This is a genomic window from Streptomyces sp. NPDC037126, from assembly GCF_055605965.1.
The window spans coordinates 1-56101 of sequence record NZ_JBVJTD010000018.1; the positions used below are offsets into that span (position 1 = coordinate 1).

At 71.6% G+C, this 56101-nt stretch carries 47 protein-coding genes, 1 tRNA gene and 4 pseudogenes (1 of these 52 cut by a window edge); 24 read left to right on the forward strand and 28 right to left on the reverse strand.

Going from position 1 to position 56101, the window contains the following annotated elements:
• The 3 genes from ACZ7FF_RS31895 to ACZ7FF_RS31905 all read right to left on the reverse strand — a co-directional run.
• Positions 1 to 1886, reverse strand: a 1886-nt coding sequence (locus ACZ7FF_RS31895) for an ALF repeat-containing protein (RefSeq protein ID WP_470816560.1), incomplete at its 3' end; no start/stop codon positions are given.
• Between the two features lie 290 nt (positions 1887 to 2176).
• Positions 2177 to 3745, reverse strand: coding sequence for a trypsin-like serine protease (locus ACZ7FF_RS31900; protein ID WP_470816562.1), 1569 nt, complete (start codon positions 3743 to 3745; stop codon positions 2177 to 2179).
• 55 nt (positions 3746 to 3800) lie between these two features.
• Positions 3801 to 4325: a hypothetical protein gene (locus ACZ7FF_RS31905; protein WP_470816563.1), complete on the reverse strand. Its 525-nt coding sequence runs from the start codon at positions 4323 to 4325 to the stop codon at positions 3801 to 3803.
• 429 nt (positions 4326 to 4754) lie between these two features.
• Between ACZ7FF_RS31905 and ACZ7FF_RS31910 the strand changes: the two genes are divergently transcribed.
• Complete coding sequence (locus tag ACZ7FF_RS31910; protein WP_470816565.1) at positions 4755 to 5270, forward strand: winged helix-turn-helix domain-containing protein; 516 nt, start codon at positions 4755 to 4757, stop codon at positions 5268 to 5270.
• Complete coding sequence (locus ACZ7FF_RS31915) at positions 5267 to 5899, forward strand: IS630 family transposase (RefSeq protein WP_470816566.1); 633 nt, start codon at positions 5267 to 5269, stop codon at positions 5897 to 5899. The genes ACZ7FF_RS31910 and ACZ7FF_RS31915 overlap by 4 nt, the downstream gene beginning before the upstream one ends.
• A gap of 263 nt (positions 5900 to 6162) precedes the next feature.
• Here ACZ7FF_RS31915 and ACZ7FF_RS31920 read toward each other — a convergent pair whose 3' ends face one another.
• The 6 genes and pseudogenes from ACZ7FF_RS31920 to ACZ7FF_RS31945 all read right to left on the reverse strand — a co-directional run bounded on the left by ACZ7FF_RS31920 (position 6163) and on the right by ACZ7FF_RS31945 (position 12943).
• Positions 6163 to 7950, reverse strand: coding sequence for an AAA domain-containing protein (locus ACZ7FF_RS31920; RefSeq protein WP_470816849.1), 1788 nt, complete (start codon positions 7948 to 7950; stop codon positions 6163 to 6165).
• A gap of 6 nt (positions 7951 to 7956) precedes the next feature.
• A complete protein-coding gene (locus tag ACZ7FF_RS31925; RefSeq protein ID WP_470816567.1) occupies positions 7957 to 9237 on the reverse strand; it encodes an AAA domain-containing protein in 1281 nt (426 codons plus the stop codon).
• Positions 9238 to 9345: 108 nt separating this feature from the next.
• A pseudogene (locus tag ACZ7FF_RS31930) lies at positions 9346 to 9759 on the reverse strand (DUF7008 domain-containing protein); the annotation flags it as partial.
• 323 nt (positions 9760 to 10082) lie between these two features.
• Positions 10083 to 10873, reverse strand: a protein-coding gene (locus ACZ7FF_RS31935) for an IS5 family transposase (RefSeq protein WP_470816568.1) whose coding sequence is annotated in 2 segments (ribosomal slippage) — positions 10083 to 10523 and positions 10526 to 10873 — 789 coding nt in all. Because the reading frame shifts where the segments join, the coding sequence is not laid out codon by codon here.
• Positions 10874 to 11050: 177 nt separating this feature from the next.
• Positions 11051 to 11587 (reverse strand): NUDIX domain-containing protein, encoded by a 537-nt coding sequence (locus ACZ7FF_RS31940; protein ID WP_470816569.1) that lies wholly within the window; start codon positions 11585 to 11587, stop codon positions 11051 to 11053.
• A 1-nt stretch (position 11588) separates the two neighbouring features.
• Positions 11589 to 12943 (reverse strand): annotated as a pseudogene (locus ACZ7FF_RS31945) (tetratricopeptide repeat protein).
• A 223-nt stretch (positions 12944 to 13166) separates the two neighbouring features.
• On the opposite strand from ACZ7FF_RS31945, the gene ACZ7FF_RS31950 reads away from it, so the two are divergent.
• The 6 genes from ACZ7FF_RS31950 (at position 13167) to ACZ7FF_RS31975 (ending at position 20041) form a co-directional block, all read left to right on the forward strand.
• Positions 13167 to 13916 carry a hypothetical protein gene (locus tag ACZ7FF_RS31950; protein WP_470816571.1) on the forward strand — a complete coding sequence of 250 codons (750 nt, stop codon included), beginning with the start codon at positions 13167 to 13169 and terminating at the stop codon, positions 13914 to 13916.
• A 79-nt stretch (positions 13917 to 13995) separates the two neighbouring features.
• Complete coding sequence (locus tag ACZ7FF_RS31955; RefSeq protein ID WP_470816573.1) at positions 13996 to 14907, forward strand: phosphotransferase family protein; 912 nt, start codon at positions 13996 to 13998, stop codon at positions 14905 to 14907.
• Between the two features lies 1 nt (position 14908).
• Positions 14909 to 15601 carry a class I SAM-dependent methyltransferase gene (locus tag ACZ7FF_RS31960; RefSeq protein WP_470816575.1) on the forward strand — a complete coding sequence of 231 codons (693 nt, stop codon included), beginning with the start codon at positions 14909 to 14911 and terminating at the stop codon, positions 15599 to 15601.
• A gap of 35 nt (positions 15602 to 15636) precedes the next feature.
• Positions 15637 to 16182 (forward strand): HAD domain-containing protein, encoded by a 546-nt coding sequence (locus ACZ7FF_RS31965; protein ID WP_470816577.1) that lies wholly within the window; start codon positions 15637 to 15639, stop codon positions 16180 to 16182.
• Positions 16183 to 16432: 250 nt separating this feature from the next.
• Complete coding sequence (locus tag ACZ7FF_RS31970; protein ID WP_470816579.1) at positions 16433 to 17734, forward strand: hypothetical protein; 1302 nt, start codon at positions 16433 to 16435, stop codon at positions 17732 to 17734.
• 609 nt (positions 17735 to 18343) lie between these two features.
• A complete protein-coding gene (locus ACZ7FF_RS31975) occupies positions 18344 to 20041 on the forward strand; it encodes a recombinase family protein (RefSeq protein WP_470816581.1) in 1698 nt (565 codons plus the stop codon).
• Here ACZ7FF_RS31975 and ACZ7FF_RS31980 read toward each other — a convergent pair.
• The 4 genes and pseudogenes from ACZ7FF_RS31980 to ACZ7FF_RS31995 all read right to left on the reverse strand — a co-directional run bounded on the left by ACZ7FF_RS31980 (position 20006) and on the right by ACZ7FF_RS31995 (position 22624).
• Positions 20006 to 20090 (reverse strand) — tRNA-Leu (locus ACZ7FF_RS31980). The two genes, ACZ7FF_RS31975 and ACZ7FF_RS31980, sit on opposite strands and share 36 nt — an antisense overlap.
• A gap of 191 nt (positions 20091 to 20281) precedes the next feature.
• Positions 20282 to 20879, reverse strand: a pseudogene (locus ACZ7FF_RS31985) (aldehyde dehydrogenase family protein); the annotation flags it as partial.
• Positions 20852 to 21529 (reverse strand): GntR family transcriptional regulator, encoded by a 678-nt coding sequence (locus ACZ7FF_RS31990; RefSeq protein ID WP_470816851.1) that lies wholly within the window; start codon positions 21527 to 21529, stop codon positions 20852 to 20854. The pseudogene ACZ7FF_RS31985 and the gene ACZ7FF_RS31990, both read right to left, overlap by 28 nt.
• A 147-nt stretch (positions 21530 to 21676) precedes the next feature.
• Complete coding sequence (locus ACZ7FF_RS31995; RefSeq protein WP_470816853.1) at positions 21677 to 22624, reverse strand: beta-ketoacyl-ACP synthase III; 948 nt, start codon at positions 22622 to 22624, stop codon at positions 21677 to 21679.
• A 207-nt stretch (positions 22625 to 22831) separates the two neighbouring features.
• On the opposite strand from ACZ7FF_RS31995, the pseudogene ACZ7FF_RS32000 reads away from it, so the two are divergent.
• Positions 22832 to 23038, forward strand: a pseudogene (locus ACZ7FF_RS32000) (2Fe-2S iron-sulfur cluster-binding protein); the annotation flags it as partial.
• Between the two features lie 7 nt (positions 23039 to 23045).
• The gene (gene fdhD, locus ACZ7FF_RS32005; protein ID WP_470816582.1) at positions 23046 to 23894 is read left to right on the forward strand and encodes a formate dehydrogenase accessory sulfurtransferase FdhD; all 849 of its coding nucleotides are present in this window, start codon (positions 23046 to 23048) and stop codon (positions 23892 to 23894) included.
• 866 nt (positions 23895 to 24760) lie between these two features.
• On the opposite strand, the gene ACZ7FF_RS32010 is transcribed toward fdhD, so the two are convergent.
• Both ACZ7FF_RS32010 and ACZ7FF_RS32015 read right to left on the reverse strand, forming a co-directional pair.
• The gene (locus tag ACZ7FF_RS32010; RefSeq protein ID WP_470816583.1) at positions 24761 to 25285 is read right to left on the reverse strand and encodes an isochorismatase family protein; all 525 of its coding nucleotides are present in this window, start codon (positions 25283 to 25285) and stop codon (positions 24761 to 24763) included.
• A 19-nt stretch (positions 25286 to 25304) separates the two neighbouring features.
• Positions 25305 to 25742 (reverse strand): MarR family winged helix-turn-helix transcriptional regulator, encoded by a 438-nt coding sequence (locus tag ACZ7FF_RS32015; RefSeq protein ID WP_470816585.1) that lies wholly within the window; start codon positions 25740 to 25742, stop codon positions 25305 to 25307.
• Between the two features lie 124 nt (positions 25743 to 25866).
• Between ACZ7FF_RS32015 and ACZ7FF_RS32020 the strand changes: the two genes are divergently transcribed.
• Complete coding sequence (locus tag ACZ7FF_RS32020; protein WP_470816586.1) at positions 25867 to 26784, forward strand: quinone oxidoreductase family protein; 918 nt, start codon at positions 25867 to 25869, stop codon at positions 26782 to 26784.
• A 114-nt stretch (positions 26785 to 26898) separates the two neighbouring features.
• Positions 26899 to 28785, forward strand: a complete 1887-nt coding sequence (locus ACZ7FF_RS32025) for an exo-alpha-sialidase (RefSeq protein ID WP_470816588.1) — start codon at positions 26899 to 26901, stop codon at positions 28783 to 28785.
• On the opposite strand, the gene ACZ7FF_RS32030 is transcribed toward ACZ7FF_RS32025, so the two are convergent.
• On the reverse strand, positions 28735 to 29766 hold the full coding sequence (locus tag ACZ7FF_RS32030) for a bile acid:sodium symporter family protein (protein ID WP_470816589.1): 1032 nt from the start codon (positions 29764 to 29766) through the stop codon (positions 28735 to 28737). The two genes, ACZ7FF_RS32025 and ACZ7FF_RS32030, sit on opposite strands and share 51 nt — an antisense overlap.
• Positions 29767 to 29921: 155 nt before the next feature.
• Here ACZ7FF_RS32030 and ACZ7FF_RS32035 point away from each other — a divergent pair, with 155 nt between their 5' ends.
• From ACZ7FF_RS32035 to ACZ7FF_RS32045, 3 genes are all read left to right on the forward strand, one after another.
• On the forward strand, positions 29922 to 30791 hold the full coding sequence (locus tag ACZ7FF_RS32035) for a LysR substrate-binding domain-containing protein (protein ID WP_470816590.1): 870 nt from the start codon (positions 29922 to 29924) through the stop codon (positions 30789 to 30791).
• A gap of 270 nt (positions 30792 to 31061) precedes the next feature.
• Positions 31062 to 32888: an AMP-dependent synthetase/ligase gene (locus tag ACZ7FF_RS32040; RefSeq protein ID WP_470816592.1), complete on the forward strand. Its 1827-nt coding sequence runs from the start codon at positions 31062 to 31064 to the stop codon at positions 32886 to 32888.
• Positions 32889 to 33039: 151 nt separating this feature from the next.
• Complete coding sequence (locus ACZ7FF_RS32045) at positions 33040 to 33876, forward strand: aldo/keto reductase (RefSeq protein WP_470816593.1); 837 nt, start codon at positions 33040 to 33042, stop codon at positions 33874 to 33876.
• An 80-nt stretch (positions 33877 to 33956) separates the two neighbouring features.
• On the opposite strand, the gene ACZ7FF_RS32050 is transcribed toward ACZ7FF_RS32045, so the two are convergent.
• Positions 33957 to 34568: a hypothetical protein gene (locus ACZ7FF_RS32050; protein WP_470816595.1), complete on the reverse strand. Its 612-nt coding sequence runs from the start codon at positions 34566 to 34568 to the stop codon at positions 33957 to 33959.
• Between the two features lie 178 nt (positions 34569 to 34746).
• Between ACZ7FF_RS32050 and ACZ7FF_RS32055 the strand changes: the two genes are divergently transcribed.
• A complete protein-coding gene (locus tag ACZ7FF_RS32055) occupies positions 34747 to 35442 on the forward strand; it encodes a glycoside hydrolase family 75 protein (RefSeq protein ID WP_470816597.1) in 696 nt (231 codons plus the stop codon).
• A 13-nt stretch (positions 35443 to 35455) separates the two neighbouring features.
• Here ACZ7FF_RS32055 and ACZ7FF_RS32060 read toward each other — a convergent pair whose 3' ends face one another.
• On the reverse strand, positions 35456 to 36157 hold the full coding sequence (locus ACZ7FF_RS32060; protein WP_470816599.1) for an SDR family oxidoreductase: 702 nt from the start codon (positions 36155 to 36157) through the stop codon (positions 35456 to 35458).
• A 116-nt stretch (positions 36158 to 36273) separates the two neighbouring features.
• The gene (locus tag ACZ7FF_RS32065) at positions 36274 to 37170 is read right to left on the reverse strand and encodes a class I SAM-dependent methyltransferase (RefSeq protein WP_470816601.1); all 897 of its coding nucleotides are present in this window, start codon (positions 37168 to 37170) and stop codon (positions 36274 to 36276) included.
• Between the two features lie 117 nt (positions 37171 to 37287).
• Here ACZ7FF_RS32065 and ACZ7FF_RS32070 point away from each other — a divergent pair, with 117 nt between their 5' ends.
• A complete protein-coding gene (locus ACZ7FF_RS32070) occupies positions 37288 to 38067 on the forward strand; it encodes a phytanoyl-CoA dioxygenase family protein (protein WP_470816602.1) in 780 nt (259 codons plus the stop codon).
• A 105-nt stretch (positions 38068 to 38172) separates the two neighbouring features.
• Positions 38173 to 39747 (forward strand): Na+/H+ antiporter, encoded by a 1575-nt coding sequence (locus tag ACZ7FF_RS32075; RefSeq protein WP_470816603.1) that lies wholly within the window; start codon positions 38173 to 38175, stop codon positions 39745 to 39747.
• Positions 39748 to 40039: 292 nt separating this feature from the next.
• Here ACZ7FF_RS32075 and ACZ7FF_RS32080 read toward each other — a convergent pair whose 3' ends face one another.
• Both ACZ7FF_RS32080 and ACZ7FF_RS32085 read right to left on the reverse strand, forming a co-directional pair.
• Positions 40040 to 40786 (reverse strand): class I SAM-dependent methyltransferase, encoded by a 747-nt coding sequence (locus ACZ7FF_RS32080; RefSeq protein WP_470816606.1) that lies wholly within the window; start codon positions 40784 to 40786, stop codon positions 40040 to 40042.
• A gap of 5 nt (positions 40787 to 40791) precedes the next feature.
• Positions 40792 to 41097 carry a 4a-hydroxytetrahydrobiopterin dehydratase gene (locus ACZ7FF_RS32085; protein WP_470816607.1) on the reverse strand — a complete coding sequence of 102 codons (306 nt, stop codon included), beginning with the start codon at positions 41095 to 41097 and terminating at the stop codon, positions 40792 to 40794.
• 147 nt (positions 41098 to 41244) lie between these two features.
• On the opposite strand from ACZ7FF_RS32085, the gene ACZ7FF_RS32090 reads away from it, so the two are divergent.
• A complete protein-coding gene (locus tag ACZ7FF_RS32090; RefSeq protein ID WP_470816609.1) occupies positions 41245 to 42072 on the forward strand; it encodes a helix-turn-helix domain-containing protein in 828 nt (275 codons plus the stop codon).
• A gap of 96 nt (positions 42073 to 42168) precedes the next feature.
• Positions 42169 to 43032 (forward strand): helix-turn-helix domain-containing protein, encoded by an 864-nt coding sequence (locus ACZ7FF_RS32095; protein ID WP_470816611.1) that lies wholly within the window; start codon positions 42169 to 42171, stop codon positions 43030 to 43032.
• 9 nt (positions 43033 to 43041) lie between these two features.
• Here the strand turns inward: ACZ7FF_RS32095 and dnaK are convergent, their stop codons facing one another.
• The 4 genes from dnaK to ACZ7FF_RS32115 all read right to left on the reverse strand — a co-directional run bounded on the left by dnaK (position 43042) and on the right by ACZ7FF_RS32115 (position 48290).
• On the reverse strand, positions 43042 to 44916 hold the full coding sequence (dnaK, locus tag ACZ7FF_RS32100) for a molecular chaperone DnaK (protein ID WP_470816613.1): 1875 nt from the start codon (positions 44914 to 44916) through the stop codon (positions 43042 to 43044).
• 137 nt (positions 44917 to 45053) lie between these two features.
• Positions 45054 to 45479 (reverse strand): OsmC family protein, encoded by a 426-nt coding sequence (locus ACZ7FF_RS32105; protein WP_470816615.1) that lies wholly within the window; start codon positions 45477 to 45479, stop codon positions 45054 to 45056.
• A 184-nt stretch (positions 45480 to 45663) separates the two neighbouring features.
• Entirely contained in the window at positions 45664 to 47745 is a 2082-nt protein-coding gene (locus tag ACZ7FF_RS32110; RefSeq protein WP_470816617.1) for a phage holin family protein, read from the reverse strand.
• Between the two features lie 113 nt (positions 47746 to 47858).
• Positions 47859 to 48290, reverse strand: coding sequence for a hypothetical protein (locus tag ACZ7FF_RS32115; RefSeq protein WP_470816619.1), 432 nt, complete (start codon positions 48288 to 48290; stop codon positions 47859 to 47861).
• A gap of 84 nt (positions 48291 to 48374) precedes the next feature.
• Here ACZ7FF_RS32115 and ACZ7FF_RS32120 point away from each other — a divergent pair, with 84 nt between their 5' ends.
• Together ACZ7FF_RS32120 and ACZ7FF_RS32125 are read left to right on the forward strand one after the other, a co-directional pair.
• Positions 48375 to 49148, forward strand: a complete 774-nt coding sequence (locus ACZ7FF_RS32120) for an MBL fold metallo-hydrolase (protein ID WP_470816621.1) — start codon at positions 48375 to 48377, stop codon at positions 49146 to 49148.
• Positions 49145 to 49777, forward strand: a complete 633-nt coding sequence (locus ACZ7FF_RS32125; protein ID WP_470816623.1) for a DedA family protein — start codon at positions 49145 to 49147, stop codon at positions 49775 to 49777. The genes ACZ7FF_RS32120 and ACZ7FF_RS32125 overlap by 4 nt, the downstream gene beginning before the upstream one ends.
• 155 nt (positions 49778 to 49932) lie before the next feature.
• Here the strand turns inward: ACZ7FF_RS32125 and ACZ7FF_RS32130 are convergent, their stop codons facing one another.
• From ACZ7FF_RS32130 to ACZ7FF_RS32140, 3 genes are all read right to left on the reverse strand, one after another.
• Complete coding sequence (locus ACZ7FF_RS32130; protein WP_470816624.1) at positions 49933 to 51210, reverse strand: MBL fold metallo-hydrolase; 1278 nt, start codon at positions 51208 to 51210, stop codon at positions 49933 to 49935.
• Positions 51093 to 52349 carry an aminotransferase class I/II-fold pyridoxal phosphate-dependent enzyme gene (locus ACZ7FF_RS32135; RefSeq protein WP_470816626.1) on the reverse strand — a complete coding sequence of 419 codons (1257 nt, stop codon included), beginning with the start codon at positions 52347 to 52349 and terminating at the stop codon, positions 51093 to 51095. Before ACZ7FF_RS32135 ends, ACZ7FF_RS32130 begins: the two co-directional genes overlap by 118 nt.
• A gap of 180 nt (positions 52350 to 52529) precedes the next feature.
• Positions 52530 to 53576, reverse strand: coding sequence for a hypothetical protein (locus ACZ7FF_RS32140; RefSeq protein WP_470816627.1), 1047 nt, complete (start codon positions 53574 to 53576; stop codon positions 52530 to 52532).
• A gap of 332 nt (positions 53577 to 53908) precedes the next feature.
• Between ACZ7FF_RS32140 and ACZ7FF_RS32145 the strand changes: the two genes are divergently transcribed.
• Positions 53909 to 55705, forward strand: coding sequence for a thiamine pyrophosphate-requiring protein (locus tag ACZ7FF_RS32145; RefSeq protein WP_470816629.1), 1797 nt, complete (start codon positions 53909 to 53911; stop codon positions 55703 to 55705).
• Between the two features lie 76 nt (positions 55706 to 55781).
• Positions 55782 to 56101, forward strand: the 5' portion of a protein-coding gene (locus ACZ7FF_RS32150; protein ID WP_470816631.1) for a DUF2795 domain-containing protein. 58 nt of this gene lie beyond the right edge of the window; only the first 320 of its 378 coding nucleotides appear in the window; the start codon lies at positions 55782 to 55784; its stop codon lies beyond the right edge, outside the window.

Sequence of the window (56101 nt, forward strand, 5' to 3'; positions counted from 1 at the left end):
GTGGTGAGGTAGTCGACGACGTCCTGGTCGGTTCCGGTGAGGGCTTCCTCGGCGGCGCCCCTGCTCCACGGCTGACCGCTCTGCATCGTCGCGAGCGCGACCTTGCGGCCGGCCGCGGCGATGGTCTTGAGGTCGGCTCCGGGCTGCGCGGCCTGTGCCGCAAGGGACTTGGCCTGGGTGTCGGTGTCCTTGACCTGCTGGGCGGCAGCGGCGTCCGCGGCTGTCCGCTGGTCCTGCTGGGCCTTGAGGTCCTTGGCCTGTGCGATGCCGGCGTTGGTCCGCTCGGTCAGCTCCTCCGCCTCGATCTTGACGGCGGTGTCATGGGTCTTCTTCGCCTTGGCCACCGCATCGGTGGCGGCGTCCGCCGCCTCCTGCGCAGCCTTGGCGTGCGCCGCGGACTGCTTGGCGGCGGTGGCCGCCTGCCCGGCGTGGGCGGCCGCGTCGTCGGCGTCCTTGGCGGCCTTGTCCGCGTGAGTGGCCGCCGCGTTGGCCGCGTCCTCCGCATCACTGGCAGCGCCGGCAGCCTCTCCGGCCAGCGATGCTGCGGCGTTCGCGGCACGGTTGGCCTCCTGCGCGTGCCGGTGAGCGGCTGCCGCCTCGGCGCCGGCCTCGCTGGAGTGGACACCGGCCTGGTCGGCATAGGTGTTGGCCTGGTCGGCCGCGTCGGCGGCGGCGTCGGCGTTGCTGCCGGCGTCGGCTGCGGCCTTCGCCGCGTTGCCCGCATCAGCCGCCGCATTACCCGCCTGCTTGGCCGCGTCCGCCGCCAGCCGCGCACCCTTGGCCGCGCTGCGGGCATCATCGGCCGCCTTGCGCGCCGCAGAGGCCTTGCCCGCATCGTTGGCCGCGTCAGCAGCCGCGCTCTGCGCCCGGGAGGCCGCCTGCGCGGCACCCACCGCCGCCGAAGCAGCCTGCTGCGCCGCGCTCGCCGCCAGCCGCGCACAGCTGTTCGCAGCGGCCGCAGCGTCGATCGCCTCCTGCGCGGCCTCCGCCGCCTGCTTCGCCGCGGACGCCGCCCGCCCGGCCGCCGCCGCGGCATGCAGGGAATCGTGCTTCGCCGCCTGCGTCTCGGCCGCCGCCTTCTGCGCGGCCTCCTTGGCCAGCTTCGCCGCCGTCACCGCACGCGCCGAAGCATCCTTCGCCGCCTTGGTCTGCGCAGCCGCCTTACTACCCGCCTGCTTGGCCTGCGCCGCCAACTGCGCGACGGTGGCGTGTTCCTGATCGCGGGCGCGCGCCACGTACTGGCCGACCGTGAGGAACTCGTGGATGTCGTCTGTCGTACCGTTCAATGCGATCCGGCCCGCCGCCTCCACGTTCGAGCCGCCCACGCTGATGATCTGCGCGACCTCGACCCGCTCGTCCTGCACCCGCCGATCGAACTGGCCGGTAGACAAGAACGCCTTGATGTCATCCGGCGTCCCGTCCAGCGCGGCCCGACCCGCCTTCTGAACCTCCGGACCGCCCGCATCGATGATCTGCGCGACCTGGACCCGCTGATCCTGGAAATACGGGTCCTGCCAGCCACCGGCCAGGAAGTCCTCCAGGTCGTCCTGTGTGCCATCCAGTGCCTTGCGAGTCGCTTCCTGCAGACTCAGCCCGCCCACGCTTGCAAGCTGAGCCGCTGCGACGCGGTCATCTTGGAAACCGAGGTCGTTCGCCGTCTCGAGAAAGTGGCGTACGTCGTCGTCACTGCCTGTCAGAGCGACTTCCGCGGCAGCCCGCACCTCCGGGCCGCCCGTCGACCACAGATCCAGCACCCGAGCACGATCGGTCACGTCATCGGTAGCAGCACTGCCGCCGTCGGTGGGTGGATTGTCAGCCAGGGCCTGCGGGGCGCTTGCGAGCAGGCCGGCCGCAAGTGCGATGGGCAGCAGAAGCAGACACAGCATGCGTATCGCACACCGTGCCGCTCTCGCAGCGTCCGCGGGTTTCAACTTCAGCAACTGTTACTCCGTCTTGTGTGCCGTCGCGGTTCGTCAGCAGGCATGGCTGACGTAGGTGAATCGGCTAAGGCTTCTTTTCGCAGCCGATGGCGCGAAGGAGATACGCCGGTGGATGCCCTCATCACGCCGCCGATGCGATTACACAGATGGCTCGATTAACGTGCGTGTGGGGCCACCGGAAACAAGGCGGCGGGGCAGCGGTCCATGGGCCGGCACACGGCCCCGCGCGCCGGGTGTCAACTGGCGGGTGCGAGTTGGGTCTCGGTGTGCAGGCCCTTGGCGTCGACGCTGTTGAAGAGGCTGACGTGGCCGTCACTCCAGCGGACGATGATGTCGTCGGCGCTGTTGGCGGCGGTGAAAGTACCGGCGGTGATGACGGCGGCGTCCTTCCACTCCGACTTGGCGGGCCGGATCTTGATCTCGCCGGGCAGGGCCTTGCTCGTCAGGCCGGGGTAGATGGTGGTCTCGCCGTCGATCCAGCGCACCACCAGGTCGTCGGTGGACTTGCCGGTGAAGGAGCCGGTGGTGAGCTGGGTGGCGTAGGGCCAGGTGGTGTTCTTGGCGACGATCTGCGTCTGCTGCTTCAGCCCGTTGCTCTCCAGGTCGCTCAAGACGGAGACGTGGCCGTCCTTCCAGTCCACCAGCAGGTCATCCCGCCGGCCGTTCGTACTGAAGTTCCCGGCGGACAGCTGCTGGGCGTCCTTCTCCCACTCGGTGGTGTGGGGCGGGGCGAGTTGCTTCTCTCCGTGGAAGCCCTTGGCATCCACCGTGCTGTAGAGGGTCATCTCGCCGTCGGACCAGCGGACCACGACCCCGTCGGTGGCGCCGCCGGTATTGGCCGTGGTGAGGTTGAAGGCGTGGGTCCAGATGCTCTTGGCGGGCTGCAGCTGGTGTTCGGCGGTGAACGGATGGGCGGGGTCGTTGCCGCTACCGCCCTGGTAGAGGGTGACCTTGCCGTCGTCCCAGACCACGATCAGGTCCATGTGCCGGGTGCCGCCGGCCGAGCCGCCGGTGAAGTAGCCGGCCGTCATCCGCACCGCATGTTTCCATGGCGCGGCCGCGAAGGTGGTGCTGAAGGCGACCTGCTGCACCCAGCCGGCCAGGTCGTCGACGCGGGCCGCGACCGCCCCGGTGCGGGTCTCGGCCGCATCCGTGCCCAGACAACCGCCCTGCCAGGACAGGCTGCTCACCCCGGCGAGCGCCGTGTGACCGCCGCTGGTGGTGAGGACCGGACCTCCGGTGTCGCCCTTGCAGACCACCGCACCGTCGGATGCGGCTGCGAGATCCATCGTGGTCGGCGCGGTGTTCTGGACGGTGAACGCCGCCGCGTGCACCTGGTCGGGTACCCACTCGTCGTGGGTACGGCCATAGCCCGCGGCCTGCACCGCATCCCCCGTGGCGGGTGCGCTGCCGGCCACCCCGATCGGGGTGACGCCCTTGACCGGCTGGGCCAACTCGGCCATCACCACGTCCCGGTCGCTGCGCGGGGCGAGGCTGACGACCTGCTGGACGCTGCCCCCGATCGCGGCCGTCGTCTTCAGCTTCGGTGCGCCCGCGGCCAAGGGGCTGCCGGGAGTGCCGGTGAAACAGCTCGCCGCGGTGAGCAGCCACTGCGGCGCCACCAGCGTCGCCGAACAACCGTGCTGATCGCCGACATCGAGCCTGGCGGTAGCGGCTGAGACCGCGTCAGGCGCGGTGGGGCCGGATATCGCACCGGCAGGATTGGCGGTCAAGGCCGCGGCAGCCAAAGAGGTGGCGGCAACCAAGCCGCCGGTCCACGCGGCGCGCGGACGAAAGCCAGACATGAAACTTCCTTGCGTGTCGTGCGAAGACAAACGAATGAACAGACGGTCCCGCTGGTCAGCCCGTGACGCGCAGTTCCAGCAGCATCGTGGGCGCGCCGCCGGCGGCACCCTCACCAACGCTCTGGTAGGCGTTCTTGCCCACACTCACGGTCTTGGCGGGCGCGGTCGGGTCGGCCTGGGGCCTCAGATCGGCCTTGATGGGGTGGTCGGTGGTCTCCAGCGCGAACACCCGCGGGAGTTCGAGAGCGAGGTAGCCGCTCTGGGCACTCGTCTTGAAGCAGTAGGCACCCTGGCTGTTGCCGTTCTCGTCCTTCACGGTCAGGACCTTGATCTGCTGGCCGGAGTCGTCGCACGCGGCGAGGGTGATGTGCCCGTCGCCCTTGATCAGCTTGATGCCCTGATCGTGCTGGATATGCTCCGCGTTCGGATACGCGAAGTCCTCCACCGCGGACGGCGGCGTGTCCCCCGCAGGTCCCCCGGTCGGCTGCGGATCGGCAGAAGCGAGCATCGGCGTGCCCGCCAGCGCCAGAATGGCAGCTACCCCCGCGACGGGAAGAATCCTGCGCAGTCGAGGAGTCACCCGAATTCCTTTCCAGGCACGGGCGACGGCATGACGAAATAACATCTGCAGCCCCCATGCACAGATGTAAAGCAAAAATAAGTGGTCGATCCAGACCCTAAAACGCCGTCAGATCCGAGGGCAACGTGACCATCATCATGCACAGTTCACGGAACCCGTACAGCAAATTCACAGTATGACCCGGACATAACCCCGCAAACATCGCACTTTATGAACCAAGGCCCAACGTGCGAGCCCTCGAGCTGCACTGCAGTCATCACGATAGTTTTAGGCTGCATAAACATAGTGAAGTCTTACCGTAAATTAGAGCTGCGGAAGGAACGAGGTAGCCCGCACACGAGGCGGTGGCAGCCCGATATGGCAGCGTGTCTACTGATCTTTTCGTAAGTTCGGTGGGTGTGGTGGGCCTGTGGGTGGAAGGCTGTCCGGGTGGCCTATCGACCTTCCCCCTCGGCTGCCGGCTCCTCTCTTCCTCCTTTGTCGCGGCCGCAGTTGGCCCAGGCACGGCGTGCTCGGGCAGTCGAGTTGTTCGAGGACGGCGTCTCGAACGCGGGGATCGCGAGGGCCGTAGGGGTGTGTAGCGAGAGCGTGCGGCGCCGGCGGCGCGTGTGGGAGCAAGACGGTGCTTCGGCCTTGCGGCGACGGGCAACCACCGGACGCCCGCCCAAGCTGGACGACACCCAGGTCGAGAGGGTCCGGGCCGCGTTGGAGCAAGGTGCCCAGGCTCATGGCTTCGAGGCCGACCTGTGGACTCTGGAACGAGTCGCCACGGTCGTCACCCGGGCAACGGGGGTCGTGCTGTCAAGGGCGTCGGTGTGGCGGCTGCTGACCGGCCGGCTCGGACGGAGCCTGCAACGGCCCGAACGGCGGACGGTCGAGCAGGACAAGTCGGAGATCGCCCGCTGGATCGCGCACGAGTGGCCGCGCATCAAAAAGGGGCCGTGAACACACGTGCCTGGATCGTCTTCCTCGACGAATCAGGCGTCTTTCTACTCCCTCAGATCCGCCGCACCTACTCGCCTCGAGGGCGGACTCCGCTCCTGCGGCACCGCCTGAACTGGAAGCGCACATCGTTGGCCGGGGCCTTGGGCTACCACGCCACCGACCCCGATCGAGGGGCCCGCCTGTGCTTCCGCCTCAAGCCCGGCAGCTACGACACCGCCGGACTCATCGAGGTCCTGGAGCAGATGAAGGTGTTCTACCGCGGCGAGCGAGTGGTCTTGGTCCGGGACGGCCTGTCCGCCCACTGGAGCCGGGCGATGCGGGCCTGGGCCGTCGAACAGGACTGGCTCACTCTGAGGCGATTACCCGCCTACGCTCCCGAGTTGAACCCGGTGGAACTGCTGTGGTCCTCGCTCAAGAAGCGTGAACTCGCCAACCTCGTCGGCGACCACCTCGCCGATGTCGCCGACGCCACCGGACAGGGCATCCACCGCATCAACACCGACCCACAACTGCCATGGTCCTTCCTCACCCATACCGGCCTCACCATCCACCCACCACCCCCACCGAACTTACGAAAAGATGGCACGCCTTCAGTTCCGGGCGCAGGTCGGTCTTGCCGGACGTCTTGAATGACCCGGGTTTCTGAAGGGATTTTTGAACGTCCTGCGGGGACGTGCGGACCCCCGTCCGGTGATCTACAGAAGATCGTTTATCAAAGACCGGGTGCCGGGCGGAGCAGCCCTGTGCGGAACAGCCCGGCGGCGGCGTCCTCGATGTCGGCGCGGGCCGTGGACGGGAAGACGACCCGCCGATGGGTATACGCCACCACCGCCCGCTCCAGACTCCAGTCGGCCGATACCGACTGGAAGATCTCCAGGCACTCGGCTAACAATCAATGCTTGGGACGCAGCCATCGCTGAAGCTTGTCCCGGGAGGTTCTGCCCGCGTCTACGTACCAGAGCTTGTTGTCTTCATCCCAACTGGCATTGAGCTGCGACTTGGCCTCGTCCTTGTACCGGTAGGGGACATTCAGATAGAGACGGCCCCAGACCACAGCTCCAACCTCCACTCCCTCTTCCTTGCCAGGATTCTTGCCGCCGCCGGGGCCCTCTTCCCTCGTGCGCCGCGATGCGTTCCGTGGCTGGTAGACCGGCCTCTCCATACGCGCCTGTTCCATCACCTTCCGCGCCTGAGCGCACGACTCAGGATCTTCAAGTCTCATCATCAGGTCGGTAGGGCCCATGGCCGCCAGCAAGTTGAGAGAGCCGTGCCAGAGCACGGTGTCGTCCACCATGAAGACCTTCTCATGCATGCGCTCACGATAAGTGACCGTGCATTCATAGGACTTGAGCTGGTCGACAAGGCCCTGGTGCCGTTCTGCCCCCGACGGGTCTCGCTGCTCCTGTGGGGAGCGGGTGTGGATCACGATCTCGACGCCCGCTGCGGCTCGCTCAGCGAAGGGCTTCGCCCACTGGCGTACCCGAGTAGGCGACAGCAGAAAGGTGTATATGTCGATGCGGGTTGCGGCTCGCTCGATGTCCCAGCGCACGGCGCGGTCCACCTGGTCGGCGGGGAAGAAGGCCGGACGAGTCAGCTCTTCCTGGGGCAGTTTGGCGAGGTCTGCCGCGCTTCTGATCGGGATCAACTGATCCACGGAGAGGGTCTGGGCGTGCGCCTCCAAGTGGTCGAGCATCACCCGCGCCTCGCTGCGCGCAGGTAGCTTCAAGCGCAGAAACTCCACGTCGGCAATCACGACCAGGTGGTCTTGCGCGCGGCTCAGAGCAACGTTCAGGAGTCGGCACGTCTGCGAGTCGAGTCCCGTCTCCTCGTAGAACCGTCCGAGGCGGTCCCCGGAACCGGCCGCGGTGTCCAGCACCACCACTGGTCGCTGGCTGCCTTGGAAGCGGTGCACAGTAGCGACCAGGCCCTCGTGCTCGGCTCCGAAGCGTTCGGTGAGGGTCTGCCCGAGGGCCTTGACCTGGTCTTTGTAGGGGGTGATCACCGCGAGACGGTCCGTCGCCCGTTCACCCGGTGGGACGTTCTGCCATTTCCTGCCGGGCAGCACGCCGTCGTACTGGAGTCCTCGTACGAGTTCGTGCACGACTGCGGTGTGCACGGGATTGCTGAGGTGGCTGGGGCCGGGAACTCGGTGTCGTGAGGTATCGATCATCATGATCGGCGCATCGACGAGGGTGTTGAACGGGATGCGGCTGGTGTCGTCCCGGCCGGTGGTCAGCGGGGCGTCGGGATAGGCCACCGCGTTCACGAGGGCACAGATCGACGGCCTCATGCGGTACTGGGTGTTGAGTGCGACGAGCCGAGGCTGCTGGAGGACGGTCCCCGCGGGGCTGACCAACCCGGCGGCGCGGAAGGCGTCCGTGGCCGACCAGCGGCGGGCGTGGGCCCTGTCGTCCGGAGTCGCGGCTCGGTCCTCGACCGCCTTGGTGATTGCTGGCAGTTGCCGGAAGTCCCCGGCAACGACGACACGTTTGCCGGCCAGCCCGCCCACGTACCAGGCGGACGGCAGATCGACCATGCCCGCTTCGTCGATCACTACGACATCAGTGCGCTGAAGTAGGGGACGGGACTGGACTGCCTTGGCTACGGTGGTTCCCAGAACCCGGCAGTTCCTGCGAACGGTGTCCGTGATGCGGCGCAGCTCCGCCTCGGCCGCGTCGATGCTCTGCTACACGGCGTCGGCCTGCTTCACCAGGTCCGGGCGGGGTGGCAATCCGGTGAGTCCAGGGGTGAGCTGTGTGATGTCCGCCCTGATGCGGGTGATGTCGGCGAGAGCCTTGCGCTGTGCGGCCTCTGCCGCGCTCCCAGCGCGCTTCGCCTCGGAAACCTGCTGTCCGGCCGCCTGGAAGTCCGAGAGGGCGGCATCGAGCTTGGCCTGCTTCCGCTCGGCACGCCAGCCTGTCGGTTGACCCATGTCCTTGATGCGAAGTGCGAGTTGCCCAGCCGCGATCTGCGCTTGATCGAATGCCTGACGAGCGCTCTGGGCAGCTTTGCCTGCCCTCTCATAAGCCGTACGGGCGGTGGCGAGACCCTCCTCCAGACCCCGTATCCGGTCGTAGAGCGCGATACCTGCACGGACGGCAGTCAGCGTGGCGTTCCATTCCGTCAGCTGGCTCTGCAACTGCTCGGAAAGGCGGGCGGCTATGCGCTCCGGTTCTACGTACTCGCCGTATCGGTCCCGCAGCGACTCGACGTCGATATCTCCGGCTCGTTGCACCAGACCGGCGCCAAAACCGTTCTCCCCGGCCAACAGGTCACAGATCCGCTCAAGCGCCTGGTCGACCGCGACCTTCGTCGGGGCCAGGAAGAGGACGTTGAGTCCCTGCCTGCAGCTGCCTTCGACAATGTGGGCGATCACATCCGTCTTGCCGGTTCCAGGCGGCCCCCACAGAAAGGTGATCTCGCTGGCGAGGGCCTGCTCCACGGCCTGACGTTGACGCGAATTGAGCTTGAGCGAGGACCAGTTGGCCACCCAGCGACCGGGATCGGCATCATGCGCGACCTTCGGACTGCCCAGTCCGATCATCCAGCCGGCGCTCTCCGGTCGCACCGGGTGACCCTCCTCGCCGACCGTGGCCAGCCGTTCCTCCAGGACCCGCCACGTAGCAGAGTCATCGACTCTGAGCTGTACCTGAGCCGGATTCGGACCCAGATCTGCCTCAGTGACGACTCGGATCTTCTGCTCCGAAAGCGGTGCGGCTTCGGCCGGCGCCCAGCTGCCTCGCGACCGAGAGGCACGGATCAGCAGGGGCTTTCCGTTCAAGGCGTCGGGCCAGCGCTTGCACTCGAATTCGTATTCGTAACCCTCACCCGCCCCAGATGTCCTGCGCCCCTCGCGCAGGGACGCCTTCGGGCCGTTGCCACCGTCGCTGCGCAGCTCCGCCGCGACTTCCAGCCGAACCGCACGCATCAACTCGGCAACCGGATGGTGCCGTTCGGCCCCCGTCATCCCGTGGTCCCCCGTTCCCGTCGGCCAGTACAAGGCATGGCCACACGGCGCGACCTTATGCCGTCATGGAAGGTGAGGATGCTGATCCGGCCAGGCGCGCACAGGGCATCAGGGGTGCTTGGGCGCGCAGCGACGCGGCCGCCAGGAAGTCAAGTCGTGTGTGGTTAGTCCATACACACTGAGCAGGTCTTCGAAGTGACGCTGGAACACCTCGAATTGCCCTAGCCTGCCCATTGAATACTCCTGAACCTCCCATCGGCGCATGGAACGGAGCAGTTCCTGTACTCCGGCCAGGAGAGAGGTAATCCGGTACACACTCGGATTTGGTTGCCGACCAACGGCACCGACCAGATCCAGCAGAACGCAAACACGATCGGTTTCGCTCCAGCCGGACCAACCGAGCAGCAGGCCGCCGCCCCCTTCGTCAACAACGTCAGCGTAGGAGATGAAGCGTTCCCGGAAAATGTCCAGCCTGCCTCGGATCGACCAGTAGGACGCGCGCTGGAAATCGGCGCTCACGTACTTGGGCGGAACGGCTCACGTACTTGGGCGGAACGGGGATCCCCAACGCCTCGCCCGTGGTGGCGTCCCGCCAAGTGGTGTAGGGGATCAAGGCGCCGGAATCCGCAGGTCGGAGACGGTGGCTACGCGGGTTCGGGCGTTCGCCCTGCTCCCGCGGGGCGCGTCGCGGACGGCCGCCTTGACGGAGATCGCCACGGGCCTCGAACCGGAATGCGGAGCGCTTGATCCGCTACACCACGTGGCGGGGCACGGCCTCGCCCGTCTCGTCCTCGCGGCGCTGAAGCTCCCACACCCGCTCCCACTGCGCGCGCTTAGACGTCATTTCACTTGGTCAGTCGGCGGTGACATATGAGGGTCGCGGCGATGGCTGTGAAGGCAAGAAAGTTTTCCGGCTTGCGCTCGTAGCGGCGGTGCAGGCGGCGGCAGCCGGACAGCCAGGATATGGTCCGCTCCACCACCCAACGGTGCCGGCCCAGCCGCCGGGACGACTCGATGCCCTTGCGGGCAAGGCGGTGCCGGATGCCGCGGGAAGCGAGCCATCGCCGTCCCTTGTCACCGTGCAGCTTAGCGGGCCGCCGGCGTCGCGGGCCGCGACGTGAGCGGATGGGTGGGATGCCGCGGACCAGCGGGATGAGTGCCTGGCTGTCGTGGAGGTTGGCGGCGGAGATGCCGATCGACAGAGGCAGGCCCTGGCGGTCGACGATGAGGTGGATTTTCGATCCCTTCTTGCCACGGTCGGTCGGATTCGGTCCCGTCAGCTGCCCCCTTTGAGGGCCCGGACGCTGACCGAGTCGATCGCGCACCGCGACCAGTCCAGCTCACCTTGGGCACCGAGTTCATCCAGGACCAGGCGGTGAAGCTTGGCCCACACCCTGGCCTCGGTCCACTCGGTGAACCGGCGGAAGGCCGTCACGCCCGACAGCCCGAAACCAGGCGGCAGTTGGTTCCAGGTGCAGCCTGAAGTGGCCACGAAGGTGATGGCAGCCAGCACCTCGCGGTCCCCTCGCCGCCGGTGCCCTCCGCCCTGAGGGCGGACCGGCGCCGGCGGCACCACCCGCTGGAACAACGTCCACAGGTCTTCCGGTGCCATCCGCTCAACAAGCGCAGCAGTCATCACCCCAGACTGCCGCAAGATCACGCCAACTGAAATGACGTCTAAAGCTGGGGGGCTTCAGACGTCTTGGCCACCCAGCTGCTCGGGAGCGTCGTCTCGGCCGAGCCTGCGCACCGTCGGTCGCAGCCAGCGAAGGCAAGAAGTGCAACGCCTGGACGGCTGGCAGGCATCGTGATCTCACGATGCCTGCCAGCCGTCCAGGGAGACCTCCGATCCGTTGTTCAAGTAGTGATGGAGCGCGCTGGCTGTGGTGTCGACGAAGGCTTCGGGGATGGCGTTGGTGTCGACCCAGAGGACCTGGGAGTGCTTGCGGGGTTCGCGGTTTTCGGGTTCGCCGGTCCATTCGTGTGCGGCAAAGACGACCGTGAGGAAGCCGTTGGGGGCTTCGACGCCCCAGGCGCCATGGATGATGTGGGCGACCTTGAGGGACTCGGGCTTCACTGTGAGGCCGGTCTCCTCGTAGAGCTCGCGGACCGCGGTTTCGGTGATGGGCTCGCCGGGCTCGCTCTTGCCGACGGGGAGGTCCCACATGCCCTGGGCGAACTTGGCATTCTCGCTGCGCTGGAGGAGGACGACGCGGTTGGTGGCCTTGTCGTGGACGATGACGGCAGCGACCAGCAGGGTCATCGATTCGAGCGCCGGCTTGAGGGCCTTGGGCTGGTCGTCGGTCTGCTGGGTCACGGTGTTCCCTTCGTCGGGCGGGTTGTTGGGCATGCTAGGCGAGGGCCTCGCGGGCGCGGCGGGCGAGATCTGCGGCGCCGGGAACGCGGCGGCGCTGGTAGACCGCGAGAGTGGAGCGGATCGACGTGATCGCCTTCCGGGTCCGGTCGGAGGTCATGCCCTCCATGAGGACCAGGGCCTGAGCCCAGGCTGCGACGGCCTCGTCAGCGCGGGCTTGGGCGGCGAGGCTGTCGCCGAGGTCGGCGTGGGTGAGGGCGTGGACCCGCTTGTACTTCTCGGGGTCCTAGCGGGTAAGGGCGTCTCGGTGCTGCTGTTCGGTACCGATGTGGTCGGCGAGGTCTGTCAGGGTGCGGGCGGTGTGGCTGGCAACGGTGCCGGCGGCGGGACCGCTCACGCGGGAGTAGCTGGGCTGGGGGCCATCGTCTCGTAGGAGGGCGTCCTCGGCAGCGAGGAGGGCCCGTGCGGCCGACGGGTTCTCGTCGGTGGCGGCGTAGGCGCGGGCGTGGGTGATGTGGAGGAGCGCCTCGGTCTGACCGTCGACGTGGCCGAGACCTGCGCGTAGGGCGCCTTCGACGAGGTCGACGCAGTGGTGAGGCTGCTTGAGACTCAGGGCCTGGTGGGCGAGGGCGCGCATCATCCAGGCGGCATGGCCGTGGGGGTCGGCTTCGCAGGCGAGCTTGTAGCCGACCTGGTAGTAGCGCTGGGCGGCGCCTTCCTGGCCGAGGTCGTGGTGCTTCCACCCTGCGAGGTAGGCGAGTTCGGCGACGGCGCCGAAGGCGGCCCGGCGTAAGGCTTCGCTGGGGAAGCGTCCGCGCAGCATGGGAGCGGCTGTGTCGGCGAGGTACGCGGTGACGGTGGTCAGGCGTGCCCGCCGCCGAGGCGCTCGTCGGCGGCGCTGAAGGCCGCGGTGATCTGGCGTACGACGTCCACGTCCTCCGCGCCAACCATGGACGTGCCGGTGCGGGCGCGGAGCATGCGGGCGGTAGCTTCGTGGTCATAGACGAGCGGCATGGCGACGCCGGCGGTGGTGAAGGCCGCGAGTGCGAGGAAGCGGCGGCGCTCGACGTCGGCGCGGCCCAGGTCGGTGACGGCGAGGACGGGGTCGGATTCCGCCGACTCTTCGGTATCACCGGCCTGGAGGCCGATTTCGGTCTGGGTGACCGTGCGTCCCGCTCGGCGGGACAGCGCTTCGGCCAGGTACGGACCTACCCGGCCCGAAGGGGTGCGGGTGCCGTTCACCCAGTGCGAGATGGCCGACTTGTTGGTCTGGAGGATCTCGCCGTTCTCGGCGGCGATCCGCCGCACGTCTCGGGCGAGGGCCTCGTAGGTGCAGCCGACCGCGTCGATGGCGTCGCGCAGACGGGAGTTGGGTTCACTCTCCGCCGCCACGATCGCCTCCGTCCTGGAGCTGTAAACCGCGTATACCGCTTCAACTGCCTTCCACCGTACCCACTGAGCGTAACCACCGGTTCACTTGTCAGCAGCCGCACGGAACGGCGTGACCGTGATCCAGGCTCCCCCTTGGTCCGGGCGGCACCCCGAAGTTCCGTACGCCCACACCGGGTTCGGGCATTCCAGTGCCCGAACCCGGCCAATCAGAGACGGAGACACGGTGACCACCATCGACACCACGGCCATCACGGTCGAGCTGCCCGAGGCGTTCGACTCGCGCTGGAGCCGCCTGCCCGGCATCCAGGTCGACGGCCGGCGCATCACGATCGACCCGGCCGAGTACTTCTTCCGCTTCGAGTCGAACACTTGGCTCGTCGCCGACTGGGAGCTGGTCAAGTCCCAGCTCCTGGGGGTGGACGAGACGACCGAGAGCACGGTCGAGCAGCTCGCTCTCGACTTCATCAAGCAGCACAGCGAGTCCACCTCCGACGCCGCCCGCGTCGTGGCCACCGCGTACGGGGTGTACGCCTACCTCTTCCGCGACGAGCACCTGACCGGCCTCGGCCTGCCGCAGATCACCGCCGACCACCTGCGGATGCTCCGCGAGGCCGCCACGCTCATGGCGCTCAACAAGGTCGAGCTGGACGGACACATCTCCAACGTCGGCCCGTGCTGGTTCTTCCCCGCCGCCACCTCCGTCGTCTTCGACCTGGACGACGAGACGGGCGGGATGCTCGACGAGGTCTACCACGGCGGCTGGTTCAACGAGCACCGCCGGATCGAGTCCATCAAGGCCCACGCCGCCCTCGGCGGCCGACTCGTGCACGGCTGCCAGTCCGTGCCGGACCAGTCCGGCGGCGTGGTCGCGCCCTACGGTGCCTCGATGGCCAACTTCCGCGACGACCTCGCCGCGTTCAAGGCGGGCTGGATCGAGCAGGTCTACGCCCACCGCGTGAACCCCGCCGCGTAACCCCACCCGATCAGGCTCCGGGGCGGGCCGGTATCCCTCGCCCGCCCCGGACGCCACCACCCCTCCCCGGAGCCCTCAAGTGACCACGAATCCCAGTGCCGAACTCCTCGACAACCTGCTCACCGCGACCGACCAGACCACCGCCGTACGGGAGGAGGTACGCGTGTGGTCCATGTCCGGCGTCGAGCGCGTCACCTTCCCTGACGGCACCACGGCCGTCTTCAAGTACGCCAAGAAGCCCTTCGCCAGCGAGGACCAGGCCCTCCGCCTGGCCCACACCCTCGGCGTCCCCGTCCCCCAGGTCCACGCCTCCGCCGTCCTGGACGGCTGGCTCGGCATGCTCATGGAGGACCTCAAACCGTCCGTCCGCGAGGCCGACGACCTCGACGGCGTCGCTGCGGCCGTGGTCCTGCACGGCACCCGTACGGCTCCGCCCTTGCCCGTCCTCGACCAGGACCGACTGCGGACACTCCCCGCCCGGGCGCTGGAGCACCTCGAACGGCTGCGCAAGGCTGACCGGTGGCAGGACGCCGACGACGTCGAGGACGCGCTCGACCGTATCTCCCAGGCCGCCGAAGCCCGCTCGGCCGGAGCGACGCTGGAACCGTTCGGCTGGGTGCACTCCGAGTTCCACCCCACCAGCCTTCACATCGGAGAGCACGGCTGGCGGCTGCTCGACTTCGCCCGCGCCTTCACCGGCCCCGGCCTGCTCGACCTCGCCAGCTGGCACGGCACCATCGATCCGCCGCACCCCTTGCGCCTGCGCGTCTTCCTGGAGCAGTACGTCACCGCCGGCGGCACCCCCGACGCCCTCGCCCCGCGCGGCGGGCTCACCGCCGAGAACTGGGCCCTGGGCTGGCACCGCATGTGGGCCGTCGAGTGGTTCATGGAGCAGTCCATCCGCTGGATCAACGACCCGGCCACCGACCCCGCCTACATCAAGGCCGTCCGCCGCCACCTCACCGGCGTCCTCCACCTCCTGGAGATCTGACGTGCTCGCCCAGGCATCCCCCTGGCACGCCCACGCCCTCCAACGCACCGCCGCCGGACTCGCCGAACCCCTGGCCGTACCTGCCCGGATGGAATGGACCACGGGACCTGGCCAAGGACCCGGAGCCGATGCCCTCGGCCCCGACCTGCGCGGCAAGCGACTCCTGGAACTCGGCTGCGGCCCCGGCCACAACGCCGCCCACCTCGCCACCCGCCACGGGGCCCACGTCACCGGCGTCGACCTGGTCGGCCTCCAGGTCCGCCGCGCCCGCTCCCACTACGGGCGGCTGAACAACCTCACCTTCGTTGCTGGCCACGCCCTGCACTGCCTGCACGCCTCTGACGAGCAGTTCGACGCGATCTACTCCGTCTTCGGAGCCATCGGTCTCGTCGCCCCCGAGCTCCTGCTCCCGGCCGTCGCCCAACGCCTCACGCCCGGGCGAGTGCTGGCCTTCTCTGTCCCCCACCCGCAGCGCGGCGGTCGAAGCCCCTCCGGCGACGACCGGCCCCGCCGCGACTTCGTCACCCTGCCCGACCGCACTCGGCTCCCCATCGCCCGATGGGAGTTCGATACCGACCGTTGGGAGAGGCACCTCAGCCGGGCGGGCTTCTGGCTCACTTCGGCCCAGGAGTTCAACGACCCCCGCATGGGCCACTGGCCCACCACCCTGCTGATCCGCGCCCGCAAGCTCTGACCAGCCATTCGCCCCGGCTTCCCCCGGAGGAACCGATGCGCCCGCCTTACCTGCTCCTCGACATCGACGGCGTCCTCATACCCTTCCCCAACGCGGACGGCTCGACCCCAGCCACCCACGCCCGCCACGACGTCGTCCCCACCGGCCGGAGCACCGACAACCCGGTCACCGTCTGGCTCGACCCTGCCCATGGCCCCATGCTCATGGACGTGATCCGCACCGGCCTGATCACCCCGGTCTGGTGCACCAGCTGGCGCCAGGACGCCACCGCCCTCATCGGCCCGCTCCTCGGCCTTCCGACCCTGTCGTACGTCGATCACCCGCGTCCGCAGATCACCACCAGCCACCCCAACGGCTACCTGTGGAAGCGTGACCACGTCGACGCCTGGCTGGGCGACGCCCCCGCCATCTGGATCGACGACGACTTCACCGGCCTCGACCATGAATGGGCGGCGGAGCGCACTGCGAAGGGAACGTCGACCCTCCTCATTCAGCCCGACCCACACCACGGGCTGCAGCCCGAGCACCTGACCGGGCTCACAACGTGGGTCTCGCAGTTACCCACAGCCCGCGCCGCCTGACGCCCTGATGCCCTCGCTGCCACGAGCAGAGAGGGCATCAGAGTGTTGCTCAAGCGTGAGCCGCCTGCGGTCTGTGGCACGTATCGGCGGCGCTGATGTCGGAGTCGGCTGGAACACTGCGGTCGTGATCAACGAGATGACCCCAGACCTTTCTGGTGCTCCCGCCAGCTCCCTGCCACCCAGAGCACAGGCAGAGCTCGCCGGCACCGCCTGGGAAGAGCTGCCGCATGTCTGTACGGGCCGGCACGGTGTGCCTGACACACCGGACATCCTCGGCGCTGTGCTCGCCGCCGACCCGGCCCGCCGGGTACGGGCGGTAGGCGATCTGTATCGGCTGCTCCTCAATCAGGAGCAGGTGTTTCCAGCGACCGCTCCGGCAGCCTTGGTCCTGGCCGGTCTTCTCGACGATCCGCGCACCCTCGCCGAAGACCGGTGGGAGCGCAGGGCCGGTCGGCGGTCGCTTCGCGCCGAACTGCTGAACTGGCTGGCTTCGTTCGCCGACATCGCCCGCCTGGACGTCGAGGGCGGCGTCGGCACGGCGCAGAATCTAGCCGCCGCCCGAACGGCAAGGCCAACACTCCACGACCGCATCGCGGACTTCTGCGACGCCGACGATCCACTGGTGAAGGAGGCCGCGCTCGCGGCCACCGCCCTGCTCCTGGCCGACCCCGCCCTCGCCTCATCCGTACCCCGGTACGCGCCCGCCGTTCGCGAGGTCCTGGCCGTGAGCGCGGACTCGTACTACCGGTGGATCGCCCGGGAACGGCTCGCCGCCTGGGGTGAGGACGTCACCGGTCTCGTCACCGCGGAGGAGGAGCGCCGCGCGGCCCTGGACCGGGCAGGCGAGTTGGCGGAGGACCCGTTCGGCGGCCAGGAGCAGGAGCAGGCGATCCGCTGGCTGGAAGAGCAACCCGAGGACACCGCTGCTCCGGAGCGACTCGGCCGCCGGCGTGAGGACCGGACCGCTCCCATGCCGGCTGCCCTGCACGAGCCAGCACCCGAGCCGCCCGTGGCCGCCCCTGGAAGCGAGGCGGGGTACCGCGGCCCGTGGCGGATCGCCCGGGAGGAGGAGCGCGCCGAGTGGACGTTCACGCCGTACGTAGGAGTCGGCCCCCTGCACTTCGGGATGACCTTGGAGGAGATCACCCGCGTCCTCGGCGAAGGACCGGCCGTCTCGTCCTACTCCCACCACGGCGAAGACCAGCAGCTCAACTACGCCGACTTCACTGAGAGCGGGATCAGGGCCCTCTTTCACGACGGCCGCCTGGGGTGCGTCGCCGCAGACGCCCTCACCGGCCCCCAGGTGAGACTGAACGCAGCCCCGCTGACCGGCTGCGCGCCTTCCCACGTGGAGGACTGGCTCGTCCACCGCACAACACGGCCTGGCAGCCTGGCGTACAGCGTCGCTGGCGATCCGGTCTTCGCCGACCTCGGCCTGGCGATCCGCTCCCAGCGGGCCGGCGACATCGTCCTGACCCGCCCCCTCTTCCTGCTCCACGACTGGCTCGACCTGTGGCACGCACTGCCCAGCGAGGAGTGGAACTGCTCGTGAAGCGTTGTTCGCCGGTCGGCCTCACCTGAGTGCGAGGCCGACCGGAGCGACATCTCGTCCACTCGAGCGATATCGGGGACGTAGACCACCGGCCGAGTGGGGAATCAACGTGAGCAACTCTGCGCTGGCCGGAGTCAGCGGTGTCACCCCTGCATCCAACGCTCCTACCTTCATCCGCCCTTCGCGGTTGACGCAGGTTTCTTCGCCGGGCCTGCCTCCGACAGCTCACCACCCGACGCAGGATGACAAATCTGCCCTGCGACATCCCTATAGGGGACATGCCAGGACAAACAAGTTCTCCGGCTGCGTTGCCCAACTGCACACGTCCCCAGCCTCCGTCCAAGGAGCGCTCGGCCCCGGATGACCCGCGGCAGATCCATGTGGACCTCCCCGAGGAACCACCCAAGGTGACTGAATCCGTCGCAGCCGCTCTCTTGCACCTCCTTCGCGCTCTGCTCACCGATTACAGCCGGCGCCGTTTCTGTGGCGGAGACAGCCAGGAGGAAGGGGCGGCTGCTGGCTCTTCTCACCCTTCCGAGGTACGACAGACCGCCACATGACATCCGCACAGCGCTCCACACCGCGCACGCCCTGGGAGGCCCGCCCTACGTGATCCGTTTCGCCTTCGCCGGACGCTGCTCCACCGAGGACCTTCAAGACCCGGAGGTCTCCAGGAACTGGCAGCTCACCCGCGCCCGCGCCCTGATCGAGCCCGTCGGCGGCCAGATCGTCACCGAGTACTTCGACGTCGGTCACAGCCGCTCCCTGCCGTGGCAGCGTCGCCCCCGCGCCAACGAACTCCTCCAAGCCCTCCGTAACCCCAACCGCGGCTTCGACGCCGTCGTGATCGGAGAGCCGCAGCGCACCTTCTACGGCAACCAGTTCGGCAACACCTTCCCCGTCTTCGTCCACTTCCGCATCCCCCTGTGGGTCCCGGAGGTCGGCGGACCCATCGACCCGGACAACGAAGCCCACGACCTCGTCATGTCCGTCTTCGGCGGCATGAGCAAGGGTGAACGCAACCGCATCAAGATCCGAGTGCGCACCGCCATGGGCTCCCAGGCCCAGCTTCAGGGCCGCTATCTCGGCGGGCGGCCGCCCTACGGCTACCGGATCGCCGACGCCGGGCCCCATCCCAACCCCTCGAAGGCCGCGGCCGGGCAGCTCATCCACAAACTCGAGCCCGATCCCGTCGCCGCACCGATCGTGCAGCGGATCTTCATCATCTACCTCGACGGCATGAGCGACAAGGCCATCGCCACCCAGCTCACCCGGGAAGGCGTCCCCTGCCCCTCCGCCCACGACGCCACCCGCAATCCGCACCGCAAGAAGACCGCATGGCAGCAGGGTGCCGTGCGCGACATCCTCCACAACCCCCGCTACAGCGGTCACGAGGTCTGGAACAAGCAGCGCAAGGAAGAACGCCTCCTCGACGTCGACGACGTCACCCTCGGCCACCGCACCCACATGACCCACAACCCGCCTGATGAGTGGATCCACTCCATTGAGCCCGCCCACGAAGCGATCATCAGCCCCGATCTCTTCGATGCCGCCCGCATCGTGCGCACACAGCGCGCCCGCAACCAGGGACGGCAGGAACGCGCCGGCAAGCAGGGCGCGCGCCCCCACGCCCTGCGCGGCCGAGTCCGGTGCAGCCTATGCGGGCGCAAAATGCAGCCCGCCACCATCCGCAGCCACGTCTACTACCGCTGCGAGTTCAAAGAGGAAGAAGCCGCCCTCTACCCCGACCTGACGCACCCGCGCACCGTCTACCTGCGGGAAGATATCGTGTGCCAGGCCCTGGACCGGTGGATCGCCCGGGCCTTCGCCCCGGACCGGCTCGCCGCCACCATCGAAGCCCTCACCCACGCGAGCGCCTCAGCGAGCGCCGCAGAGCCCCAGACCCCCGTGCAGGCTCAAGCACGCCAGGTGATCAAGGAGTGCGAGCGGCGGCTCGCCCGCTACCAGGCAGCCCTCGACGCAGGAGCCGACCCCAGCGTCGTCACCCAGTGGATCAACGAAGCCCAGCGGGACAAGGACGCGGCACAGAAGAAGCTCGACACGCACACCGCCGTCCCCCGGAAGAAGCAAACCCCGCTCGACGCGCAAATCACTGAGAGTGTTGGAGAGATTGCACAGCGCATCCAGACTGCTGCCGCAGACAAAAAAGGCCCGCTCTACGAAGCCCTGGGCATCACCATCAGCTACGAACACGCAACGAGGACCGCGACCGTAAGGTCGAGGCCCTCGTCACCGTATCGTCAATCGTTGTGTCCGAGGGGGGACTTGAACCCCCACGCCCGATAAAGGGCACTAGCACCTCAAGCTAGCGCGTCTGCCATTCCGCCACCCGGACCAGGTGTCTGCCGCCTTGCGCGGGGCCTTCCCCGCGGCGACATGGACAACAATACCAAGGTTTCGGAGTGCGTTTCACCTGCGTATCCGTGCGGTGGGAGGGCGGGCGGGGGGGGACGGTCCGGGCGTCTTCCGTGGCCGGGTTCCGACAGTGCACCGGTCGGAGTCTTGCGTGTACGGCCGTGACAGTCCCGGCGTGGGCTGGTGCTTCGGGAAGTTGCCCGGCGGGCGCTCCCGACCGGGCCGTGGGTGACCGATCGGATCAGGAGGGCGCCTCTTACGAAGGCGCCGTGCCGGGAGGAGGCACCTAGAGGCCGACGAAGAGTTCGTCGCGGTCGCCACGGGAGCGGGGCGTGCCGTGGCCCGTCTTGAGGGCGCGGATCTGGGGGGCCAGTCGGTCGTAGGTGGCGCCGTCGTCGGTGGAGAGGGTGGCGGCCAGGGCTCCATTGGACGCGTTTATGGCCGCCAGCAGTTCCGCCCCCGTGTCGACCTGGGACGGCCAGGACTATCGTGTCCACCGGCCCGGAGGGTTCCGCTTGGTATTGGCGGGGACGAGGGCGGTGCGGTGGGGCGAGCGGCGTGAAGGGGTGGGCAGTCGGTCGTGTCCTGGCCCGGGAGGATGCGGGAAGGCACGGCGGTCCAGTCCATGGTCTTTGCCCACCTGGTCCGTGAGCTCCTCGGCCTTCGCCGCGTTGGTCAGTGGGCCGGGGTCGGGGCGGTGGAACTGGGCAGGCGCGGCCTCAGGACGTCGCGGGTGGCGCCTCAGGACGTGGCGTGGGTCTGGTACGTGCGGCGGGTGTGCTCGGTGTGGGTGCGCATGATCTTGGTCGCGCGCTGTTCGTCGCGGGAGGCGATGGCCGCGATCAGTTCGCGGTGCTCGATCCAGGACTGGCGGCCGCGCAGACGGGCCACGGGGGTGTAGTACCAGCTGGCCCTGCGGTCGACCTGAGCGGCGAGGCCGGACAGGACCGTGTTGCCGGCCAGTTCCATGATCTTGGCGTGGAAGCGGGCGTTCAGGGCGACGGCGCCTTCCACGTCGTCGGCGGCGACGGCCTTCTCGCCCTCCTGGCACAGCTCTTCGAGGACGGCGATGCCCGCGCTGCCCGCGTTCGCCGCGGCGAGCCGGGCCGCCTCCGTCTCCAGGAGGGTGCGGACGGTGAGGAGCTGGTCGGCCTCCTCCTCGGTCGGCTCGTGCACGAACGCGCCCTGCGCGGGCCGCAGATCGACCCAGCCCTCGGTGTTGAGCCGCTGCAGCGCCTCGCGCACCGGCTGCCGGGAGACGCCCAGGTGTCCCGCGAGTTCGCTCTCGACGAGATGCTGGCCGGGGCGGAGCGCGCGGGTGCTGATGAGTTCGAGCAGGGCCTCGTACACGCGATCGCGCAGCGGGCCTGGCCGTTCCAGCTTGGGTACCGACCCCTGCGGCAGTCCGGCGGACAACATCACGGTCCCCCCTCCCGGCGGGCCGTACCCGGCCGGGCGCCGCGAACGCCGGTGTCGATTGTCTTTCGTCTACAGGCTACTGCCCACAATCGCCCGGGGAAGCGGGACTGGTACGCGTCACATCGTCGTGCGGGGCCCCGTCACAGGTCACGGGCAGTGCACGACCTGGCCCGCGTACGAGAGGTTGCCGCCGAAGCCGAACAGCAGCACCGGGTCGCCGCCCGAGAGCGCCCCCTGCTCGACGAGCTTGGAGAAGGCGAGCGGGATGCTGGCGGCGGAGGTGTTGCCCGACTCGGTGACATCACGGGCGATCACGGCGTTGACGGCGCCGATCTTCGCGGCGAGGGGTTCGATGATGCGCAGGTTGGCCTGGTGGAGGACGACGCCGGCGAGTTCCTCGGGGGCCACCCCGGCCCGCTCGCAGGCGCGGCGGGCGACGGCGGGCAACTGGGTGGTGGCCCAGCGGTAGACGCTCTGGCCCTCCTGCGCGAACCGCGGGGGCGTGCCCTCGATCCGGACCGCGTGCCCCATCTCGGGCACCGAGCCCCACAGCACGGGCCCGATCCCGGGCTGCTCCTCCGGCGCGCAGGCCTCGACCACGGCGGCCCCGGCGCCGTCGCCGACGAGGACGCAGGTGCTGCGGTCGGCCCAGTCGGTGACCTCGGACATCTTGTCGGCGCCGATGACCAGCGCCCGGGTGGCCGCGCCGGCGCGGACCGTGTGGTCGGCGGTGGCCAGGGCGTGGGTGAATCCGGCGCACACCACGTTGACGTCCATCGCGGCGGGCCCCGGGATGCCGAGCCGGGCCGCGACCCGGGCGGCGGTGTTCGGGGACCGGTCGATCGCGGTGGAGGTGGCGACCAGGACCAGGTCGATGTCGGCGGGGGTGAGTCCGGCGGCGGCGAGGGCCTTGGCGGCGGCGTGCGCGGCCAGTTCGTCGACCGGCTCGTCGGGGCCCGCGAGGTGCCGGGTGCGGATGCCCACCCGGCTGCGGATCCACTCGTCGCTGGTGTCGACCATGGCCGCCAGGTCCTCGTTGGTGAGCACCCTGGCGGGCTGGTAGTGGCCGATGGCCGCGATGCGCGAGCCGTTCATGACGGGGTCCCCCTCGTTGCCGTGGATAGCGGGATTCATCAGTCTGATCAGTGACTCGCGGGTACGAGGGCAGGTGAAGCCACAGGAAACGGGCATCCGAGTTGTCGGCTTCCCTCAGGCCCCAGAAGGCCCCGAAAGGCCCAGGAAGACCCGTCGGCCCGGTGGAGTACGTCTTCCTGGGCCTGAAGGCCAGCGCGTGCGCTCGGCATGCCGGCGGCGGGTACCTGGGACGAGTCGGGGCAGACGCGCACCATGACGGTGTGTGCCTACCGCGGAGCGGGCTGCGGTCTCACCCTCCATGTGCAGGACAATGAGATCGTGAAGGTCACCTCGCCGCACGACAGCCCGGTGGCCCACGGCAATCTCCGCATCAAGGGCCGTTTCGGCTACCAGCACGTACAGAACCGGGGCTGATCAGAACATGGGACGAGTCACGGAACGACGCAAGGTCCTCCGGATCCGGGACGGGGCCGTCTCCACCCGGCCGGACACGCTCGTCGCCGAGGAACCCCTGGAGATCCGGCTGAACGGCAAACCGCTCGCGATCACCATGCGCACCCCGGGCGACGACTTCGCGCTGGCGGCGGGCTTCCTGGTGAGCGAGGGCGTGCTGGCCGCCGCGTCCGACCTGCAGAACATCGTCTACTGCGCGGGGGCGACCGCGGACGGTTCCAACACCTACAACGTGGTCGACGTGAAGACCGCACCGGGCGTCACCCTGCCGGACTTCTCGCTGGAGCGGAACGTCTACACCTCCTCCTCGTGCGGGCTGTGCGGCAAGGCGAGTCTGGAGGCCGTGCGGACGACCGCCCGCTGGCCGATCGCCGACACCCCGCCCGTCCGGGTCACCCCCGAGCTGCTGGCGAGCCTGCCGGACCGGCTGCGCGCGGCCCAGCGGGTGTTCGACCGGACCGGGGGGCTGCACGCGGCCGCCCTGTTCACCGAGGACGGGGAACTGCTGGACATACGGGAGGACGTGGGCCGACACAACGCGGTCGACAAGCTGGTGGGGCGGGCGCTGCAGCAGGGCGGCCTCCCGCTGTCGCGGGCGCTCCTGCTGGTTTCCGGGCGGGCGTCGTTCGAGCTGGCACAGAAGGCCGTGATGGCCGGGATCCCGGTGCTGGCGGCGGTGTCGGCGCCGTCGTCGCTCGCGGTGGACCTGGCCGCGGAGAGCGGCCTGACGCTGGTGGGCTTCCTGCGGGGCGCCTCGATGAACGTGTACGCGGGCGAGGACCGGATCGCCCTGCAGCAAGCGGCCACCCAGGGCTGACCGCCAGCACTGACCGCTCCACCCGGGCACGGTGACGGAGCCCGGCCCAGCGAACAGCGCCCCGGGGCCTCGCCTCGGCCGTACAGCCGCCTCGATCGGCGAGCGGCTCCGTCGCGAGGGCTCCCCCGGGCCGCGGGACCCGTCTGCGGGGGATTCGGTCGCGGAGCCGCCCCGGACGCCGGGTCGGCTCGGTTGCCGGATGGGCTCGAACTCGGGACGCGTTCGGGCTCAGGACGCGTTCGGGCCCGGACTGGGGGCGGGCTCGGTTGACAACTGGGGACGGGCTCGGTTGCGGGATGGGCTCGAACTCGGTACGCATTCGGGCTCGGTTGAGGAATGGGCTCGGACTCAGGACTCAGGACTCGGGCCGGGCTCGGGATGGGTTCGGACTCCGGACGAGCTCGGCCGCCGCCGCGCCCGGCGAACAGCGCCCGCCTGCGCCCCGGGGCTCCACCTCGGCCGTACAACCGCCTCGGCCAGGCCGCCACCTCGACCGGGCAACCACCTCGATCGCCGGGCCCGCTCCGGCGAGGGTGCCCCGGGGCCCCGCCCCGAACTCGGCCACGAGCCCCGCCTTGCACTCGGCCGTGAACCGGCTCGGCTCAGGGCGCGAACCGTACCTCCGCCGTCGTGACCACGGTCCCCAGCCGGGGGAGGTCCAGCCGGACCGACGCCTCGTGGCCCCGAACTCGGCCACGAGCCCCGCCTTGCACTCGGCCGTGAACCGGCTCGGCTCAGGGCGCGAACCGTACCTCCGCCGTCGCGACCACGGTCCCCAGCCGGGGGAAGTCCAGCCGGACCGACGCCTCGTGGCCCCGAACTCGGCCACGAGCCCCGCCTTGCACTCGGCCGTGAACCGGCTCGGCTCAGGGCGCGAACCGTACCTCCGCCGTCGCGACCACCGTGCCCAGGCGCGGGAAGTCCAGCCGGACCGACGCCTCGTGTTCGGCGGCCGTGAGCGCCGCCATCGCGTCGGACACGAAGACGAGGTCGTAGCCGAGGTCGGCGGCGGCGCGTGCGGTGGACTCGACGCCGAGGTTGGTGGCGATGCCGGCGAACACCAGCGTGGTGACGCCGCGTTCACGCAGCCGCTCGTCCAGGCCCGTGCCGAGGAAGGCGCCGATGGTCCGCTTGACCACCTCCAGGTCGCCGTCGCGGAGCAGGCCGGGCACCAGCCCGCTGCCGGGCGGCTGTTCGGCGACGCCGGGCCGCTCGGTCCGGACCACCGCCACGGGCGCTCCGGCCGAGCGGAACGCGGCCGCCAACTCCTCGGCTCGCGCGAGGGCGTCGAAGCCCTTGTGGGGTTCCAGGGGCAGCGCGACGATGCGTTCCATCAGGTCGACGAGGAGGAGGGCGGTGCGCTGCGGATCGAGCACGGGAGCTGCGGTCATGACGGAACGTTAGCCGTCGTCAGCCGTCCGTGCCGGAAATCCGGATCAACAGGCCCGTGAACTGATCGCGTTCGGCGGCCGTCAGCGGGGCGAGCAGCTCGTCGTTGGCCGCGCGGGCCGCCCGTTCGCAGCGCGCGAGGAGCCGGGCGCCGTCGTCGGTGAGGGACACGGCGTTCTTGCGCCGGTCGCGGGGGTCGGGGGCGCGGACCACCAGGCCCGCGGACTGGAGGTCGTTCAGGACGCCCACGACGTCCTTGGGGTCGAGGCCGACCCCGCGGCCGAGGTCGGCCTGGGCGACGGGGGCGAGGTCGCGCACGGCGGACAGGACCACGTGGTGCCACATCTTCAGGCCCTCGGCGGCGAGGGCGTCGGCGACCAGGGCGCGGCCCCGCGCGGCGGCCCGGCCGAGGAGCCAGCTGGGCAGGGAGCGGATCGCGGACAGGGGGGCTTCGGCCATGGGGCCCAGCCTATCCAGAATCGTTGGACTTCCCCACGAACGGCCGCTACCGTTGGGCCTCCCAACGAAATCGTGGGTACTCCCAACGATCGATGTGGCCGGGTCGCCCGGCCGTGGAGGTGCGATGCGTCGCGTCCGGTACGAGTCCGCCGGCGGCCCGCTGTTCCTGGAGGAGGCCCCCGTCCCGGAGCCCGGCCCCCGGGAGCTGCTGGTGCGCTGCGAGGCGGTCGGGGTCACCCTGCCGGTGGTCCGCAAGGTCACCGAGGCCGCCGAGCCGATCCCGCTGGGCGGTGAGCTGGCCGGTGAGGTGGTGGCGGTCGGCGATGAGGTGACCCGGTTCCGTACGGGCGACCGGGTCACCGGGCTGTGCTTCGGCCACGGATACGCCGAGTTCGCCCTGCTGCGGGAGGACATGACCAGTGCGGTGCCGGACGGCGCCACCGCCGTGGATGCGGTCGCGCTGGTGCGCGGCGGTCTGGTGGCGCTCGGCGCGCTGACCGCGGCCCGCCCCGAGCCGGGTGAGTCGGTCCTGGTCACGGCCGCGGCGAGCGGGGTCGGGCAGCTCGCGGTGCAGCTCGCGCGGGTGCGGGGCGCGGGCCGCGTGGTGGGGGCCGTCTCCGGCCCGGCCAAGGCGGGGTTCGTCCGCTCCCTGGGCGCGGACGGGTGCGTGCACTACGGCGAGGACGACTGGGGGAAGCCGTTCGACTGCGTCCTGGACGCCGTCGGCGGCGATCTGCTCACGCCCGCGCTCGCGTCACTCGCCCCGCACGGCCGGCTGGTCGCCTACAGCTCGGGCGGCGGCACCGTCCGGGCGTACGACCTGCTGGTGGGCGCCAAGTCGGTGATCGGCTTCCAGATGGCGCTGATCGCCCGGGGCCGGCCCGAGTTGTACGAGCGGTGGCGCCGGGAGCTGTGGCGGCTGTTCGCAGAGGGCGCCGTCCGGCCCGTCGTGCACGCGGAGTTCGGGCTCGACGAGGCGGCCCGGGCACACGCGGTGATCGAGACGCGGGCCAACCTCGGCAAGGTCGTCCTGCGCCCGTAAGTGCACGCACGCTTCTTGTGGGGTGCGGGAGGCGCAACTACCGTCGATGGGGCGCACGTTGGACGTTGGATGTCCGGATGTCCAGATGTCCGGCCGACGAAGGGCAGGTCGTACGTGCCGTCAGGTCTTCGCGCCCGTCCTGGATCCGCACGCACCGCCGTGACCCTCGCGGTGGCCGCACTCCTCCTGCCGTTCCTGTCGCTCCTGTCCGCCCGTCAGGCCGCCGCCCGCGGCGCGGCCGCGGCAGCGGAGTTCGAGCAGCAGATCCTGTTCAAGGCCTCCCAGGACCCCGGCTACGCCTGCTTCCGGATACCGGCGGTCGTCCGGACGACCGACGGCACGTTGCTCGCGTTCGCCGAGGGCCGGGTCCTCAACTGCGGGGACGCGGCCGACATCGATGTCGTGGTCAAGCGGTCGACCGACGGCGGCCGCACCTGGGGCCCGCTGCGGGTCGTCGACGAGGGCGGCGGCGACACCCACGGCAACCCGGCACCGGTCGTGGACCGCGACACCGGCCGGATCTGGCTCGCCGAGACCTACAACACCGGCCGCACGGACAGCGCGAGCTGCTCGGTCCCGTGCGACCGCACCCCGCACCTGCAGTACAGCGACGACGACGGCCTGACCTGGTCGGCGCCGCGCGATCTGAGCCCGGAGATCCTGCCCGCCGACTGGAACTCCTGGTACGCGACCGGACCCGTGCACGGCATCCAGCTGGCCCGGGGCCGGTACGCGGGCCGGCTGGTCCTCGGGGTCAACGCCGAGACCTGGGACGGCAGCCGGGTCACCGCCAACCACGCGGCGCTCGTCGTCAGCGACGACCACGGCGGCCACTGGCGGATCGGCGCCACCGACACCTGGCCCGTCGCCGCCGACGGCACCTTCCGGCAGAAGCCGTCCGAGCTGACCCTCGCCGAACGCGGCGACGGCTCGGTCCTGGTCAGCGGCCGGGAACAGGACGGCACCGACCTCGGCCACCGCACCGAGGCGCTCAGCCGCGACGGCGGCGGCAGCTTCACGGCGCCCTTCCACGACCTGCCCGACCTGTACGCGCCGCAGGTGCAGGGGTCGATGCTGCGGCTCGGCGACCGCATCCTGCTGGCCTGCCCCGGCGACCCCGACCGGCGCCGCACGATGATGATCAGGTCCTCCTGGGACGGCGGCCGCACCTGGGACAGTGTGGACCGCGGCACGGTCGTCACCACGGACTGGTCCGGCTACTCCGACCTCGTGCGCGTGGACGGGGACACGGTGGGCCTGGTCTACGAGGGCGGGGCGGTGGACGCCCGCGACGAGATCCGCTTCGCCCGCTTCACCGAGGACTGGCTCGCCCCGCGCCGCGGCCCGGACCCCCTCACCCCCGACCTGGCCCCGCACGCCCGGCCCGCCGCGGTGCTCGGCGGCGCCGAGAAGACGGACGGGGTCGCCGGCGGCGCGCTCGCCCTCGACGGCACCGACGACGCCGTACGGCTGCCGTACAGCCCCCGGCTGCCGCTCGGGACCGGGGGCTTCACGGCGTCCCTGTGGTTCCGGTACACGGCGGCCACCGGGGAGCAGCCGCTGCTGTGGATGGGCGGGGTCGGCACCACCGAGCCGCAGGTGTGGCTGCGCGGAGAGCCGGCGAACGACCGGATCCAGGGCCTGATCACCGTGCGGGACGGGGCCGCGGCCCCGGCGACCGCGTACGTCCGCACGAGCGGCGCGTACGACGACGGCCGGTGGCACCACGCGGTGCTGCGCCGGGGCGGCGGCCGGCTGTCGCTGTCCGTCGACGGCGCGCAGTCCTCGGTCGCCGACGTGCCGGGTTCGGTCAGCCGCAACTCGCCGTTCGGCGTGCACATCGGTCAGCGCATGGACAGCCGGGCCTTCTTCACGGGCGCGATCGACGAGGTGCACGTGTGGGACCGGGCGCTGACCGACCGGGAGCTGGCGGACCCGAGGGTCCTGCGGTCACCGAAGGACACCGTGCTGTGGCTGCCCCTGGACCGTGTCGGCGGCTGAGGCGGCGCCGCCCTGGGGATCGCGGGCCCGGCGCTTGGCGATGACCGCGCACACCATCAGCTGCATCTGGTGGAAGAGCATCAGCGGCAGTACGGCCAGGGAGGCGTGGGCGCCGAAGAGGACGCTCGCCATCGGCAGCCCCGAGGCGAGGGACTTCTTGGAGCCGGCGAACTGGATGGCGATCCGGTCCTCCCGGCCGAAGCCGAGCGCCCTGCCGCCGTACCAGGTGAGCACGAGCATCACGGCGAGCAGCGCGGCCTCGACGACGAGCAGCGCGCCCAGCCGCACGGGGCTGACCTGGTGCCATATGCCCTGGGTCATGCCCTCGCTGAACGCGGTGTAGACGACCAGCAGGATCGAGCCGCGGTCGACCAGGCCGAGGACCTTCTTGTGCCGGGCGACAAAGCCGCCGATCCACCGCCGCAGCACCTGCCCGGCGAGGAACGGCACCAGCAGCTGCAGGACGATCTTGACCAGCGAGTCGGCGGAGAATCCGCCGCCGCTGCTGCCGAGCAGCCCGGCGGCCAGCAGCGGCGTGACCACGATGCCGACCAGTGAGGAGAAGGAGCCCGCGCAGATCGCGGCGGGCACGTTTCCGCGCGCGATCGAGGTGAAGGCGATGGACGACTGGATCGTGGACGGCACCAGCGTCAGGAACAGCAGGCCCTGGTACAGCGGCTGGGTCAGCAGCACCGGCACCAGTCCGCGCGACGCCAGCCCGAGCACCGGGAAGACGACGAACGTGCAGGCCAGCACGGTGACGTGGAGCCGCCAGTGGCGCAGTCCGTCGAGCGCCTCCCGGGTGGACAGCCGGGTGCCGTAGAGGAAGAAGAGGAAGGCGATCGCGGCCGTGGACGCGCCCGAGGCCACGTCGGCGCCCGTCCCCCGGGCCGGGAACAGCGCGGCGAGGCCCACCGTGCCGAGCAGCAGCACGATGTACGGGTCGATCGGCATCCAACTCGGCCAGCGCAGGCTTCTCACGGTGCTCCGATAACTGTGCGTCGCTCTTGTGCCGTCCCGGTCCCGGTCCGGTCCGGGCCAGGGCCCGGGCCCTCTCCATCGTCCTCTCCCCCGCCTCGATCGGGAATCCCACATACCACTCTGACTGCCATCACGATCGGCGATAGGCTCGGACCGTGTACGACCCGACGCAGCTGCGCACCTTCCTCGCGGTCGCCCAGACGCTCAGCTTCACCCAGGCGGCCCGCCGGCTGGGGCTGCGCCAGTCCACGGTCAGCCAGCATGTGCGCAGGCTGGAGGACGCGGCGGGGCGCCAGTTGTTCTCCCGGGACACCCACTCCGTGGAGCTGACCGAGGACGGCGAGGCGATGCTGGGCTTCGCGCGCCGGCTCCTGGAGGTGCACGAGCAGGCGACGGCGTTCTTCACCGGCACCCGGGTGCGGGGCAGGCTGCGGTTCGGCGCCTCGGAGGACTTCGTCCTCACCCGGCTGCCGGAGATCCTCGAGGGTTTCCGCTACGACCATCCGGAGGTCGACCTGGAGCTCACCGTGGAGCTGTCCGGGACGCTGCACGAGCAGCTGGCCGCCGGGAAGCTCGACCTGGTGCTGGCCAAGCGGCGCCCCGAGGACCCGCGCGGCTCGCTGGTCTGGCGCGACGACCTGGTGTGGATCGGCGCCGAGCGGCTGCGCCTGGACGCCGACCGCCCGGTGCCGCTGATCGTCTACCCGCCGCCCGGCCTCACCCGGGCCCGGGCTCTGGAGGCCCTGGAGCGGGAGGGCCGCCAGTGGCGGATCGTGTGCACGAGCGGCAGCCTCAACGGGCTGATCGCCGCGGCCCGCGCGGGGCTCGGCGTGATGGCCCACTCCCGCCGGCTGATCCCGCCGGGGCTGTTCCGCCTCCCGGACCGTGCCGGGCTGCCGGAGCTGGGAAAGGTCGACTTCGTCCTCGTCCACGGCCGGCGCCGGGGCGCGGCGGAGGGCGCGGCGAACGCGCTGGCCGCGGCCGTACTGGCGGGCGGGGAGCGGCTGCACCGCCGGGGCGGCTGACCGGGCCGAGGGGGCCTGCGACGTGCGGTCGGGGGCCGTAATCGGCGCGTACAGATTCGGTGGAGATTACGGCACCGAAACTTACTGACCCGTCAGTATTGTGTCCGGCCCTTCCCCATGTGAGGGCATTTTCCGGACAGCGGCGGGGAAAAACGTGAGGTTTGCTCGGTTTCCGCACCCCTCCCTTCCGGTCAACGCGTGGGGTAGCTTTCACGGCGCTGTGCCGAGCATCACGGGCGTGACCAAGGAGCGAGGAACGGGGAGCGAGGATTGCGCGAGTTCACCAACCCGCCGCTCACGTCGGCACCGCCGGTGGGCGGTCTGGCCGACGTGGTCTTCGAGCATGCCCAGTCGGACCCGCTGCACGTCGCCCTCGGCCGCAAGGACGCCTCGGGGCAGTGGCGCGACGTGACCGCCGCGGAGTTCCGCGACGAGGTCCTCGCCCTGGCCAAGGGACTCCTCGCCGGCGGGATCCGGTTCGGCGACCGGGTCGCGATCATGTCCCGCACCCGTTACGAGTGGACGCTGTTCGACTTCGCGCTGTGGACCATCGGCGCCCAGGTCGTGCCCGTCTATCCCACGTCGTCGGCCGAACAGTGCTTCTGGATGCTCTACGACGCCGAGTGCACGGCCGCGATCGTGGAGCACGAGGACCACGCGATGACCATCGCCACCGTCATCGACCGGCTCCCGCACCTGCGGCAGCTGTGGCAGCTGGACTCCGGCTGCGTGCAGGAGCTGTACGACGCGGGCGCGCACCTGGACGACGAGGTGGTGCACCGGCACCGGCAGGCGGTCACCCCGGAATCCGTCGCGACGATCATCTACACCTCGGGCACCACGGGCCGCCCCAAGGGCTGCGTGCTCTCGCACGGGAACTTCATGTACGAGGCGGACAGCGTGGTGGGGCGCTGGGAGCCGGTGTTCCACTCCAAGAAGGGCGACGAGGCCTCGACGCTGCTGTTCCTGCCGCTCGCCCATGTCTTCGGGCGGATGGTCGAGGTCGCCACCATCCGCGGCAAGGTCCGCCTCGGCCACCAGCCGCAGCTGAACGCCGCCGCCCTGCTGCCCGACCTGCAGGCGTTCCGGCCGACGTTCATCCTCGCCGTGCCGTACATCTTCGAGAAGGTCTTCAACGCCTCCCGGCGCAAGGCGGAGAAGGAGGGCAAGTCGGGGCCCTTCGAGAAGGCGGTCGACATCGCGGTGAAGTACGCGGAGGCCGTGGAGGCCAAGGCCTGGGGCATCGGACCGGGCCCGTCGGCGGGGCTGCGCATGCAGCACCAGTTCTTCGACAAGCTCGTGTTCGCGAAGGTGCGCGCGGCGATGGGCGGCCGGATCAGGAACGCGATGTCCGGCGGCTCGGGGATGGACCGCCGCCTCGGGCTGTTCTTCGCGGGCGCGGGCGTGCAGATCTACGAGGGCTACGGCCTGACCGAGTCGACGGCCGCGGCGACCGCGAACCCGCCCGAGCGCACCCGTTACGGCACCGTTGGCCAGGCCATCCCCGGGACGACCGTGCACATCGCCGACGACGGCGAGATCTGGCTGCACGGCGGCAACGTCTTCCAGGGCTACCTCAACAACCCCAAGGCCACCGACCAGTCCCTGCACGACGGCTGGCTGGCCACCGGCGACCTCGGCTCCCTGGACGAGGACGGCTACCTGACCATCACGGGCCGCAAGAAGGAGATCCTCGTGACCTCCGGCGGCAAGAGCGTCTCCCCCGGCGTGCTGGAGGAGCGGGTGCGTGATCATCCGCTGGTGAGCCAGTGCATCGTGGTCGGCAACGACCGCCCCTACATCGCCGCCCTGGTCACCCTCGACCAGGAGGCCGTCGAGCACTGGCTGCAGATGCGCGGCAAGCCGCCGCTGGCACCGGCCGACCTGGTGCGCGACCCGGACCTGGAGATGGAGGTGCGGCGCGCGGTGGTCGCCGCCAACACCCTCGTCTCCCAGGCCGAGTCGATCCGCACCTTCCGCATACTCGCGCAGCCGTTCACCGAGGAACACGGCCTGCTGACGCCGTCGTTGAAGCTGAAACGGAAGGCGATCGAGAAGGCGTACGACCGCGAGGTCGAGGCCCTCTACCGGACCTGACCGCGCCCCCATACGTTTTCGGCCACCCTTCGCCCGCGGTGACCGACTCGCCGGTCGGTCAGGTGGGGCCCGCGGGTCAGGAATGCATCGGGGTGTGTGATCGTTGACGATGGGAGTAGTACCTGTCGACAACCGAAGGATCAGAGAGCTCGTGAGCAGCAAGGTCCCCCCGATCATCCTCAACAACGGCGTCGAGATGCCCCAGCTGGGCTTCGGCGTGTGGCAGGTGCCGGACGACGAGGCCGAGCGGGCCGTCGCCACGGCGCTGGAGGCCGGGTACCGCAGCATCGACACAGCCGCGATCTACGGCAACGAAGAGGGCACCGGCAAGGCCATCGCCGCCTCCGGCCTGGCGCGCGAGGAAGTCTTCGTCACCACCAAGCTCTGGAACAGCGACCAGGGGTACGACTCCACGCTGCGCGCCTTCGACGCGTCGCTGGAGAAACTGGGTCTCGACTACGTCGACCTGTACCTGATCCACTGGCCGCTGCCCGCCCGGGACAAGTTCCCCGACAGCTACAAGGCGTTCGAGAAGCTGCTCGCCGACGGCCGCGTCCGCGCCATCGGCGTGTCCAACTTCCTTCCCGAGCACCTGCAGCGGCTCCTCTCCCGGAGCTCCGTCGTCCCGGCGGTCAACCAGATCGAGCTGCACCCGCACCTGCAGCAGCACGCCGCCCGTGAGTTCCACGCGGAGCAGGGCATCGCGACCGAGGCCTGGTCGCCGCTCGGCCAGGGCAAGGGCCTGCTGGAGGTGCCCGCGATCGTGGCGATCGCGCAGAAGCACGGCCGCACCCCGGCCCAGGTGGTGCTGCGCTGGCACGTCCAGCTGGGCAACGTCGTGATCCCCAAGTCCGTGACCCCATCCCGGATCAGGGAGAACATCGAGGTGTTCGACTTCAGCCTGGACGACGAGGACCTCGCGGCGATCAGCGCGCTCAACGAGGACCGGCGCCTGGGCCCCGACCCCGCGGCCTTCGACCTGGGCTGACCACGCGTCCGCCGCGCGTCCGTCCCTCCCGCCCGGGTGGCGGGGCGGACGGCCGCGCCGACGCTCCCGCGGGCGGGCGCTCAGTCGGCGCGGACGGCCGCGTGGAGCACCTCGAACTCCTCCAGGCCGACCACCGTGACATGCGCCTTGGCGGCGGCCTCGCGGCGCACCGCCGCCTGACCGGTGCGGGACGCGGCCAGGGCGTGGCGGTCGGTGAAGATCACGCCGGTCATGCCGTGTCCGCGCTCGCGGTCCAGGAACAGGGCCGTGCCGGCGAATCCGGGCAGCACCTCCAGCCGGGGCAGCACATTGGCGTGGAACGTCTCGGCGGCCAGGTCCGCGTCGGCCGGCGCGAACTCGACCCTGGTGACCCGTAGTCCGCCGCCGGTGACCGGCCGGTGGCCGGGGTGGAAGACGGCGACCTCGTAGTTCTCGACCGACAGGGTCCCCGCGAAGGGCTGCAGCAGGGCGGGCCGCCGCTGGCGCATCACCTCGTCGCTGTTGTGCCGCGCCGTCTCGGACTCCCACCAGCTCACCGTGAGCAGTTTGCCGAGCTCGCGGTCGACGAAGACGCCCGCTCCCCGGTAGCCGGGCCGCTCCTCGAGCAGGTCGTGCCCCTCGGTGTTCAGGGCCCGGACGGCCGTACTCAGGTGCGCCGGATCGCCGGTCGCGTACACCGCGCGTACGAACATGCGCCTCGCCTCCGGATGTCCGGAACGTCCCCCTCCCCAGTCTCACCATGGTCGCGAACCACCGCAATCCGCGCGGACAACGGGAGTTCGCCACCGCAGGGTTGACGAGGACACGTAAATGGGTCCACCTTGGGCGGCACCTGGTAAGGAAACTTTCCTAACAGAAGGGTCCCCCACAGTGCGTCTTCGATCACTGACCCTCGCCACGGCCTCCGGGGCCGCGCTCCTCGCCGCGGGGCTCCTCCCCGCACACGCCTCCGCGGCCCCCGCGCCGAAGTCCGCCCAGGAGGGCACGGTCAGCGCGGCCGACCTGCTCGCCAAGGTGAAGACCTGTTCGCAGATATCCAACGGCAAGTACAAGACCGACGACGAGACCTCCGCCACGGTCCCGGTGTGCGGCAAGAACGGCGCGGTGTTCTGGAAGGCCGACATGGACATCGACTGCGACGGCCAGACCACCACCGACTGCAACAGCAGCCGCGACCCCTGGTACCAGGACGACACCGCGTTCCACCAGTCCGACGGCAAGCCGCTGAAGGCGGAGTCGCTGCCGTACGTCGTGGTCCCGAGCGCCAGCGGCATCTGGAACTACTCCGGCGCGGGCATCAAGGGCGGCGGTGTGGTCGCGGTCGTCTACGGCAACAAGGTCGAGTACGCCGTCGTCGGCGACACCGGCCCCACGAAGATCATCGGCGAGGCGTCGTACGCCACCGCCAAGGCGCTCGGCATCGACCCTGATCCGGCCACCGGCGGCGCCGACTCGGGCGTGACCTACATCCTGTTCAAGAACTCCAAGGTCTCCCCCATCGAGAGCCACGGCGCGGCGGTCTCCCTCGGGAACCAGCTGGCCCAGCAGTTCCTGCACAACAACTGACACCGCTCGTACGTCAGTTGGGCTGACCCAGCGGGCGTACGACCACGGTGTTGACGTCGACCCCGGCCGGCTGCCGGATCGCCCAGACGATCGAGTCCGCGATCTGCTCGGCGGTCAGCAGGTGCCCCGGAGGCAGGCCGCCGTTGCCGTCCCAGAAGGGGGTCTCCACCCGGCCGGGGGCGATCAGCGTGACTCCGACGCCGAACTCCGTGACCTGGCGCCGGGTGTTCTCGGCGAGTCCGGTGACCGCCCACTTGGTGGCGCCGTAGAGGTTGCCGGGCGTGTTCACGAACCCGGCGACACTGCCGACGAGGACGATCCGGCCGTGCGTCTCCTTCAGCGCCTCGACGGACGCGCGGACGAGCAGGGCCGGGCCGAGGACGTTCGTGAGCACCATCTCGGTCCAGCCGGCCGGGTCGCCGTCGGCGACCGAGTCGTGGGTGGCGAAGCCCGCGTTGGCGATGACGGTGTCCAGCCGGCCGTACGCCTTGAGGGTGCCCTCGACCACCTCCCGCACGTCCTCGAAGACGGAGGCGTTGCCTGCCACCGTGAGCAGGTCTTCCGGATCGCCGAGTCCCTCGGCGAAGTCCCGCAGCCGCCGCTCCGAACGGCCGGTGACGGTGACCCGGTACCCGGCGCCGAGCAGTTGCCGCGCCACCGCGGCCCCGATGCCCGTGGCGCCGCCGGTGATGAGTGCGACCGGTGAGTCGTTCACGTCGTTCCCCCTGTGTGCCGGTGAGACCCCGAGTCCATCACTTGGAGCGCTCTTCAAGTCAAGTCGTTTGAAGAGCAAGGCGGTTCGGCCTCGGCAGAGGAGGCGACGGGCCGCGTTCAGACCGGCCGTACCGCCCGGTGCACCGTGTGGGCCGTCAGGACGAAGACGTCGGGGCGGCGGTGCACGCTCTGGGGGTCGGCCGGATCGAGGAGGCGGTCCAGGGTGGCGAGGTCCTCGGCGTCCAGGGCGTCGGCGTGGATCTCGCGGGTACGGCCCAGCACACCGGCGACGAAGGCGCGGGCCCGGTCCGGGACGGGGGCGGGCACGTCGACCAGGAAGCTGCGGGTACCGGTGTGCTTCAGGCCCGCCGCGGCCAGCAGGGCCGGCCAGTCCTCGGCCTCCGCGACGGCGCCGGGCAGGTCGGCGCGCATCCGCGCGAAGCGGTCCTCCTGCACGGCGTCGAGTCGGGCCTGCAGTCCGGGGCGGCCGAAGCCCAGGTCGCGCGGCAGGTAACGGGTGGGCAGGCCACCCTCCATCACGGCCAGCGTGCCGCCGGGGGCCAGCCGGGCGCCGAACGCGGCGAGGGCGGCCTGCTGGTCGCCGAGGTGGTGCAGACTGCGGCTGGCCCACAGCAGGTCCGCCGGGTATTCCAGCCCCTCCAGAACGCCGGGGAGGTCACCGGCGAGGGTACCGAAGCGGTCGGCGACGCCGAGCCGGCGGGCCCGGTCCCGGGCGCGCTCCAGCAACGGCTCGGAGGCGTCGACGGCGACCACCCTGGCGCCGGGGAACGTCTCCGCGAACAGGCCGGCGATCACACCGGGGCCGCTGCCCGCGTCGACGATCAGTCCGGGTGCGGTGACCTCCTCGCCCAGCCAGGCCATCGCCCGCGCGTACGCCGGCGCGAACAGCTCCGCCTCGGCCTCCAGCAGCGCCGCCAGCGCGCCCCAGTCGGTGCTGCCCCCGTGGCCGTGGTGCGTGTGGTCGGTGTGCTGTGCGTGGTGGTCATGTGCCATGGTGATCGGCCTCTCCGCTCGGATGGGCCAAGCCTGCGACGGCGCCCCCTCGCACGGCAACCTCTGTTGCCGGTGCCGCAAAAAACAAGGTGCGCGGGGGCGGGCTCCGGCCGCAGCATGGGTCCCGTGGACGACGACCTCGCAGCACGCTTCCTCGACGACGGCTTCGTGAAGATCGAGCGCGCGGTCCCGCCCCGCGTCGCCGAGGACTGCGCGCGGCTGCTGTGGCGGGAGACGGGGTACGACCCCGAGGACCCGGGCACCTGGCGGGAGCCGGTGGTCCGGCTCGGCGACATGGCGCAGGGCCCGTTCGCGGCCGCCGCCAACTCCCCCGTGCTGCACGAGGCGTTCGATCTGCTGGTGGGCGAGCGGCGCTGGGTGCCGCGCTATTCGCTGGGCACCCTTCCGCTGCGCTTCCCGCACACCGAGGAGCCGGACGACGCCGGCTGGCACATCGAGGGCAGCTATCTGCCCGAGGGCGCGACCTGGTATCACACCAACCTGCGCTCGAAGGACCGGGCGCTGCTGATGCTCTTCCTGTTCAGCGAGGTGACCGAGGAGGACGCGCCGACCCGGATCCGGGTCGGCTCGCACCTGGACGTGCCGCCGCTGCTGGAGCCGTACGGCGAGGCGGGCGTGTCGGGGCTGGAGATCGCCCCGGCGCTGGTCGAGGCCACGGCCCACCGCCCCCTCGCGTACGCCACCGGGCGCCCCGGTGACGTCTATCTGTGCCACCCCTTCCTCGTGCACGCGGCGCAGCCGCACCACGGCACCCGGCCGCGCTTCATGGCGCAGCCGCCGCTGTACCCGGCGGTGCCGTACGAGCTGGACCGGGCGGACGGCGCGTACTCGCCGGTGGAGCGCGCGATCCGGCGGGGGCTGGTCACCGCACCCTGACACTCCGTCGACGGGCACTGGCCCGATAGAGTGAAGGCGGTGTGCCGGGAAGTCTGGTCGGCAGGGGAGTCAGAGCGTCTCCCCTTCAGCCCCCAGGGGGACGGCATGCGCGGCGTCGGTACCGTACTCGGTCTGGTCGTTCTGGCCACCGTGGTGGCCACCTTCGCGCGCCGGTGGCGGATGCCCGCGCCCTCCGTGCTGGTCGTCGCCGGACTCGCCGTCGCGCTGCTGCCGGGCACTCCCCGGATCGAGATCAGTCCGCAGGTCATCGCCCTCGTCGTGCTCCCGCCCCTGCTGTACGCCAGCGCCGAGGAGATGCCCTGGCGCGAGCTGCGCGCGGTGTGGAAACCGGTCGGGATACTGGCGATCGGCCTGGTCCTGGCCTCCGCGGCGGCCGTCGGCGCGGTCGCCGCCATGGTCACTCCCCTGTCCTGGCGGATGGCGTTCGTGCTGGGCGCGGTGCTGGCCAGCACCGATCCGGTGGCGGTGACCGCGCTCGGCCGCAGGCTCGCCCTGCCGCCGCGGGTGCAGGTCCTCGTCCAGGCGGAGAGCCTGTTCAACGACGCCACCTCGCTGGTGCTGGTCCGGGTGGCCGCAGGCATCGCCATCGCCTCCGCGGCGGCGGGCTGGGGCGCGGCGGGCGGCGAGTTCCTGCTGCTGGCCGGCGGCGGCACGGTGATCGGGGCGGCCGTGGCCGGCGTGGTGACGCTGATCCGGCGCCGTACCGAGGATCCGGTGCTGGAGACGGTGATCGCGCTGGTCACCCCGTACGCCGCCTATCTCCTGGCGGAGGCCGCGCACACCTCGGGCGTGACCTCCTGTGTGATCGCCGGTGTGGTCCTCGGCGGGCGTGGCGACCGGCTGACGAACGCACGCATACGCCTCCAGCTGCACGCCGTCTACGGCACGGTCGTGTTCCTTCTGGAGAGCGTGGTCTTCTCCCTGATAGGGCTCGCGCTGCCGGCGCAGGTCGGTGCGCTGGCCGACGGTGACCAGGCGTGGCCGCTGTACGCCCTCGCCGTCGCCGCCACCCTGGTCGCCGTGCGGCTGCTGTGGCTCGCCCCGCTCTCGGCGGTCGTGCAGCGCAAGGGTGGCATCGGCCGCATGAACTGGCGGATCCCGGTGGTGCTGACCTGGGCGGGCACGCGGGGCGTGATGCCGCTCGCCGCGGCCCTGTCCGTCCCCGAGGTCGCCCGCAATGGCGGTCCGCTCATCGGCCGGCCGCTCGTCCTGGTGCTGACGACGTCGGTCGTGGTGGTCACGCTGGTCGTGCAGGGTTTCACCCTGGCGCCGGTCGTCCGCGCCTCCGGCATCGCCCTGGAGCCCGCCCACACCGAGCGCGAGGAGATCGAGGCCCGCTCGCACCTCGCCCACGCGGGGCTGGCCCGTCTGGAGGAGCTGGCCGAGCTGGAGGCCGTCCCCGACATCGTCCTCGACCGGCTCCGCCGCGGTCTGAGCGCCCGCCTCGACGACGCCCGCGACCGCCTCGCCCAGGCGGGCGGCACCACGACGGCCACGGGGTCGGCCGACCATGCCTACCGCCGGCTGCGCCGCGACCTGATCACCGTCGAGACGACCGAACTGCAGCACCTGTACGACACCCACCGCATCAGCGACACCACCCGCCGCCGCCTCCGGCGCTCCCTGGACCTGGAGGAGGCCCGGCTGGCGGACATCTAGCACCACCGCCCCGTACGGCCGGGGGCTCGTCGCCGCCTCCAGGTCGCGCCGGTCACTGCGGAACGCGAGCAGCGTGAACGACGGGCCACCGGGGTTGCCCGACCGCTGCCACCTCCGGGTCAGGCCGGTGACTTGGGAACGCGAGTGCCGTGGCCACCTCCGGGTCAGGTTGGTCGCTTTCGGAGCGCGAGCGGAGTGATGGACGGGTCCCGGCGACCGGGGTGCCCTGCTGTCGCCGCCTCCCGGCCAGGCCTACGGCTTCCGGAACGCGAGTGCTGTCGCCGCCTCCGGGTCAGGCAGGTGGCTTTCGGAAGGCGAGGAGGGTGAAGGAGGGGTCCGGGCGGGGCCGGTCCTGGTGCGGGAGTTCGGCCAGGCGCGCGGCGTACTCCTCGGTGCGCGGCTCGCCCGGCGGCAGCAGGGTGAACCAGCCGCGGCGCAGGTCGGCGATGGTGGCGCCGGGGCTGCGGCCCTGTCCGGCGCCGCGGAAGACGGCCCGGCCGGCGGGCCGCAGCCCGTGCCGGACGGCGTGCGCGGTGACGGTGCCGGCCGCGTCGGAGGCGGCCCGCACCGGGCGGGAGGCGAGGACGGCGTCGATGTCACTGCCCACGTCGTGCGCGGCTGCCTTGTCGACGGTGGTGACGTACACCCCGCCGGGCGCGAGCACCCGGGCGCACTCGGCGACGACCGAGGCGACGTCCCCGGCGTCGTCCAGGAGATGGAGCAGCCAGATGCTGGTGACGGCGTCGAAGGTGCCGGGGGCGAAGGGGAGGTGGCGGCTGTCCGCCCGCAGGACCACGCCCGGCAGGCGGGCTCCCGCCATGCGGACCATGGCGGGGGTGAGGTCGGCGCCGGTCACCCGCATCCCGGGGCGGGCGGCGGCGAGGCGCCGGGTGACGAGGCCGGTGCCGCAGGCGGTGTCGAGGAGACGGCCCGCGGTGTCGGGTATCAGGCCGAGGACGGCGTGAGCGGCGGCCTCGGCACGCGGTTCGCCGCCGCGGGAGGCGTCGTAGGCGCCTGCTTCCTTGTCGTAATTGAGCACATCGCTCAGTGTGCTCCGTGACCTGGGGCGATGTCCTCCACCCTGCGGGCGAGCCCGAAGTCCGCCTCGGTGACCGCGCCGCCCGCGCTGTGCGTGTTCACGCCGAGGGAGACGGTGTTGTAGCCGAGGGTGAGGTCGGAGTGGTGGTTCAGCTCGTCCTGGACGGCGGCGATGTGCGCCACCAGCGCCGCCGCCGCGAAGTGCGAGCCGAGCCGGTAGGAGCGGGTGAGCCGGTCGCCCTCCACCGCCCAGCCGGGCAGTTCGGCCAGCCGGTCCTCGATCTCCTTCTGCGACAGCGGTTCGACGGCCATGGCCCTGTCTCCCTTCGTGGCGGTGATCCGTGTACGGGACGCGCGGACCCGTTTTCAGGCTCCCACGCGAGGGGCTGACCCATGCCGTCGACGCGTCGGCGCGCCATGGCTCGTACCCACACGCGCGCCTCGACTAGGGTCGCCGTCATGACCATGGTCGCCGCAGAAGTCCCCGCGTCCGCCGCCGTCACCGACAAGGGGGTCGGCCCACTGCTGCGCGCCTGGCGGGAGCGGCGCCGGATCTCCCAGTTGGAGCTGTCGCTGCGGGCCGACTCCTCCGCCCGGCACATCAGCTTCATCGAGACCGGCCGCTCCCGCCCGAGCGAGGAGATGGTGCTGCGGCTCGCCGAGCACCTGGACGTGCCGGTGCGCGAGCGCAACGCCCTGCTGCTGGCGGCCGGTTACGCCCCGCACTATCCGGAGACCCCGCTGGACGACCCGGCGCTGGACGCGCTGCGCGACGGCATGGAGCGGCTCATCGTGGGCTACGAGCCGTACCCGGCGCTGGTGGTCGACGCCGGCTACACGGTGGTCGCCGCCAACCGGGGCATCGCGATGCTGCTGGAGGGCGTCCCGGAGCGGCTGACGACACCGGCGCCGAACGCGATGCGGCTGACGCTGCACCCGGAGGGACTGGCACCGCGCATCCGGAACCTGCGGGAGTGGCGCGGGCACCTGCTGGCGCAGATGGAGCGGCAGCTCGCCCTGCACCGCTCGGACCAACTGCGCGCCCTGTACGAGGAGGTGTCGGCGTATCCGGTGCCCGAGGAGGCGGTCGGCGGCGAACCGGACGAGCCGGTACCGTACTTCGCGCTTCCGCTGCGGATCGAGCACGACGGCCGGATCCTGTCGTTCGTCTCCTCGATCTCCACCTTCAACACGCCGATGGACGTCACCGTGGCCGAACTCGCCATCGAGACGTTCCTGCCCGCCGACCCCGCGACCACCAAGTACCTGCACACACTGGCGGGTTGACGCCGGTGTGAGCGGCTCCTCGGCTCGACCGGGTGTGCGAGACCGCGTCACGTGACAGACTGCGCGCATACGACGGCGCGTAGGGGAGGGCGTGGCGTGAGTGAGCGGCGGGCTGCGCCCACCGTGGGCCAGGTGGTGCTGGGCAAGCGGTTGCAGGAGCTGCGTGAGGCGGCGGGACTCAGCCGTGAGGAGGCCGCCCGGGTGCTCAGGGTGGCGTCGGCGACCGTACGGCGCATGGAGATGGCCGAGGTCGCGCTGAAGATCCCCTATCTTCAGGTGCTGCTCGAAACCTACGGCGTGGCCGAGGAGGAGGCGTCCGCGTTCGTGCGGCTCGCCGAGGAGGCGAACCAGCCGGGCTGGTGGCAGCGCTTCCACGACGTGCTCCCGGACTGGTTCAGCCTGTACGTCAGCCTGGAGGGCGCCGCCCGGATCATCCGCTCCTACGAGCCGCACTTCGTGCCCGGCCTGCTCCAGACCGAGGCGTACGCGCGGGCGGTGATGGAGGCCGGCACGATCGGGCAGACCGAGCCGGAGGCGGTCGAACGGCATGTGTCGCTGCGGATGGAGCGGCAGCGGCTGCTGGAGCGGCACGACCCTCCCCACCTCTGGGTGATCATGGACGAGACCGTGCTCAGGCGCCCCGTGAGCGTGTGCCCCGACGTGCTGCGGGACCAACTGGACCGGCTGCTGGAGTACGCCGGGCGGGACCGGGTCACGCTCCAGATAGCCGAGTTCGCGGCGGGGCCGCACCCGGGGACGTACGCGCCGTTCACGCTGTTCCGGTTCGCCGAGCCGGAGCTGCCGGACATGGTGTTCACGGAGTACCTGACCGGCGCCCTCTATCTGGACTCGCGCCGCGAGGTCGCCGCCCATCTGGAGGTGCTGGACCACATGACGGCCCGCGCCGCCTCCGCGCAGCGCACACGGAAGATCCTGCGCGAGTACCGCGAGAGCCTCTGACGCCCGGGGTCAGGCCGCGCCTCCCCTGGTGTCCCGGTCGTCGTCCACGATCTCCGCGTCCACCACGCCCTCCTCGTCGGGGGCGCCGCCGCCGCTCTCCCCCTCCGTCGCCGTGCCGGCCGCGCCCTGCGCGGAGGCGCCCTCGTACATGGCCTGGCCCATCTTCTGGCTGACGGTGGCGAGTTTCTCGACGCCGGTGCGCAGGGCGGCCGTGTCGGCGTTCTGCTCCAGCTGGGTCTTCAGTTCCCCGATCGCCTCCTCGACCTCGTTGCGGGTCGCCTCGGGCACGCGGTCGTGGTTGTCGCGCAGGAACTTCTCGGTCTGGTAGACGAGTTGCTCGGCCTGGTTCCGGGTCTCGGCGGCCTCGCGGCGCTTGCGGTCCTCCTCGGCGTACTGCTCGGCCTCCCGCATCATGCGGTCGATGTCGTCCTTGGGCAGGGCGGAGCCGCCGGTCACGGTCATCTTCTGCTCGCGGCCGGTCGCCAGGTCCTTCGCGGACACGTGCATGATGCCGTTGGCGTCGATGTCGAAGGCGACCTCGATCTGCGGGACGCCGCGCGGCGCCGGCGGCAGGCCGGTGAGGTCGAAGACGCCGAGCTTCTTGTTGTAGGCGGCGATATCGCGTTCGCCCTGGTAGACCTGGATGCCGACCGAGGGCTGGTTGTCGGTGGCGGTGGTGAAGATCTCCGAACGGCGGGTGGGAATCGTGGTGTTGCGTTCGATCAGCTTGGTCATGATGCCGCCCTTGGTCTCGATGCCGAGGGACAGCGGGGTGACGTCGAGGAGCAGCACGTCCTTGACGTCTCCGCGGATGACTCCCGCCTGGAGGGCCGCGCCGACCGCGACGACCTCGTCGGGGTTGACGCCCTTGTGCGGGTCCTTGCCGGTGAGGTCGCGGACCAGTTCGGTGACGGCGGGCATCCGGGTGGAGCCGCCGACCAGGATGACGTGGTCGATCGCGGAGAGCTCCACCCCGGCGTCCTGGACGGCCTGGTGGAAGGGCTGCTTGCAGCGGTCGAGCAGGTCGGCGGTCAGCTCCTGGAACTGGGCCCGGGTCAGCTTCTCGTCGAGGTGCAGCGGGCCCTCGGCGGAGGCGGTGATGTAGGGCAGGTTGATCGAGGTCTCGGTGGAGGAGGACAGCTCGATCTTGGCCTTCTCGGCGGCCTCGCGCAGCCGCTGCACCGCCATCTTGTCGTTGCCGAGGTCGATGCCGTACTGCCCCTTGAACCGCTTCACCAGGTGCTCGACGATCCGCTGGTCCCAGTCGTCGCCGCCGAGGTGGGTGTCGCCGTTGGTGGCCTTCACCTCGATGACGCCGTCGCCGATCTCCAGCAGGGACACGTCGAAGGTGCCGCCGCCGAGGTCGAAGACCAGCACGGTCTGCTCCTCGCCGCGGTCCAGGCCGTAGGCGAGGGCGGCGGCGGTCGGCTCGTTGATGATCCTGAGCACCTTCAGGCCCGCGATCTCGCCGGCCTCCTTGGTGGCCTGCCGCTGGGCGTCGTCGAAGTACGCGGGCACCGTGATCACGGCGTCCGTGACGTCCTCGCCGAGGTAGGCCTCGGCGTCCCGCTTCAGCTTCTGCAGCACCCGCGCCGACAGCTCCTGCGCCCGCATGCGGCTGCCGTCGACCGAGCCCTGCTCGGGAAACCGCCAGCCCGCGTCGCCCATGTGCCGTTTCACCGAGCGCGCGGTGCGGTCCACGTTGGTCACGGCCTGCCGCTTGGCGACCTCGCCGACCAGTACCTCGCCGTTCTTCGCGAAGGCCACCACCGAGGGGGTGGTCCGCGCTCCCTCCGCGTTGGCGACGACGGTGGGCTCACCGCCCTCCAGGACGGCCACCACCGAGTTCGTCGTCCCGAGATCGATCCCGACCGCACGTGCCATGGTTCGTCCCCTTCCGCCCGGGTGTCGTAGGCACTCTCAGCACAGATCGTGCGCGCGACGCTGTCAATGCACGGGTTCCCGGAAACGGCGATGCCGCGCCCCTTCGTCGGGACGCGGCATCGAGGGAGGTACGACCGTCAGGCCAGCTCGGCCGTGAGGGTGATGGTGGTGCCGGTCAGGGCCTGGCTGACCGGGCAGTTCTTCTTGGCGTCCTCGGCGGCCGACTGGAATGCCTGCTCGTCCAGGCCGGGCACCTCGCCGCGGACGGTGAGGTGGATGCCGGTGATGCCCTCGCCGGGCTGGAAGGTGACGTCGGCCTTGGTCTCCAGCCGGGTGGGCGGGGTGCCGGCGCCGGTCAGGCCGTGCGAGAGGGCCATGGAGAAGCAGCTGGAGTGGGCGGCGGCGATCAGCTCCTCGGGGCTGGTCTTGCCGTTCGCCTGCTCGGCGCGCGACGGCCACGACACCGGCTGCTGGCCGATGCCGGAGGAGTCGAAGGTGACGACGCCGCTGCCCGAGAGCAGTTCGCCCTCCCAGACGGTGTGCGCGGTGCGCGTGGTAGCCACGTTGGTTCCTTTCGCGTGGGGTCCCGTTCCCGGGTGTCCGTGCCCTATCCGATCACATCCGGGCTCCCCGCAGGCCGAAGACCGTGCCACCCGGCGTGAACGGCGGGCGACGACCCGGTGGCGGCCTACCGGCGCCCGCGTCACGGGCACCGGCCGTCCTGCCCGGCACGGGCCCGGACCGGTCTCAGGCGACCTGTTCCTCCTCCGTGCCGGTGGTGAGCGGCACCTGGGGGCCGGACAGCTCGCCGAGCCAGCGGCGCAGCACGCGGTGCACGTGTTCGGCTCCGGTGAGGTACTCGCCGTGCCGGGCCGGCGCGGACAGATCCAGCGGGGAGAGCAGGAAGGGGTGGGACTGGGCGCCGCCGAGCCCGCCGTGGGAGCCGATCTGCTCCTCGAAGGCGAGGACCTCGCCGTCGGCCGGGTCGTGGGCGGAGTTCACCATGATGTCCGCGGTGTGCGGGAAGGAGTGGGTGCGCCGGACGGCGTCGGCGGCGCCGGGCCCGAAGAGGGCCAGCGGCCCGGGGTCCCCGGCCAGGTCGGCCAGCGGTATCCGGGCGCCGTGGGCGCCCAGCACCACACCGCCGTGCTCCTCGCTCGCGACCAGCAGGAACCCTATGCCGGGATGGTTGGCGAGGGTGCCGAGCAGGGCGGGGTGGCGGGCGTCGATCTCCTCCACGGTCATCCGGTGGCGGACGTCCGGGAAGGAGACCAGGCCGAGGTTGCCGGAGGCCAGCACGATCGGCTCGGAGCCGCGGTCCGGCCGGTGGTGCCCGGCCCGCTCCTCGACGGGCCGGCGCAGCGCGGCCCGGACGGCGGCGCGCGCCTCGGCGCCGCTGCGGGTGCGCTCGGCCCGGCGGGGCACGGGCAGCCCGCAGCCGGCCCGGACCAGGTCGGCGAGGGTGAGTCCGTAGCGGGCGTGGAAGGTCTCGCCGGGGCTCTGGCCGTGGTCGGAGAGGACGACGATCCGGTAGGGCCTCGGGGCGTGCTCGGCGACCCGTGCGAGCAGCGCGAGGGACCGGTCGAGGCGCCGCAGCACCTTCTCGGTGTCCCGGCTGTAGGGGCCGGAGTGGTGGGCCACCTCGTCGTAGGCGACGAGGTCGGCGTAGACCGCCGTGCGGCCGGCGAGCATGTCGCCCATCACCGCGGCGACGACGACGTCCCGTTCGACGACGGTGGCGAAGGCGCGGACCAGGGGGTAGAGGCCGCCCCTGCTCACCCGCGGGCGCTGCCCCCGGAACCGGGCGCGCAGGGACTGGCCGGTCTCGCGGGCGACCTCCGCGACGAAGGAGAGGGCCGTGCGGACGGCGTTGGCCGGGTCGGAGAAGTAGGCGAAGTAACCGGCGCGGGAACGGTTCTCCCGGCCGCGGCGCCGGGCGGCTATGGACAGCACGAGGGCCTGTTCCCCGGCGCCGCCGCTGAACAGGTTGCCGCGGCTGGCGCCGTCGACGCCGAGCAGCCCGGCGTCGCCGGTGCGCTGGGCGGCGCGGCGCTGCAGTTCGGCCGCGCTCGTCGGCCGGTTGCACACCATCACCTCGCCCCGGTCCTTCTCGTACCAGCGGAAGGCGGGCACGTCGAAGTTGCTGCCGTGCAGGATGCCGAGCTGGCTGGCGCCGGTCTGGCTGGACCAGTCGGTGCGCCAGCGGGTGAGGCGGTGGGTCGGCGAGCTGCCGTCCTCGGCCGTCAGCCAGCGGGCGACCGTCGGCATCAGGCCCTTGTGGACCGCGGCGGTGAGCACGTCGTGGCCCACGCCGTCGAGCTGGACGAGGACCAGGCCGGGTGCGGTGGGGCAGGGCGGGCCCGGTCTGCCGTGGCGGCGGGTGGCGAGGCGGTGCAGGCGGCGCCGGTAGGCCTCGTCGTCGCGCACCGCGAGGGCGGCCCCGGTGGCCGAGGCCACGGCGGACATGACGGCGGCCACGATGACGGCCGTCTCGGGCGCGGCCTCGCCCCGTCCTGACGGGTCGACGTGCAGGGCGACCAGCAGCAGGGAGCCGTTGAGGAAGAAGACCAGCAGGCCCAGCACGAGGGCGGGCACGAGCAGCAGCAGCCGGACCAGCAGCGGCCACACCACGGCCGACAGCACACCGAAGGCACCCGCGCCGCACGCGGCGGTGACGGCGATCCGGGTGGCGCTGTCGCCGTCGGCGGACTGGAGCCGGAAGTCGGGCAGGAGCCCGGCGAGTGCCAGCATGGTGACCGTGGAGACCGCCCACACGGCGACGCTCCGACCGATCTGACTGGCGATCCGCCGCCACCGCACGCCACGCACGCCCCGCACTTCCTCCGCTCCGGCCCTCCCCCGCCTGTCCCGCCCCATCAGGGCCGGGCCGGCTCCCACCCTGTCACACGGGCGGGGGTCCGCCCGAAGGGGTCACCGGGACGTCATCGCCCGTCGTAGCCGGCCGTCGGCATGGACAGCCGCCGGTGCACCCGTGCCTTCATCTGCGCGTCGTACGACGGCTCGGCCCGCCCCACCGTCTCCACGCGCACACCGCGCCGCGCGCACTCGGCGGTGAACTCCTCCACCGAGGACAGGGCCCGGCGCAGCACCCGCAGGCTGGGCGCGACGAACACGTCGACCCCGGGACGCACCCCGTCCCACAGTGCGCAGTGGTCGAACCGCAGCCCCCCGACGAGCAGTTCCCGCGCGACCACGTAGCCGCGCTCGGCGGCCCAGCGGGCGCACATCGCGTGCTGGCTGCGGGAGTCCACCAGGAAGGGGTCGGCCTCCAGCTCCTCCAGAGGTGTCAGGCTCGCGATGGCGGTCACCCGCACCGGCGTGAGCGCATCGGAGGCACCCCGCAGCTGTCCCATGGCGTCCCCCTCACCTCCGGGTTTCGCCGCCGACCCTACTCCTGCCCGTAGGCTTCGGGGAGTCGTGTGAAGGAGGCGAAGAGGGTGCCGGTGGAGATCACCTGGTGGGGTCACGCCACCTGCACCGTTCAGGACGCGAACACCAGAGTGCTCACCGATCCCCTGTTCGCACGCCGGCTCGCGCACCTGCGTCGGCGCCGGGGTGCCGTGCCGCCCGCGGGGGCCCGGCGCGCGGACGTGGTGCTCGTCTCCCATCTGCACGCGGACCATCTGCACCTGCCCTCGCTGACCGGCCTGGACCCGGGCACGCGCCTGCTCGTGCCCCGGGGCGCACCACGGGCGGTGCCCGGTCTGCGCCGGCTGGGGCACCTGCGGCTCACCGAGGTCGTCCCCGGCGACGAGGTGCGCGTCGGCGGGCTGCTGATCCGGGTGGTGCCCGCGCGGCACGACGGACGGCGGCTGCCGGTGGGGCCGCATCGCTCGCCCGCGCTCGGTTTCGTCGTGGAGGGCGAGGCGCGGACCTACTTCGCCGGGGACACCGGGCTGTTCGACACGATGGCCGAGGAGGTCGGCCCGGTGGACGTGGCGCTGCTGCCGGTGGGCGGCTGGGGGCCGTTCCTCGGGGAGGGGCACCTGGATCCGGGTCGGGCGGCGCGGGCGCTGGCCCGGCTGGCGCCGCGGGCCGCGGTGCCGGTGCACTACGGGACGTACTGGCCGATCGGCATGGACGCCGTGCGTCCGCACGAGTTCCACGCGCCGGGCGACGAGTTCGTCCGGCTCGCCGCGGCGGCCGCCCCGCGGGTGGCGGTGCACCGGCTCGGCCACGGGGAGAGCGTGCGGCTGGAGGCCGCCCGGTGAGATGGCTGCCCTCCGCCGCGGCGCTCGCCGCGGCACCCGTGCCGGGCGTGCCGGCCGAGTCGACGCAACAGGCGCTCGGGTACCCGTCGTTGTTCCTGCTGGTGCTGATCGGCGCGCTGGTGCCGGTGGTGCCGACCGGGGCGCTGGTGAGTTCGGCGGCCGTGGTGGCCTTCCATCAGACGGCCCCGTTCTCGCTGGTCCTGGTGTTCGTCACGGCGTCCGTGGCCGCGTTCCTGGGCGACGCGGCCCTGTACTGGCTGGGGCGGCGCGGGATGCGGTCCAAGAACGGCTCCCGCTGGCTGGAGGCGATACGGTCGCGGGCCCCGGAGGAGCGGCTGGCGCAGGCGCGGGAGAAGCTGACGGAGCACGGGATCGCCGTGCTGGTGCTGTCCCGGCTGGTCCCCGCGGGGCGAATACCTGTGATGCTGGCCTGTCTGCTGGCCGACTGGCCGCTGCGGAGGTTCGCGCGGGGGAACCTGCCCGCGTGTCTGGCGTGGGCGGTCACCTACCAGGTGATCGGGATTCTGGGCGGCTCGCTGTTCAGGGAGCCCTGGGAAGGCGTGGCGGTGGCGGTCGCGCTGACCGTGGTGGTCAGCGCGGTGCCGGGGGTGGTGCGGCGGTTCCGGTAGCGCCGTCGGAGTGTGCGTGGGTTTCGGAGCGCGGTTGCGCCGAGGTCGCTCGCTCCCCCTGCGGAGGGCCGGGTTCGAGGTCGCTCGTCCCTTGCGGAGGGCCGGTTCGAGTTCGCCCGCACCCCGTGCGGAGGGCCTGTTGATGCCCCTTCGGGTCAGGGAGCGCCGGGTTCCAGCACCTTCGAGGCTCCCACCGGGAGGTCCCACAGGTCCTCGCGCGCCAGTTCCGCCTTCTCCCAGGCCGCCCGTACCCGGTCGAGCGGTTCCAGGACCGGCTCGGCAGAGAGGACGAAGGTGCCCCAGTGCATGGGGGCCATGCGGCGGGCGCCCAGGTCGAGGGTGGCCCGGACCGCCTCCTCGGGATCGCAGTGGACGTCGCTGAGCCACCAGCGCGGATCGTAGGCGCCGATGGGCATGAGGGCGAGGTCGATGCCGGGGTGGCGGCGGCCGATGCGGGAGAACCAGTGGCCGTAGCCGGTGTCGCCCGCGAAGTAGACGCGCCGGCCGTCGGGGGCCGTGAGGACCCAGCCGCCCCAGAGGCTGTGGCAGGTGTCGGTCAGGGTGCGCTTGGACCAGTGGTGTGCGGGCACGAAGTCGAAGCGCACGCCGGACAGTTCGGCCCCCTCCCACCAGTCCAGCTCCGTCACGCGGGTGAACCGGCGGCGCTGGAACCAGCGCCCGAGCCCGGCCGGCGCGAACACCGGTGTGTCGCGCGGGAGTCTGCGCAGCGTGGGGGCGTCCAGGTGGTCGTAGTGGTTGTGGCTGATGACCACGGCGTCGACGCGCGGCAGCGAGTCCCAGGGCACGCCGACGGGGGTGATGCGGGCCGGGGTGCCGAGGATGCGCTGGGACCAGACGGGGTCGGTGAGCACGGTCAGGCCGCCGACCTGGACGATCCAACTGGCGTGTCCCGCCCAGGTGACGGCGAGGGTGCCGGTGCCGACGCGGGGCAGCGGGGCGGGTTCGAACGGGAGCCGGGGGATGTCGGCGAGGCCCTCGGGGCCGGGACGCACGGCGCCCTCGCGGGCGAAGCGGGCGAGGGCCTTGAGGCCGGGCAGGGGGGCGGTGAGCCGGTCGTGGAACGTGCGCGGCCACACCCGGTGTTCGCCCAGGGGGCGGGGCTCGGCCAGCGGCGGGGAAGGGGTCGGGCGCGTCGCCGTCGCGGCCGCGGCGGTCCGCGTGGTCCGCGGCGTCTCCGTGCTCGTCGTGGTCGTGGTGCTCGTCGCGGTCGTGGTGTTCGTCGCGGTCGTCGTGGCCGTCGTGCTGGTGGTCGCGGTGGTCGTCGGGGCCGATCCGGGCTCGTGCGTCTGCTGCGTCATCGAGGGGGCTCCCATCGCTGAGCGTCGTCGCGGAGATCGTCGAAGACCGACCTCAAGGAGTTCAACGCGCGTTGCACGTGTGGCAGTTCCAACGGCGAGGGTGCTGCGAGACATTCCAGGCGTTCCTCGTCGGTGCCGCCCAGCAGGGGCCCGGTGGCGAGCCGTACGCGCAGCGCCCCGAGGTCGTCGCCGAAGCGGTGGCCACCGGGCGCGGGGATGCCGAGCCGGGCGGTGAGGAGGTCCTCCAGTTCCTGTGCGTCGCCCACGCCCAGGTCGGCGAGCGGTTCGCGGAGCGGGCCGAGGTCGGCGTAGAGATGGCGGCCGGCCTGCGGGGGCCGGGCGAGCGCACCGCCCGCGACGACCGCGGCGTGCGCGGCGGCGGCGAGGCGGGCGTGCAGCCGTACGGCGGCCTCGCGGCGCTCGGTGACGGGCCGCGGCTCGTCGAGGGCGTAGCCGGCGGCCGCGGCGACAGGCCCGGCGACCCGGGCGTCGAGCGCGGTCAGCACGTCGAGCACGCGCGCGTGCAGCGCGAGTCCCCTCCCGGTCGCCGGGAAGCGGGCGACGGCGGCGGGCCAGCCGGGGGGCAGCAGCGCGCCGGCCAGGTCGGTGACGACGGTCACCCGGTCGGGCTGCATCTCGGCCGGGCTGAGCAGCACGGTGTCGTGCGGGGCGTGCAGGGTGTCCCGCCAGGTCTCGTCGCTGACCAGATGCAGCCCCTCGGCGGTGGCGGCCTCCACGGTCTCGTGCAGCAGTTCGGGCGGTGCGACGGTGGCGGTGGGGTCGTCGGCGACGGAGAGCACCAGCAGCCGCGGGTCGCCGCCCTCGTCGCGCACCCGGCGAATGGTCTCCAGCAGGGCGTACGGGTCGGGGACGCCGCCGCCCTCCGCGGGTGCGGGCACGTGGAACACGGGCCGGCCGAGCAGGCGCGCGTACGGCGCCCACCAGGCGGCGCAGGGGCGGGGCACCAGGACGTCGGCGCCGTCGCCGGCGAGCGCGGCGGTGAGGGCGAGGAGCAGGGCGGGGGCGCCGGGTCCCGCGGCCACCTGGTCGGGTACGCAGGGCAGTCCGCGGCGCGTCCAGTAGCCGCAGGCGGACTCCAGCAGGGCGGGGGCGCCTCCGACGGGCTGGGCGTCGGGGCGGCTCGCCGCGGCGGCGACCACGGCGGCGAGTTCGGGGAGCACGGGCAGGCCGTCGGCGGGCAGGGGCGGGCCGTAGCGGACGGGGCCGTGGCCCTCGGGGTCCGTCCGCCGCATGTCCGCCTCCGCGCTGTCCGTGGTGCCGTCGTGCCGCCCCCTGCGGGCCCCGCCGCCCGGCGTGCCCACCGCGCCGTCCGCCGGTGGTGCCGGACGGGCGGCTGGTGCGTGGCAGGTCTCCTCGGGATGGTGTGTACCCGCTGGACGGTGCTCCATGGGCGGACCGGGGCGTCGCCCGGGTCACGCGCCGTTCGGCGGGCCTCCCGCGGACCGCCTCGGGCCGTACAGCCGGTAGCCCGCTCCCGCGCAGGCGGCCGCGATGAACAGACCGCCGGCGACGAGTGCCGGGACCGAGTCGTCGAAGCTGCCGCCCGCCCCGGCCGCGGCGCCGTGCTGCACGCCGGACGGGGCGCAGCCGCCGGGGTCGCGGGGCTCGCGGCAGGAGTGTCCGTCGGGGTCCTGGCAGCCCTGGCCGCGGGACTCCTCGCAGCGCCCGCCGCTCTCGGTGCAGGAGGTGGACCCGGCCGCGCCGCACTGCCGTCCGTCGCCCTTGCACTGCGAGCCCGGCCCGCACGTCTCCTGCCCCGGGCACGCCTCACCCGCCCTGCACCGCCCACCGTCCCCGCACGACTTGCCGCTCGCGCACCCCTGCGAGTTCCCGCAGGACCTACCGTCCGCGCACGCCTGCGAGTTCCCGCAGGACTTGCCGCTCGCGCACGCCTGCGAGTTCCCGCAGGACTTGCCGTCCGTGCACCCCTGCGAGGTCCCGCACGACTTGCCGCTCGCGCACGGCTGTGTGTCGCCGCAGGGCCTGCCGTCCGCGCAGCCCTGTGTGCCCGCGCAGGACCTGCCGTCGGTGCAGGTGTGCGCGGTGCCGCACTGCTGTGTCTGTGTTCCGGCGCACGGCGTGCCGTCGCCGGTGCGGGCGGTGGCGGAGGGCGCCGCACCCTGCTGCTGCGGGATCCCGGTGCAGGACCCGTCCACGGTGCGGGCCGCGTCGGGTCCGCTCCGGCCGGTGCCGTCGGCCGGCTGCCGGTCGGTGCCCTGGTAGGAGGGTCCGGGTACGCGGCCCGCGTCGGCGCCGGTCTGTCCGGGGACGGCCTGCCGGGTGGCGGCGGGGGTGTCCGGCACCAGGCCGGGTATCAGGCTCGCCAAGGGGTCGCAGCTCGCCGGGACGGAGCCGGGACCGGCCCCGGCGGCGGGGGCGGCGAGCGCGGCGGGCCCGCCCAGGGCGAGCGCGGCGGCGGCGACGAGGGCGGCGGACAGGGCGCGGGCGGTGCGGCGCATGGACGGCTCCTCGGACGGCGGCCGGATGGCACGGAGGCGGGTCGCCGGGGCACCGGTACGGCGGTACCGCCGTGCGGCGCCCGCGGGTGCGGGTACGGGGTCGTACCCCCGCTGCCATCACAGCCCGCCCCGCGCCGCGGCGCGCGCGGCCGGACCCCATTCGCGGGACGCGGACGCCCAGGCGGGTGACGGGGACCCGGGGCGGGTTTCGGCCGGCCCCCGCCGGTGGCGGCCCATGGCCGGATCCGGGGAGGTTTTCCGGCCCCCGCGCAGGTGACTCGGTATCCGACGACCGGATCGTCCGCTTCGTACTGCACCGGGGAGGTCCCTCCATGAGCACCAAGGTCTCCGACCACATCCTCGAACGCCTGCGCGCCTGGGGTGTGGATCAGGTCTTCGGCTATCCGGGCGACGGCATCAACGGGCTGCTCGCCGCCTGGGGCCGGGCCGAGGACCAGCCGCGGTTCATCCAGTCCCGGCACGAGGAGATGTCCGCCTTCGAGGCGGTGGGGTACGCCAAGTTCAGCGGTCGCATCGGCGTGTGCGTGGCGACCTCGGGGCCGGGCGCCGTCCACCTGCTCAACGGTCTGTACGACGCCAAGCTCGACCACGTGCCGCTGCTGGCCATCGTCGGCCAGACCAACAGGACCGCGATGGGCGGCTCGTACCAGCAGGAGATCGACCTGCACACCCTGTACAAGGACGTCGCCTCGGAGTTCGTCGAGGTGGTGACGGTGCCGGAGCAGCTGCCGAACGTGCTGGACCGGGCGATCCGGACCGCGTACGCGCGCCGCTGCCCCACCGCGCTGATCATCCCGGCCGACGTGCAGGAACTGGACTACTCGCCGCCGACGCACGAGTTCAAGATGGTGCCCTCCAGCCTGGGCATGAGCGACTACACCGCGACCCCGACGGACGAGGCGCTGCGCCGGGCGGCGGACGTCCTGAACGAGGGTGACAAGGTGGCGATCCTGGTCGGGCAGGGCGCCGCGGGCGCGGTCGTCGAGGTGCGGGAGATCGCGGAGCTGCTGGGGGCGGGGGTCGCGAAGGCGCTGCTCGGCAAGGACGTGCTGAGCGACGAGCTGCCCTATGTCACCGGGCCGATCGGCCTGCTGGGCAGCCGGCCGTCGTACGAGCTGATGCGCGACTGCGACACGCTGCTGACGATCGGGTCGTCGTTCCCGTACACCCAGTTCATGCCGGACTTCGGCAAGGCGCGCGGGGTGCAGATCGACATCGACGCGCACATGATCGGCATGCGGTACCCGTACGAGGTGAACCTGGTCGGCGACGCCAAGGCGACGCTCCAGCGGCTGATCCCGCTGCTGAAGACCGACCGGGGCGGGCGCGAGTGGCACGACACGGTGTGCGCGAACGTGCGGCGCTGGCACGAGACGATGGAGCGGCGGGCCGGGCTGTCGGCGGACCCGATCAACCCCGAGTACGTGGCCCGGGCGCTGGATCCGCTGCTGCCGGACGACGCGATCCTGACCTCCGACTCCGGGTCGGTCGCCAACTGGTACGCACGGCACATCACCATGCGGCCGGGCATGCGCGGTTCGCTGTCCGGGACGCTGGCGACGATGGGGCCGGGCGTGCCGTACGCGATCGGCGCGAAGTTCGCGCACCCCGACCGGCCGGTGTTCGCGCTGGTCGGAGACGGCGCGATGCAGATGAACGGCCTGGCGGAGATGATCACCGCCGCCAAGTACCGGGACCGCTGGTCGGATCCGCGGCTGGTGGTCGCCGTGTGGAACAACCAGGACCTCAACCAGGTGACCTGGGAGATGCGAGCGATGGAGGGCGCCCCGTCGTTCGTGCCGTCCCAGTCCATCCCGGACGTGCAGTACGCGGCCTTCGCCCGCTCGCTGGGCCTGACCGGGATCCGGGTGGAGAAGCCGGAGGACGTGGAGGCGGCCTGGCGGGCCGCCCTGGCGGCCGACGGGCCGTGCGTGGTCGAGTTCCTCACCGACCCCGCCGTACCGCCGATCCCGCCGCACGCCACCTGGGAGCAGATGGAGGCGACGGCCGCGTCGATCCTCAAGGGCGACACCGACCGGCGGTCGATGGTCAGGCAGGGGCTGAAGGCGAAGGTGCAGGAGTTCCTGCCGGGCCGTGACAGGCACTAGATCCGCACGGAGCGGATGCGTGTCGGCGCCATGGCACCGGGTACGCGGTGCGGACTTCGACCCTCTGGAGAAAGACATGCAGCGAGGCAGCGACCGGCTGAACGTCCACCGGGACGACGAGATGAAGCACGAGCTGAAGGGACTGCTCAGGTCCGGGCACCCGACCCGGGTCGAGGAGTGGCACGACCCGGAGCCCGCCGCCGACGACGACCCGGCGGTGTCCGCCGGTCCGGTCGGCGGTCTGGGTTCCCCGGCGTCGCTGGAGCGGGTGCGGCTGGAGCTGGCCCGTGTCCTGGGGCGCGGCGCCTTCCCGGCACGGGCGGGTGAACTGGCCTCGACACTGCGCCGGGACAACGCGCCCGACCCGCTGGTGGACGCGGTGGCCGGGCTGCCGCG

Bases quoted from the DNA above. Each gene is read 5' to 3' on its own strand.
- ACZ7FF_RS32145 (WP_470816629.1), top strand. From the start codon at position 53,909: ATGAGCACCAAGGTCTCCGACCACATCCTCGAACGCCTGCGCGCCTGG.
- dnaK (WP_470816613.1), bottom strand. From the start codon at position 44,916: ATGGCACGTGCGGTCGGGATCGATCTCGGGACGACGAACTCGGTGGTG.
- ACZ7FF_RS32085 (WP_470816607.1), bottom strand. From the start codon at position 41,097: ATGGCCGTCGAACCGCTGTCGCAGAAGGAGATCGAGGACCGGCTGGCC.
- ACZ7FF_RS32015 (WP_470816585.1), bottom strand. From the start codon at position 25,742: ATGGCCGAAGCCCCCCTGTCCGCGATCCGCTCCCTGCCCAGCTGGCTC.
- ACZ7FF_RS31965 (WP_470816577.1), top strand. From the start codon at position 15,637: ATGCGCCCGCCTTACCTGCTCCTCGACATCGACGGCGTCCTCATACCC.
- ACZ7FF_RS32070 (WP_470816602.1), top strand. From the start codon at position 37,288: ATGGGTCCCGTGGACGACGACCTCGCAGCACGCTTCCTCGACGACGGC.
- ACZ7FF_RS31900 (WP_470816562.1), bottom strand. From the start codon at position 3,745: ATGTCTGGCTTTCGTCCGCGCGCCGCGTGGACCGGCGGCTTGGTTGCC.
- ACZ7FF_RS32020 (WP_470816586.1), top strand. From the start codon at position 25,867: ATGCGTCGCGTCCGGTACGAGTCCGCCGGCGGCCCGCTGTTCCTGGAG.
- ACZ7FF_RS32010 (WP_470816583.1), bottom strand. From the start codon at position 25,285: ATGACCGCAGCTCCCGTGCTCGATCCGCAGCGCACCGCCCTCCTCCTC.
- ACZ7FF_RS31925 (WP_470816567.1), bottom strand. From the start codon at position 9,237: ATGACGGGGGCCGAACGGCACCATCCGGTTGCCGAGTTGATGCGTGCG.
- ACZ7FF_RS31940 (WP_470816569.1), bottom strand. From the start codon at position 11,587: ATGCCCAACAACCCGCCCGACGAAGGGAACACCGTGACCCAGCAGACC.
- fdhD (WP_470816582.1), top strand. From the start codon at position 23,046: ATGGGACGAGTCACGGAACGACGCAAGGTCCTCCGGATCCGGGACGGG.
- ACZ7FF_RS31995 (WP_470816853.1), bottom strand. From the start codon at position 22,624: ATGAACGGCTCGCGCATCGCGGCCATCGGCCACTACCAGCCCGCCAGG.
- ACZ7FF_RS32115 (WP_470816619.1), bottom strand. From the start codon at position 48,290: ATGGGACAGCTGCGGGGTGCCTCCGATGCGCTCACGCCGGTGCGGGTG.
- ACZ7FF_RS32135 (WP_470816626.1), bottom strand. From the start codon at position 52,349: ATGCGGCGGACGGACCCCGAGGGCCACGGCCCCGTCCGCTACGGCCCG.
- ACZ7FF_RS31990 (WP_470816851.1), bottom strand. From the start codon at position 21,529: ATGTTGTCCGCCGGACTGCCGCAGGGGTCGGTACCCAAGCTGGAACGG.
- ACZ7FF_RS32050 (WP_470816595.1), bottom strand. From the start codon at position 34,568: ATGTTCGTACGCGCGGTGTACGCGACCGGCGATCCGGCGCACCTGAGT.
- ACZ7FF_RS32090 (WP_470816609.1), top strand. From the start codon at position 41,245: ATGACCATGGTCGCCGCAGAAGTCCCCGCGTCCGCCGCCGTCACCGAC.
- ACZ7FF_RS32130 (WP_470816624.1), bottom strand. From the start codon at position 51,210: ATGTCTCGCAGCACCCTCGCCGTTGGAACTGCCACACGTGCAACGCGC.
- ACZ7FF_RS32140 (WP_470816627.1), bottom strand. From the start codon at position 53,576: ATGCGCCGCACCGCCCGCGCCCTGTCCGCCGCCCTCGTCGCCGCCGCC.
- ACZ7FF_RS32065 (WP_470816601.1), bottom strand. From the start codon at position 37,170: ATGGCACATGACCACCACGCACAGCACACCGACCACACGCACCACGGC.
- ACZ7FF_RS32075 (WP_470816603.1), top strand. From the start codon at position 38,173: ATGCGCGGCGTCGGTACCGTACTCGGTCTGGTCGTTCTGGCCACCGTG.